Source organism: Achromobacter aegrifaciens (assembly GCF_902859965.1).
GTDB lineage: Bacteria > Pseudomonadota > Gammaproteobacteria > Burkholderiales > Burkholderiaceae_B > Achromobacter > Achromobacter aegrifaciens.
Map to the genome: position 1 here is coordinate 1,077,163 of NZ_CADIKO010000001.1, position 56,623 is coordinate 1,133,785.

General features: G+C 66.3%; 51 protein-coding genes and 1 tRNA gene (2 of these 52 running past the window's edge). 28 read left to right on the top strand and 24 right to left on the bottom strand.

The genetic code is table 11. The features are described 5' to 3' along the window. Positions 1 to 208: the 3' portion of a cupin domain-containing protein gene (locus HV793_RS05010; RefSeq protein WP_054455081.1), read on the top strand. It extends 227 nt beyond the left edge of the window; 208 of the gene's 435 nt are visible here — the last part of the coding sequence; its start codon lies off the left edge, out of view; its stop codon occupies positions 206 to 208. Positions 209 to 348: 140 nt separating this feature from the next. After that, a complete protein-coding gene (locus HV793_RS05015) occupies positions 349 to 1,353 on the top strand; it encodes a LysR family transcriptional regulator (RefSeq protein WP_054455083.1) in 1,005 nt (334 codons plus the stop codon). A 3-nt stretch (positions 1,354 to 1,356) separates the two neighbouring features. Here HV793_RS05015 and HV793_RS05020 read toward each other — a convergent pair whose 3' ends face one another. The 5 genes from HV793_RS05020 to ku form a co-directional block, all read right to left on the bottom strand. After that, positions 1,357 to 1,851 (bottom strand): Ohr family peroxiredoxin, encoded by a 495-nt coding sequence (locus HV793_RS05020; RefSeq protein ID WP_175212771.1) that lies wholly within the window; start codon positions 1,849 to 1,851, stop codon positions 1,357 to 1,359. A 20-nt stretch (positions 1,852 to 1,871) separates the two neighbouring features. Continuing rightward, a complete protein-coding gene (locus HV793_RS05025; RefSeq protein ID WP_054455087.1) occupies positions 1,872 to 2,627 on the bottom strand; it encodes an SDR family oxidoreductase in 756 nt (251 codons plus the stop codon). Positions 2,628 to 2,636: 9 nt separating this feature from the next. Next, the gene (locus HV793_RS05030) at positions 2,637 to 3,116 is read right to left on the bottom strand and encodes a carboxymuconolactone decarboxylase family protein (RefSeq protein WP_119452206.1); all 480 of its coding nucleotides are present in this window, start codon (positions 3,114 to 3,116) and stop codon (positions 2,637 to 2,639) included. Between the two features lie 135 nt (positions 3,117 to 3,251). Beyond that, positions 3,252 to 5,777, bottom strand: a complete 2,526-nt coding sequence (gene ligD, locus HV793_RS05035; protein WP_175212772.1) for a DNA ligase D — start codon at positions 5,775 to 5,777, stop codon at positions 3,252 to 3,254. A 2-nt stretch (positions 5,778 to 5,779) separates the two neighbouring features. Continuing rightward, positions 5,780 to 6,703, bottom strand: coding sequence for a non-homologous end joining protein Ku (ku, locus tag HV793_RS05040; RefSeq protein WP_175212773.1), 924 nt, complete (start codon positions 6,701 to 6,703; stop codon positions 5,780 to 5,782). A 195-nt stretch (positions 6,704 to 6,898) separates the two neighbouring features. Between ku and HV793_RS05045 the strand changes: the two genes are divergently transcribed. Then, positions 6,899 to 8,032 carry a DUF3182 family protein gene (locus tag HV793_RS05045; RefSeq protein WP_054455094.1) on the top strand — a complete coding sequence of 378 codons (1,134 nt, stop codon included), beginning with the start codon at positions 6,899 to 6,901 and terminating at the stop codon, positions 8,030 to 8,032. Then, positions 8,019 to 8,777: an alpha/beta hydrolase family protein gene (locus HV793_RS05050; protein ID WP_054455097.1), complete on the top strand. Its 759-nt coding sequence runs from the start codon at positions 8,019 to 8,021 to the stop codon at positions 8,775 to 8,777. The genes HV793_RS05045 and HV793_RS05050 overlap by 14 nt, the downstream gene beginning before the upstream one ends. Positions 8,778 to 8,924: 147 nt before the next feature. Here the strand turns inward: HV793_RS05050 and HV793_RS05055 are convergent, their stop codons facing one another. Together HV793_RS05055 and HV793_RS05060 are read right to left on the bottom strand one after the other, a co-directional pair. Further along, positions 8,925 to 9,551 (bottom strand): response regulator transcription factor, encoded by a 627-nt coding sequence (locus tag HV793_RS05055; RefSeq protein WP_054455098.1) that lies wholly within the window; start codon positions 9,549 to 9,551, stop codon positions 8,925 to 8,927. After that, the gene (locus tag HV793_RS05060; protein ID WP_175212774.1) at positions 9,548 to 11,377 is read right to left on the bottom strand and encodes an ATP-binding response regulator; all 1,830 of its coding nucleotides are present in this window, start codon (positions 11,375 to 11,377) and stop codon (positions 9,548 to 9,550) included. Before HV793_RS05060 ends, HV793_RS05055 begins: the two co-directional genes overlap by 4 nt. Positions 11,378 to 11,654: 277 nt before the next feature. Between HV793_RS05060 and HV793_RS05065 the strand changes: the two genes are divergently transcribed. Next, the gene (locus HV793_RS05065) at positions 11,655 to 12,158 is read left to right on the top strand and encodes a ClbS/DfsB family four-helix bundle protein (protein WP_175161176.1); all 504 of its coding nucleotides are present in this window, start codon (positions 11,655 to 11,657) and stop codon (positions 12,156 to 12,158) included. A gap of 111 nt (positions 12,159 to 12,269) precedes the next feature. On the opposite strand, the gene HV793_RS05070 is transcribed toward HV793_RS05065, so the two are convergent. The 3 genes from HV793_RS05070 to HV793_RS05080 are packed head-to-tail and all read right to left on the bottom strand — an operon-like array spanning position 12,270 to position 18,000. Beyond that, a complete protein-coding gene (locus tag HV793_RS05070; RefSeq protein WP_175212775.1) occupies positions 12,270 to 13,742 on the bottom strand; it encodes an efflux transporter outer membrane subunit in 1,473 nt (490 codons plus the stop codon). 20 nt (positions 13,743 to 13,762) lie between these two features. Further along, entirely contained in the window at positions 13,763 to 16,939 is a 3,177-nt protein-coding gene (locus HV793_RS05075) for an efflux RND transporter permease subunit (RefSeq protein ID WP_125471752.1), read from the bottom strand. Further along, on the bottom strand, positions 16,936 to 18,000 hold the full coding sequence (locus HV793_RS05080; protein ID WP_280528335.1) for an efflux RND transporter periplasmic adaptor subunit: 1,065 nt from the start codon (positions 17,998 to 18,000) through the stop codon (positions 16,936 to 16,938). Before HV793_RS05080 ends, HV793_RS05075 begins: the two co-directional genes overlap by 4 nt. A 348-nt stretch (positions 18,001 to 18,348) precedes the next feature. Here HV793_RS05080 and HV793_RS05085 point away from each other — a divergent pair, with 348 nt between their 5' ends. The 3 genes from HV793_RS05085 (at position 18,349) to fdx (ending at position 20,294) form a co-directional block, all read left to right on the top strand. Then, positions 18,349 to 19,350, top strand: a complete 1,002-nt coding sequence (locus HV793_RS05085; protein ID WP_175212776.1) for a 2Fe-2S iron-sulfur cluster-binding protein — start codon at positions 18,349 to 18,351, stop codon at positions 19,348 to 19,350. 109 nt (positions 19,351 to 19,459) lie between these two features. Next, the gene (cueR, locus tag HV793_RS05090; protein WP_054455110.1) at positions 19,460 to 19,939 is read left to right on the top strand and encodes a Cu(I)-responsive transcriptional regulator; all 480 of its coding nucleotides are present in this window, start codon (positions 19,460 to 19,462) and stop codon (positions 19,937 to 19,939) included. A gap of 16 nt (positions 19,940 to 19,955) precedes the next feature. Beyond that, positions 19,956 to 20,294, top strand: a complete 339-nt coding sequence (gene fdx / locus HV793_RS05095) for an ISC system 2Fe-2S type ferredoxin (protein ID WP_054455112.1) — start codon at positions 19,956 to 19,958, stop codon at positions 20,292 to 20,294. A 15-nt stretch (positions 20,295 to 20,309) separates the two neighbouring features. Here fdx and HV793_RS05100 read toward each other — a convergent pair whose 3' ends face one another. From HV793_RS05100 to HV793_RS05120, 5 genes are read right to left on the bottom strand one after another with little or no spacing between them, the layout of a single operon-like run. After that, a complete protein-coding gene (locus HV793_RS05100) occupies positions 20,310 to 21,188 on the bottom strand; it encodes a class I fructose-bisphosphate aldolase (protein WP_054455113.1) in 879 nt (292 codons plus the stop codon). A 13-nt stretch (positions 21,189 to 21,201) separates the two neighbouring features. Continuing rightward, positions 21,202 to 22,182, bottom strand: a complete 981-nt coding sequence (locus HV793_RS05105; protein WP_175212777.1) for an aldo/keto reductase — start codon at positions 22,180 to 22,182, stop codon at positions 21,202 to 21,204. Next, positions 22,179 to 23,165, bottom strand: coding sequence for an ABC transporter permease (locus HV793_RS05110; RefSeq protein ID WP_175161234.1), 987 nt, complete (start codon positions 23,163 to 23,165; stop codon positions 22,179 to 22,181). The genes HV793_RS05105 and HV793_RS05110 overlap by 4 nt, the downstream gene beginning before the upstream one ends. Positions 23,166 to 23,206: 41 nt before the next feature. Continuing rightward, positions 23,207 to 24,730 (bottom strand): sugar ABC transporter ATP-binding protein, encoded by a 1,524-nt coding sequence (locus HV793_RS05115; protein ID WP_119452145.1) that lies wholly within the window; start codon positions 24,728 to 24,730, stop codon positions 23,207 to 23,209. Next, entirely contained in the window at positions 24,727 to 25,761 is a 1,035-nt protein-coding gene (locus HV793_RS05120; protein ID WP_054455120.1) for a substrate-binding domain-containing protein, read from the bottom strand. Before HV793_RS05120 ends, HV793_RS05115 begins: the two co-directional genes overlap by 4 nt. 179 nt (positions 25,762 to 25,940) lie before the next feature. On the opposite strand from HV793_RS05120, the gene HV793_RS05125 reads away from it, so the two are divergent. Genes HV793_RS05125 through HV793_RS05135 form a run of 3 tightly spaced genes read left to right on the top strand, consistent with a single transcriptional unit; the run spans position 25,941 to position 29,949 of the window. Next, positions 25,941 to 27,431, top strand: coding sequence for an FGGY family carbohydrate kinase (locus HV793_RS05125; RefSeq protein ID WP_175212778.1), 1,491 nt, complete (start codon positions 25,941 to 25,943; stop codon positions 27,429 to 27,431). Next, positions 27,428 to 29,197: a glycerol-3-phosphate dehydrogenase/oxidase gene (locus HV793_RS05130; protein WP_054455124.1), complete on the top strand. Its 1,770-nt coding sequence runs from the start codon at positions 27,428 to 27,430 to the stop codon at positions 29,195 to 29,197. Before HV793_RS05125 ends, HV793_RS05130 begins: the two co-directional genes overlap by 4 nt. Next, entirely contained in the window at positions 29,194 to 29,949 is a 756-nt protein-coding gene (locus tag HV793_RS05135; RefSeq protein ID WP_054455126.1) for a GntR family transcriptional regulator, read from the top strand. The genes HV793_RS05130 and HV793_RS05135 overlap by 4 nt, the downstream gene beginning before the upstream one ends. Before the next feature lie 42 nt (positions 29,950 to 29,991). Here HV793_RS05135 and HV793_RS05140 read toward each other — a convergent pair whose 3' ends face one another. Next, positions 29,992 to 30,282 carry a HigA family addiction module antitoxin gene (locus HV793_RS05140; RefSeq protein ID WP_217481773.1) on the bottom strand — a complete coding sequence of 97 codons (291 nt, stop codon included), beginning with the start codon at positions 30,280 to 30,282 and terminating at the stop codon, positions 29,992 to 29,994. Positions 30,283 to 30,602: 320 nt separating this feature from the next. Continuing rightward, positions 30,603 to 30,677, bottom strand: a tRNA-Arg gene (locus HV793_RS05145). 232 nt (positions 30,678 to 30,909) lie between these two features. Between HV793_RS05145 and HV793_RS05150 the strand changes: the two genes are divergently transcribed. Beyond that, positions 30,910 to 31,821: a c-type cytochrome gene (locus tag HV793_RS05150; RefSeq protein ID WP_175180417.1), complete on the top strand. Its 912-nt coding sequence runs from the start codon at positions 30,910 to 30,912 to the stop codon at positions 31,819 to 31,821. Between the two features lie 108 nt (positions 31,822 to 31,929). On the opposite strand, the gene HV793_RS05155 is transcribed toward HV793_RS05150, so the two are convergent. Continuing rightward, entirely contained in the window at positions 31,930 to 32,754 is an 825-nt protein-coding gene (locus tag HV793_RS05155; protein WP_054455132.1) for an IclR family transcriptional regulator, read from the bottom strand. Between the two features lie 159 nt (positions 32,755 to 32,913). On the opposite strand from HV793_RS05155, the gene HV793_RS05160 reads away from it, so the two are divergent. The 3 genes from HV793_RS05160 to HV793_RS05170 are packed head-to-tail and all read left to right on the top strand — an operon-like array spanning position 32,914 to position 36,405. Then, complete coding sequence (locus HV793_RS05160) at positions 32,914 to 33,984, top strand: CobW family GTP-binding protein (RefSeq protein WP_175212780.1); 1,071 nt, start codon at positions 32,914 to 32,916, stop codon at positions 33,982 to 33,984. Positions 33,985 to 33,994: 10 nt separating this feature from the next. Next, the gene (locus HV793_RS05165; protein WP_425321800.1) at positions 33,995 to 35,398 is read left to right on the top strand and encodes a dihydroorotase; all 1,404 of its coding nucleotides are present in this window, start codon (positions 33,995 to 33,997) and stop codon (positions 35,396 to 35,398) included. A 41-nt stretch (positions 35,399 to 35,439) separates the two neighbouring features. Further along, a complete protein-coding gene (locus HV793_RS05170; protein ID WP_119452137.1) occupies positions 35,440 to 36,405 on the top strand; it encodes a Bug family tripartite tricarboxylate transporter substrate binding protein in 966 nt (321 codons plus the stop codon). Positions 36,406 to 36,495: 90 nt separating this feature from the next. Here the strand turns inward: HV793_RS05170 and HV793_RS05175 are convergent, their stop codons facing one another. The 4 genes from HV793_RS05175 to HV793_RS05190 form a co-directional block, all read right to left on the bottom strand. After that, complete coding sequence (locus tag HV793_RS05175) at positions 36,496 to 38,022, bottom strand: 3-hydroxyacyl-CoA dehydrogenase (RefSeq protein ID WP_125472729.1); 1,527 nt, start codon at positions 38,020 to 38,022, stop codon at positions 36,496 to 36,498. A 30-nt stretch (positions 38,023 to 38,052) separates the two neighbouring features. After that, positions 38,053 to 39,282 carry a CaiB/BaiF CoA transferase family protein gene (locus tag HV793_RS05180; RefSeq protein WP_054455142.1) on the bottom strand — a complete coding sequence of 410 codons (1,230 nt, stop codon included), beginning with the start codon at positions 39,280 to 39,282 and terminating at the stop codon, positions 38,053 to 38,055. Between the two features lie 182 nt (positions 39,283 to 39,464). Next, complete coding sequence (locus HV793_RS05185; RefSeq protein WP_175212782.1) at positions 39,465 to 40,613, bottom strand: acyl-CoA dehydrogenase family protein; 1,149 nt, start codon at positions 40,611 to 40,613, stop codon at positions 39,465 to 39,467. 47 nt (positions 40,614 to 40,660) lie between these two features. Continuing rightward, the gene (locus HV793_RS05190) at positions 40,661 to 41,284 is read right to left on the bottom strand and encodes a TetR/AcrR family transcriptional regulator (protein ID WP_054455146.1); all 624 of its coding nucleotides are present in this window, start codon (positions 41,282 to 41,284) and stop codon (positions 40,661 to 40,663) included. A 194-nt stretch (positions 41,285 to 41,478) separates the two neighbouring features. Here HV793_RS05190 and HV793_RS05195 point away from each other — a divergent pair, with 194 nt between their 5' ends. Beyond that, the gene (locus HV793_RS05195) at positions 41,479 to 42,450 is read left to right on the top strand and encodes an NAD(P)H-dependent flavin oxidoreductase (RefSeq protein WP_054455881.1); all 972 of its coding nucleotides are present in this window, start codon (positions 41,479 to 41,481) and stop codon (positions 42,448 to 42,450) included. Further along, entirely contained in the window at positions 42,447 to 43,187 is a 741-nt protein-coding gene (locus HV793_RS05200) for an enoyl-CoA hydratase-related protein (RefSeq protein WP_175212783.1), read from the top strand. Before HV793_RS05195 ends, HV793_RS05200 begins: the two co-directional genes overlap by 4 nt. 46 nt (positions 43,188 to 43,233) lie before the next feature. On the opposite strand, the gene HV793_RS05205 is transcribed toward HV793_RS05200, so the two are convergent. Beyond that, positions 43,234 to 44,067, bottom strand: coding sequence for an enoyl-CoA hydratase/isomerase family protein (locus HV793_RS05205; RefSeq protein WP_054455150.1), 834 nt, complete (start codon positions 44,065 to 44,067; stop codon positions 43,234 to 43,236). A gap of 113 nt (positions 44,068 to 44,180) precedes the next feature. Between HV793_RS05205 and HV793_RS05210 the strand changes: the two genes are divergently transcribed. The 3 genes from HV793_RS05210 to HV793_RS05220 all read left to right on the top strand — a co-directional run bounded on the left by HV793_RS05210 (position 44,181) and on the right by HV793_RS05220 (position 47,395). After that, complete coding sequence (locus tag HV793_RS05210) at positions 44,181 to 45,041, top strand: NAD(P)H-hydrate dehydratase (RefSeq protein WP_175212784.1); 861 nt, start codon at positions 44,181 to 44,183, stop codon at positions 45,039 to 45,041. Between the two features lie 120 nt (positions 45,042 to 45,161). Continuing rightward, the gene (locus HV793_RS05215) at positions 45,162 to 45,395 is read left to right on the top strand and encodes a hypothetical protein (protein ID WP_054455155.1); all 234 of its coding nucleotides are present in this window, start codon (positions 45,162 to 45,164) and stop codon (positions 45,393 to 45,395) included. Between the two features lie 386 nt (positions 45,396 to 45,781). Then, on the top strand, positions 45,782 to 47,395 hold the full coding sequence (locus HV793_RS05220) for an ABC transporter substrate-binding protein (RefSeq protein WP_054455157.1): 1,614 nt from the start codon (positions 45,782 to 45,784) through the stop codon (positions 47,393 to 47,395). Between the two features lie 83 nt (positions 47,396 to 47,478). Here HV793_RS05220 and HV793_RS05225 read toward each other — a convergent pair whose 3' ends face one another. After that, positions 47,479 to 48,378 (bottom strand): LysR family transcriptional regulator, encoded by a 900-nt coding sequence (locus tag HV793_RS05225; protein ID WP_223283428.1) that lies wholly within the window; start codon positions 48,376 to 48,378, stop codon positions 47,479 to 47,481. A gap of 296 nt (positions 48,379 to 48,674) precedes the next feature. Between HV793_RS05225 and HV793_RS05230 the strand changes: the two genes are divergently transcribed. The 8 genes from HV793_RS05230 to HV793_RS05265 all read left to right on the top strand — a co-directional run. Further along, the gene (locus HV793_RS05230; RefSeq protein ID WP_054455161.1) at positions 48,675 to 49,646 is read left to right on the top strand and encodes a M14 family metallopeptidase; all 972 of its coding nucleotides are present in this window, start codon (positions 48,675 to 48,677) and stop codon (positions 49,644 to 49,646) included. Between the two features lie 70 nt (positions 49,647 to 49,716). Next, complete coding sequence (locus HV793_RS05235; RefSeq protein ID WP_119452134.1) at positions 49,717 to 51,348, top strand: ABC transporter substrate-binding protein; 1,632 nt, start codon at positions 49,717 to 49,719, stop codon at positions 51,346 to 51,348. A gap of 49 nt (positions 51,349 to 51,397) precedes the next feature. Beyond that, on the top strand, positions 51,398 to 52,375 hold the full coding sequence (locus HV793_RS05240; RefSeq protein ID WP_054455165.1) for an ABC transporter permease: 978 nt from the start codon (positions 51,398 to 51,400) through the stop codon (positions 52,373 to 52,375). A gap of 6 nt (positions 52,376 to 52,381) precedes the next feature. Next, positions 52,382 to 53,299 carry an ABC transporter permease gene (locus HV793_RS05245; protein WP_125473640.1) on the top strand — a complete coding sequence of 306 codons (918 nt, stop codon included), beginning with the start codon at positions 52,382 to 52,384 and terminating at the stop codon, positions 53,297 to 53,299. Between the two features lie 132 nt (positions 53,300 to 53,431). Then, on the top strand, positions 53,432 to 54,415 hold the full coding sequence (locus HV793_RS05250; protein WP_175161204.1) for an ABC transporter ATP-binding protein: 984 nt from the start codon (positions 53,432 to 53,434) through the stop codon (positions 54,413 to 54,415). After that, on the top strand, positions 54,412 to 55,422 hold the full coding sequence (locus tag HV793_RS05255) for an ABC transporter ATP-binding protein (protein WP_013391145.1): 1,011 nt from the start codon (positions 54,412 to 54,414) through the stop codon (positions 55,420 to 55,422). Before HV793_RS05250 ends, HV793_RS05255 begins: the two co-directional genes overlap by 4 nt. Then, entirely contained in the window at positions 55,422 to 56,327 is a 906-nt protein-coding gene (locus tag HV793_RS05260) for a prolyl oligopeptidase family serine peptidase (protein ID WP_054455171.1), read from the top strand. The genes HV793_RS05255 and HV793_RS05260 overlap by 1 nt, the downstream gene beginning before the upstream one ends. Positions 56,328 to 56,366: 39 nt before the next feature. After that, positions 56,367 to 56,623: the beginning of a M20 family metallopeptidase gene (locus tag HV793_RS05265; RefSeq protein ID WP_054455173.1), read on the top strand. Its footprint extends 874 nt past the window's final position; 257 of the gene's 1,131 nt are visible here — the first part of the coding sequence; the start codon lies at positions 56,367 to 56,369; the stop codon falls past the right edge of the window.

Consider the following 56,623-nt stretch of genomic DNA (forward strand, 5'->3'; position numbering starts at 1 on the left):
CTCGGCCTTCGTCTATGTGCTGGAGGGCAGCATCGTCATGCAGGTCAAAGGCGGCAAGGAAGTGACGCTGACCCCGGGCCAGACCTTCTACGAAGGGCCGGACGACATCCACACCGTGGGCCGCAACGCCAGCCAGACCAAGCCGGCCAAGTTCGTGGTCGTGCTGATCAAGAAAAAGGGCGCTCCCGCCCTGATCCCCGTTCAATAAGGGACGGATATTTATCCCTTCCTGGCCATCCCCGGGTGTCTCCCCGCCCGGGGATGGCCATTTTTTTCAAGGAGGCGTCACAAAACCGTCCAGCGCAACGTCTTAGCAGGTAGGATCAACCAACTTGCGGCGCTGCCACCATGCCTACCCCTATCCCAGCCTCCCCGGTCACCCCTCCCGCGAACGGCCCGGACTCCCTGGCCGACAGCTTTGCCACCAGCTATGCCGGCGTCATGGCCTTCCTGGCGGTCGCCGCCGAGGGCAACTTCGCCAAGGCCGGCGACCGGCTGGGCATAGGCCGTTCGGCAGTCAGCCGCAGCGTGCAGAAACTCGAAGACCAGCTGGGCGTGCGGCTCTTCGTGCGCACCACGCGCAGCACCTCGCTGACCGCGGAGGGGCAGCGCTTCTACGAGCAATGCCATCCCGGCGTGGAACGGATCATCCAGGCACTGGACAACATGCGCGACCTGCGCGAGGGCCCGCCTTCCGGCCTGGTGCGCGTCTGCTCCACCGTGGGTTTCGGCCGCAAGGTCGTGGCGCCCCTGCTGAAGGCGTTCCGCGAAGCGCATCCGAACATCTCGGTGGAGCTGTTGCTGGATGACGGCCCGACCGACTTCACCACGGACCGCGTCGACGTGTCGTTTCGCAATGGCCGCATGGAAGACAGCCAGGTGATCGCCAAGAAAGTCATTCCCATGCAGATGATCCTGTGCGCCTCGCCCGACTATGCCGCCAGGCACGGGCTGCCGCTAAGCGTCGACGAGCTGTCCGGCCATAGCTGCGTGAACTTCCTGCTGGCGTCCGGCCGCGTATTCGAATGGGAATTCAAGGTCGGCGGCCATCTGCGCAAGTTCGCGCCGCCCGCCATGCTGACCTTCAACGATGCCGACCTGGTCCTGCAGGCCGTGCTGGACGGCCATGGCATCGCGCAGATGGCGGCGTACCAGGTCTGCGAGCATCTGCGCGCAGGCACGCTGGTCGCCTGCATGCCGCAGTACTCGCCCGACGACCGCGGGCACTACCTGTGCTTTCTCAGCCGCCAGCACCTGCCCGCCCGCATGCGGGTCTTCATCGATTTCATGACCGAGAGCATCCGCGCGCAGGACCTGCTGATCATCGACAGCCTGCTGCCGAAACAGGCCTGAGCGCTATTGGGTCAGGGCCACGACGCTCTGGATCCCGCCCTGGGCCATCTTGGCGTAAGGACACAGGCGTTCCGTATTGCGCACCAGCTCTTCCGCGATGGGCGTGGGCACGCCCGGAAGGTGGATATTGACGTCCGCCGTCAGCGCGAAAAAGCCGTCGACGGGGTCCCGGCCGAACGAGATGGTGGCCGTCACGGAAGCGTCCGGGATGGCCAGGCCGGCGCGTTCGGCCAGCATGCTGAGCGCGCCGTGGAAGCACGCCGCATAGCCGGCGGCGAATAGCTGTTCGGAGTTGGTGCCCCCGCCCGTGCCGCCCAGCTCCACCGGCAGGCGCAGTTCCACGATCAGCTCGCCATCGTCCGAAATGGCCATGCCGGAGGCGCGTCCATGCGCGGCCTCCCCGCCGCGCACCGTCACGCTGGTGGTGTACAGGGGATGGAAATCCTTCCCCCGGTACTTGTCCAGGAGACTCTGGGGAGGAGGCCGCAGTTTGCTCATGAGGGTCCTTGCGCCTGCCGCTACTTTCTTGCGCCCGAACGGCTGAACCAGGTTTCGAAGCCGATCTGGCCCAGGCGCGGGCCGGCTCCCGGAACCAGCGTGTCGTCATCGAGCAGCGCGCCGAAATAGCGCGCGCCGGTGTCCGCCCGCACGGGGCGCGCGTCACCGATCTTGGCCATGTAGCGCTGCACCAGCTCGGCCAGGCGTACCCGCTCGGGGCCGGCGATTTCGACGATGCCGTTCACCGGCGGCGCCAGCGTGGCGTCGGCCATGGCCAGGGCGACGTCGTCCGACGCAATGGGCTGGACGTAGGCGGGCGACAGCCGCACTTCCGCCCCTTCGGTCCCCGACTGCACGATACCGCCCAGGAATTCGAAGAACTGGGTGCTATGCACGATGGTGTACGGGATTCCAGCAGCCACGATCAGCGCTTCCTGCGCGATCTTGCCGCGGAAGTAGCCGCTTTCGGCCAGGCGCTGCGTGCCGACCACCGACAGCGCGACGTGGTGGCGCACGCCGGCGCGGGCCTCCGCCGCCAACAGGTTGCGCCCCGAGGTCTGGAAGAACTCCAGCACGGCGCGGTCTTCGAACGACGGCGAGTTGGCGACGTCGACCACCGTGTCGACGCCGGCGAGCGCGGCGTCCAGGCCCTCGCCAGTCATGGTGTTGACGCCCGTGGCGGGCGATGCGGCAATCGCCTCATGGCCGCGCTCAGTCAGCAGTTTGACGAGTTTGGAGCCGATCAGGCCCGTGCCGCCGATAACCAGGATTTTCATGGTAGTCCCTTAGTTGAACTTGGCCTTATCCAGGCCATATGCCTTGTCGGCAGAACCCGGCACGGTGCGGAAGCCCACGTTCAGGCGGTTCCAGCCATTGATCGCCATGACGGCGAAGCTGAGGTCCGAGATTTCCTTTTCGGACAGTTGCGTGCGGACGCGTTCATAGATCTCGTCGGGCACGCCCTGCGCGCCCAGCGTGGTCAGCGCTTCGGTCCAGGCCAGGCAGGCGCGTTCACGCGGCGAAAACTCGGTCGATTCGCGCCAGATCGCCACGTGATGCAGGCGCAGTTCGCCTTCGCCGTGGATCTTGGCATCCTTCACATGCATGTCCAGGCAGAAGCCGCAGCCGTTGATCTGCGAGGCGCGGATTTCGACCAGGCGCAGGATCGATTGCTCGATCGCGCCGGACTTCAGGAGCATGCCGAACTCGACGAATTTCTTGAACAGTTCGGGCGATTGCGCAAAGGCATTCAGACGTTGACTCATGGTGACTTCCTCGATGGGTTGAACGACGCCCAAATCGTAGGTCTGCCGGCAAAACGGCAGTAGGCCCGCGGAGGGGACCATGATGTTGCCGCGGCGGCAACAATCGTCAGCGCGCGCTGACGGCCATGTTCAGGTTCAGGATTTCGGTTCGATCCCGAGTTGTTTCATGGCCCGGCCGATGGCCTGGGGCGCGTAATCGTCCCAAGCCTCGTTGCCCGCATCCAGGCGGGTGTGGATGTTGGCGATGGTCCATTGCGCCGAACCTTTCAGCCCGTCCAGTTCGTCCCAGCGGACCGGTACGGACACGCCCAGGCCGGGCCGGGCGCGGGCCGACCAGGCCGCCACGGTCGTGGCGCCGAAGCCGTTGCGCAGGTAATCGGCGAATATCTTGCCCACGCGGTTCTTGGGCCCGCTTTTGGCGACGAACAGCTTCGGCAGCGTTTGCGCCAGATGGCGCACCATAGCTTCGGAAAAGTCCTTCACGGCGTCCCAGCCGTATTGCTTGCGGATCGGCACGACCACATGCAGGCCCTTGCCGCCGCTGGTCTTCAGCCAGCCGCGCAGGCCTAGCTCCTGAAGCAGCACGCGCACCAGCTCCGCGCCCTGCTGCACGGCAGGCCAATCCACCCCTTCTCCAGGGTCCAGGTCGAACAGCATCCGGTCCGGCTTGGCGATCGAGGTCTTGATCGCATTCCAGGTATGGAACTCCACCACGTTCAGCTGGGCGGCAGCGAGTATCGCTGCTTCGTTCGAGATTTCCATGAGCGGCGGATGTTCTGGGTACAGGCGTTCAGGCAGCGCCAGCACCCCCGCGATGGGGGATTCCGAGTGCCGCTGGAAGAAGTGCTGACCCTGGATCCCCGCGGGCGCCCTGACGAAGGAAACCGGGCGGCCGCGCAGGTGCGGCATCATCAGAGGCGCCACCAACCCGTAATAGCGCGCCAGATCGAGCTTGGTCGCTCCCGAAGAGGGATCTATGACGCGGTCGGGATTGGACAGTTTCATTCCCTTCGGCGGCGTTGCCGCGCCCTCTTTCAAGGCCTTGGCGGGGCGTTCGCGGGTGGATATCTTTTCAGCCGGCATGGCAACCTCGCGCGTGATCTTCTTGGGGGGTTTGTCGGTCCGCAGCCCGCGGAAGGTCGAATGGCGCACATGGCCGTCGCCAGTCCATTCGCCGAACGAAACCTCTCCCACCAGCGTAGGATGGACCCAATGGACCTGCTTGAGGGCGCGCGGCTTGCCCTGGGTCAACGCGCTGGTTTCTTGTTCAATGCCGGCCAGCTTGCGATGCAGGTCCAGCAGCGTCCTGTCGTCGAAACCCGTGCCCACATTGCCGGCGTAGCGCAGCCCGCCATCCGGCTCGTGCACCGCCAGCAGCAGCGCGCCAAAGCCCTGGCGGCTGCCCTTGGGCTCGGTGTAGCCCACGATGACGAATTCCTGGCGCTTGGTGCACTTGAGCTTGATCCAGTCGTCCGTGCGGCGCGACACATAGGGCGCGGACAGACGCTTGCCGATGATCCCCTCCAGGCCCAGCTTGCAGGCCGAAGCGACCAGGTCTGCCGGCGGCTTATCGAAGGCCTCGCTGAACTTCACGTGCTGGCCCTTGCACCTGGCGATGACCTGCCGCAGCAGGTCCCGCCGCAGCCTGAGAGGCTCGTCGCGCAGGTCGCGTCCCGCGACGTAGGGCAGGTCGAAGGCGTAGAAGACGATATCCGCCGTGCTCGCGGCATCGAAGGCGTTCTGCAAGGCCTGGAAGCTGGGCACGCCTTCGCGCGTCAGCACGACGATCTCGCCGTCGATCCAGGCATTGGCGATCTCCAGTGCCGCCAGCTCCTGGGCCAGCCGCGGAATCCTGGCTGTCCAATCGTGGCCGTTGCGCGTGTACAGCTTCGCGCTGCCGCCATCCAGCCTGGCCAGGATCCGGTAGCCGTCGAACTTCATTTCATAGGACCAGTCGTCCGCGCCCCTCGGCACGCCGTCGACCAGGGTGGCCAGCTGAGGCTTGAGCGACACGGGCAGGGGAGCGGCCTTGCCCGGCAAGGCCGCGGTGGATTCTGTTGCATTCACGGCGCGGGCTTGCGGTTTGCTGCGCGCCGCCTTCTTCTTCTTCGTGCGCAGCGGCACCACGCTGTCCGGCATCTCATCCACGACGCTGAAATCCCGGTCTGGCCGCGCGTACTCGTCGTTTTCCTTGATCAGCAGCCAGGGCGGCTGGCGATCGCTCTCTTTGCCCTTCATGCGGATCAGCGCCCAGCGCCCGCGCAGCTTCACGCCGTCGAGCGTGAACTTCAGATGGCCTGTCTTGTATCCCTTGCGCGGATCGCCTATAGGCGTCCAGCGCCCCTCGTCCCAGATGATCACCTTGCCGGCCCCGTACTGCCCCTCGGGGATGGTGCCTTCGAACTGGTTGTACGCGATGGGATGGTCTTCGACCTGCACCGCCATGCGCTTGACGGAGGGATCGAACGACGGCCCTTTCGGCACCGCCCAGCTTTTCATCGCGCCATCGAGCTCCAGGCGGAAGTCATAGTGCAGGCGACTGGCCCAGTGCTTTTGTATGACGAACACCAGGTCTGCGCCGCCTGATTCACCGCCTTCCGCCGGTTCCGGCGTGACGGCGAAATTGCGCTTCTCGCGGTATTTCTTCAGACTATCCGCCATTTTCAGGCCGCCTTTTTCGCCTGCCTGGCGCTCTTGGCGGCCTTCTTCGCAGGCGCCTTTTTCACAGCGGAACTACGCGGCGCGGCTTTCTTGGCGGGCTTGGCCTCGGCCTTGGCGCGCCCCTTGGACGCGCCGCCGCGCAAGCTGCGCTGCAACAGGTCCGTCAGATCGATCACGTTATCCGCATACGCAGGCGCTTCCTCCTGCGGCGCGATCACGGTTTCGGTCTTGCCCGCCTGGGCCTTCTGTTCCACCAGCCCCATGATGGCCGCCTTGAATTCGTCCTGGTACTCGGCCGGATCCCACTCTGCCGACATTTCGTCCACCAGCATCTTGGCCATCTTCAATTCGGACGCGCTGGGCGACATGCTCTTGGCGCCTGCCTTGGGCAGATCCAGTCCCTCCACGGACTTCACCTCGTCGCCCCAACGCATCAGATTCAGGACCAGCGCGTCTCCCATGGGAATCAATGCCGCCAGATGCTGCTTGGTCTGGATCACGACCTTGGCGATGCCTATCTTGCCGCTTTTCACCAGCGTGTCGCGCAGCAGCGCGTACACCTTCTGCCCCTTGTTGATCGGGGCGATGTAATACGGCCGCTCCAGGTAGACGAACGAGACTTCGGCCGATTCGACAAATTGCTGGATTTCGATGGTTTGCGTCGTGCGCGGATAGGCCTCCGCGATCTCCTCGGGGGAGATGATGACGTACTGGCCGTCCTCGTATTCCACCCCTTTGACGATGTCCTTGGATTCGATCTCCTTGCCCGTGCGCTTGTTGATGCGCTTGTAGCCGACGGGGTCCATCGACCGGCGGTCCAGCCAATCGAAATCCACGCCCGAGTCCGTCGTGGCGGTATGCAAGCCCACGGGGATGTGGACCAGGCCGAAGGTGATCGCGCCCTTCCAGATGGTTCGCGTGGCCATGAGAATTTCTCCTAGGTGATGTGCACGCGCTCTCGCCGCGGCTTCGGATGCCACCACAACGGCAGCCATCGCCACGGCGGAAAACGCAGAGCAGCAACTTCCATGCCCGACGCCCGGCCCGCGCCTGACTGCGCCGCCGCCGGCTCCCCGGACCGCGATTCCTGCACAGGCACGCCGCTTGCTGAGTTGCCTGCCATGACATCCCTACCCGATTCCCGCTCGGAAGGCATCGTGGCGGCTTTTCCCCGGCGCGCGCGGGCCTCCGAACACGAGGTGGCATCACTCGATGCCCAAGCCGCCCGACTGGCCGCGTTGCTGGGCAGACGCTACGTGCCCGATTACCGACCCAGCCGCCACGGCGGCGGGGTGGTTCCCTATTATGTGCCTGATCGCACCATCATAGGCGCCAGGCGCGCCGCCGTGCTGGGCATCGTCAGCGAGACAGACCTTTACGGCGGCGTGGCGCCGCATGCGTTCGTGGCCACCAAATCCATCAGCCACGGACTGGTGGGGCCGCAGGCCTCCCGCCCTGCCAGCTGGTCCATGGCACTGGCGGACATGCTGGGCGACGCCGTGCTGGAAGGCTATACCGCCTTTTGCCCCGAAGACGCCCTGGCCGCAGGACGACGCTTGCTCGCACGCGGCACGGTACGCGTGAAGCCCGCGGACGCCACGGCGGGTCGCGGACAGGTCGTGGTCAGGAGCCTGGATGCGCTGCGGGCTGCCCTGGCCGAGCAATCCCCGCGCTTGATGCAGCGCCTGGGTCTGGTGCTGGAAGAAGACCTGGAGGAAATCGAAACGTATAGCGTGGGCTGGTCGAAAGTGGGCCAGATGGAGATCGCCTACGTGGGCACCCAATCGCTGACCGACGACAATCAGGGCTGCCAGGTGTACGGCGGGTCCGAGCTGCGCGTGGCGCGCGGCGGTTTTGACGCCCTGCGCGCGCTGGATCTTCGCGCGGATGAGCGACGCGCCATCGAGCTGGCGTGCCGTTATGACACGGCGGCCTGGGCCGCCTATCCGCAATTGATCGCATCGCGGCGCAATTACGACGTGGCGATCGGGCGCGCGGCGGACGGCGGCGCGCGCGCCGGCGTGCTGGAGCAATCCTGGCGCGCTGGCGGCGCCAGCCTGGCCGAACTGGCCGCCATGCAGGCCTTCGCGCTGTCACCGGCGCTGATGGAAGTGCGCGCCGAGACCCGCGAACGCTACGGCGCCGGCGAACCCGTGCCAATCGCGCAACGGCTGGTGTTCCACGGGGTCGACAGCGCCATCGGCCAGATCAGCAAATCGGGAGGCATCCTGGAGGCGCAAGATGGCGGCGCATAGCACCCCTACCGCTCTGGAAGTCGACGACGTGTCGCTCGAGGCGACCTTTCTCACTCCGCAGGACAAGGTCCCTGGCGTGCTGTTTATCCACGGCTGGGGCGGCAGCCAGGAATTTGACCTGTCCCGGGCCAAGGGGATCGCCGCGCTGGGCTGTGTCTGCCTGACCTTCGACCTGCGCGGTCATGCAGGCACCCGGGCCCAGCAACTACAGGTGACCCGCGAGGACAATCTGCGCGACGTGGTGGCGGCCTACGACAGGCTGTCGCTCCACCCCGCGCTGGACTCCGGTTCCATCGCCGTAGTGGGCAGCAGCTACGGCGGCTATCTGGCCGCCCTGCTCTGCACGCTGCGCCGGGTGCGCTGGCTTGCGTTGCATGTCCCCGCCTTGTATCGCGACGACGAATGGCTGGTGCCCAAGAACCAGCTCAACCGCGACACGCTGCGCGCCTACCGCAGCGCCTACGTGCCGCCGGAAGAAAACCGCGCGCTGAAGGCTTGCACGGAATTCTCCGGCGACGTGCTGCTGGTGGAAGCGGAGCACGACATCTATATCCCGCACTCCACCATCATGAGCTACCGATCGGCCTTCCGCCGTTCGCACTCATTGACCCACCGCATCATCGACGGCGCCGATCACGCGCTGACGGAAAAGCCGGCGCAACGCGCGTATACCTCGATCCTGGTCAACTGGGTGACAGAGATGGTGACGGGCGCGCGCATGGGCGAGGGCCGGGCGAGCTTCTGAGCGCAAGCGCAATCTCCCTGCCGGCCAAAGACCGATGCGTACGCACCGCGCGGGTGATCGTGGCGCATCGCCCCGACACGATTGCGACGGCCGGACGCGAGATCTCGCTGGTAGCCGGCAAGGTGGCCAGCGACAGCGGGCAGCCGCCTATGCCGGCTTCCCGAACACGCCGCCGCGCCGCGCCACTAGCGTCGCCTGCGTACGATTGAGCACGCCCAGGGTGCCCAGAATGGCCGACACATGCGTCTTGACGGTCTTCTCGGTCATGTTCAGCCGTTCCGAGATTTCCTTGTTGCGCAGTCCGTCGCACATCAGGCATAGCACCTCGACCTGGCGAGGCGTCAGCGCGCGCAGCAAGGCTGCTTCGTCCTGGTCGCCTGCGGACAGCGCGCGGCGCTGCGGCGGCGCCGCCTCGTTGACCGCTTCCAGCGCGGCGGCCAGCTCCTGGCAGCTGGCGGACTTGTTCAGGAAGCCCTGCGCGCCGGCCTCCAGCGCCCGGCGCATGTCCTCGGGATCTTGCGAGGCCGACAGCACCAGGATGCGCAACTTCGACCGGCGCTGACGCAAGCGTTTGAGCAAGTCGGCGCCAGCCATGTCGGGCAGGTAGAAATCCATGATGACGTGCTGGATCGCCGTATGCCGATCCAGTATCTCCAGCGCTTCCTGGCCGCTGGCCGCGGGATGGATCTCCAGGCCGGCCACGCCCTGGCCCAACGCCATCACCAGCGCTTCGCGGAACATGGCGTGGTCGTCGACCAATAACACTGCCGTCATTCGGCATCTCCGGGAAGGGGCGCTGCTTCCCTGGCATGCAGCAGGCCCGTCACGTGCTCGCGCAAAGCCTGGACTTGCACGGGCTTGTGCAAGAGCGGCACGCCGCGCGCGGCAGCCTCGGTCAGGCGCGCCGGATCGGTATCGCCGCTGACCAGCAAGGCAGGCAGATCGGGATCGTTGTATTCCTCGCGCAGCCTTTCGATTACGTGAATGCCGGTCTCGTGTTCGCGCAGCCGGTAATCCGTGACGATCAGGGCCGGCGTTTCAGCCAGCGGCAGCACGCGCTCGAACAGTGCATTGCCGCTGGTCGCGGCGATGACGCGGCAGCCCCAGCTTTCGAACAGCATCGACAGGCCCGCCAGGTTCTGCGCGTCGTCGTCCACCAGCAGCGCCAGCTTGCCGCGCAGGCTGTCTTCACTTGCAGGCGCCCGGGGCAGTCCCGCATTGGCATCCGTGATCGAAAGGCCTGCCGCGGCCGGATCCGACAGCGGCGCCGTGACCGCGAACACCGTGCTGCGGCCTTCTTCCGAGCGCAGCGCCAGTTCGTGGGCCAGCAGCCTGGCGGTGCGGCGCACGATGGCCAGGCCCAAGCCCAGGCCCTTGCTGCGGTCGCGCTCGGGATTGGCCAGTTGATGGAACTCCCAGAAGACGCGCTCCTGCTCGGCCTTGGGAATCCCCGGGCCGTTGTCCCAGACCTCGATGCGCAATCGGCTTCCGCGCCTGCGGCAGCCCACCAGGACGCGGCCGCCGTCGGAGTGCACGATGGCATTGCTGATCAGATTGCGCAGCATGCGCTCCAGCAGCACGGGATCCGAACGCACGCTGGCCGCGCACGCGCGCACCCGCAGCCGTATCCCCTTCTCGCTGGCCTGCGGCGCGTATTCGGCCTTGAGCTGGTCCAGCAGCGGCTGCATCCTGAACGTCTCGAAACGAGGTTCGATGACGCCGGCGTCCAGCCGCGACAGATTCAACAGCGCGTCGAACAGATGGCCCATCGCCGACAGCGCGCTGGTGATGTTGTCGACCAGATAGCGCCCGTGCCGGGACAGGGGTTCGTTCGCCAGCAAGCCCAGGAACAAGTTCACCGCATGCACGGGCTGGCGCAGGTCGTGGCTGGCCGCAGCAAGAAAGCGGGACTTCTCCAGATCGCTGCGTTCGGCCGCTATCTTCTCCTGGCGCACCTGTTCCAGCAGCGCCAGGTTTTCATAACCCAGCCGCAACGCGTCCAGGTGGGTGCGGTTCATGCGATGGATGAACGCCAGGGTCGCGACCAGATATGCCAGGCCGCCCGTCACCAGCGCCAGATGGATGGCGGAAGGCTGCGCCGCCAGCGCGATGAACATCGGCGCGAAAGCCGGCACTTCGAACGCGTACATCACCGGCAGCATCATGTAGTTCGAATAGATGGCGCCCGTACCCAGTCCGAACAGGATGACGATGAAGAACAGCTGATACTCCAGCGGGACGAAAAACGTCCAGTAGGCCAGGGGCAGTCCCCACAGGATGCCGGAGCACAGATTCCCCGCCAGCATGCGGCGCACCCAGCGCTGCGCCGCTGACGGATCGGCGCGATGGCGGTCGTACGCCACCACGGCGGCCCAGCGCAGCACACCCACGGCCAACGTGGCGCCCAGCCACAGCAGGATCTCGTGGTGGGGCAGCACGCCGACCAAGGCGAATGCGGAAAAACAGGCGCTGATCAGCGACCCGGCCAGGGCGAACGGAAAGCTTCGGCGCAATGCGTCGACCTGCACCTGATGGATGCGGGCGGCATAGGACGAACTTGGCGGCGTGGAAGCGGAAGTCTGACCGATGGTTGGCTGCAATGGCGTGGGGATGTTACGTGCGAGGGACCTGCCGCTTGCGCAGGGGCGGATCGAAACGTGTGCGGATTTTAGACCCATCGTGCGGATTTCCGCAGGCGCTGCGCGATTTTCGTTCGGCATTGACATTCCAACGGTGGAAAACCCCAGGATTTCCGCCTTGGCCCCGGGCGTATGCGCTCCCTGCCCGCTTTCCTGCGGCCGGCACCACGCCCGAGGCGCGCAACCCGTCAGACTCAATCCGACGGCCCGATCCGCGACGACTTGGTGGAAAGATCCGATGAAACTACCCGCATCCAGGCAAGAGCTGCTGTGTAACCTCCGCGACCGGCACAGGCAATTCCGCGTCGAGGCGGCCACCATACGCGCGAGCCTCTACCGAAGGACGGCCGAGGTGGGACATGCTTATCGCATGCCTATCGATGCCGCCACCGTGTTGGTCGACCTCATTCTTTGGAACACGATGATCCTGCAGTTCGCCGCCGCAGGGGCAGGAGATGCCGGCTCCCCCTTCTACAGCAGGGAAGCGATGCTGGACAGATTCTGCCGCCTGACCCACGGCTTCCGACGCGACTTCAACGGCAGCAGCCTGCACAGGCTGCATGAACTGACCCGTCTGGGGCAGGAACGCGTGGTCAGCAGCGTAGCGCGGCACACGGACGCCGCCCTCTTCGCGCCCTCGGGCGCAGGAACTGGAACCTTGGGCGGCCAACTCCAGATTCTGACTTGCATGGCTTATGCCAATGGGCTGTCGAAATTGCGCGCCTGGAAGCAGGCCGTGTAGCAGCATCGCTGCCCGGTCGCCGCGGACAAGGCTTGGGCCGCCGCTTTGACGCGGCGGCCCAAGCCCGGGGACTGGCTATGTCCTCCATGGCCTGGCGATATTTGGCGGACCCTATGCCCCGGCGGGCATGCGCGCCGAATGCTCGGACCAACCTCCACCCAACGCCTTGTAGAGGTCGATCAGGTTGTTCAGGCGCGTCAGGCGCGTGCGCACCAGGATCTGTTGCGCGCCGTATAGCGAGCGATAGGCCTCAAGCAAGGTGAGATAGTCGTCCACGCCCTCCTGAAACCGCAGTTCCGCCAGCTCATAAGCGCTGCGGCTTGCCGTCACCGCCAACTGCTCCGAACGGATCTGGTCGTCAAGCGTGCGCTTGCCCGCCAAGCCATCGGCCACCTCGCGGAATGCCACCTGAATGGCCTGCTCGTAATTGGCGATTTCCACCCGCTTCTTTACATGCGCCACGTCCAGGTTGGCCAACAAGGCGCCTCCCCGAAAAATGGGCAGCGTGATGTGCGGCAGGAATGCCCAGGCCCGCGACCCGGAGTCGAACAAGCCGTCCAGAGAGGCGCTGGCGGTTCCCGCCGAGCCCGTCAGGCTGATCGCCGGCAGGAAAGCGGCGCGCGCCGCGCCGATATTCGCATTGGCGCCGCGCAGCATCTGCTCCGCCGCGCGTATGTCGGGCCGTCGGACCAACAACTCGGAGGGTAGTCCGGTCGGCAAATCCGATGGAACGATACCGTCTGGCAGCGTCGTTGCCGCGTCCAGCTGGCTGGACAACTCGGGCGTCAGCGGCTGTCCCAGGAGCAGCACCAGCGCGTTGCGGTCCCTGGCTACTTGTCGCGTGTAGGCGGACCGGTTGGCCTCCGCATTACGCAACGCAATCTCGGCCAGACGCAGGTCGAGCTGCGTCGAGTTGCCGGCCGCAGCCAGATCGGCCGTCAGATCATACGAACGCTTTTGCGTGGCCAGCGTGTCTTCCGTCAGCCGCAACAGCTCCTGGTCGGCGCGCAGCGTGAGGTAGGCATTGGCCACTTCGGCAACCAGGCTCAGCTGCGTGGCGATCCGGTTCTCCTCCAGTGCCAGATATGTGGCCAAGGCCTGATCGCTGAGGCTGCGGATACGGCCCCAAAGGTCCAGTTCCCAGGCGGTCGTCACGCCGGCCACGTCATAGCGCTTCGAGACCTGGCCGTCCTGCGTGACGCCAAGGTCGCCCGGAATGCGCTCGGATGCGCCACTGGCCGAGACGCTCAGGTTCGGCAGCATCGCGGCGCGCTGGATTCGGTACAGCGCCTGCGCCGCTTCGACGTTGAGCGCGGCGCGGCGCATGTCCCGATTGTTGTGCAGCGAGATTTCTATCAATTGCTGCAAGAGCGGATCCCGGAAAAAGTCGCGCCATCCTATGTCGGCCGCGGCCATCGCATCGGGCTTGTGCCGCGCATCCTCGGCATCCGAAGAATAGGTCGCGTCGACAGGCGCAGCGGGGCGTTCGTACTTCGGCGCCAGGGAGCAGCCGGCCAACGCGGCCGCAAGCGTCAGCGGCGCGAGCTTCAGGCAGCGCCGGGAGCGGGTGTAAAGATGCTTCATGTCGTTATTCCTCCTGGCCATCATGCGTGTTGCTTGGCCGAGCGGGTCGCGGCCCGGCGGGCTTCCCGTCGCAGCGCCAATTTGCGCACCACGACGTAGAACACGGGCGTGAGCAACAGGCCGAACAGGGTCACGCCAACCATTCCCGCAAACACTGCGATACCCATGGCATGGCGCATCTCCGCCCCGGCGCCTGTAGCCAGCACCAACGGCACCACGCCGGCGATGAAAGCGAACGAGGTCATCAGGATGGGGCGCAGGCGCAACCGGGCAGCCTCCAGCACTGCCGCCAGCGGATCGGCGCCTTCGTCCTCCTTGGTGCGGGCGAATTCCACGATCAGGATGGCATTCTTGGCGGCCAAGCCGACCAGCACCACAAAGCCGATCTGCGTGAAGATGTTGTTATCGCCGTTGGACAGCCAGACCCCGCCTATCGCCGAAAGCAATGCCATGGGCGCGATGAGCAGCACGGCGAACGGCAACGACCAGCTGTTGTACTGGGCAGCAAGAATGAGGAAGGCCAACAGCACCGCCAATGGGAAGATGTACAACGCCGAATTCCCAGCCTGCTTCTCCTGGTAGACGAGGTCCGTCCACTCGTAGACCATGCCTTCGGGCAAGGTCTCGCGGACGATGCGTTCTATCGCGTCCGTCGCCTGCCCCGAGGAATATCCCGGCGCGGGACCGCCGCTGATATCCGCCGACGGAAAGCCGTTGTAGCGGATGACCCTGTCCGGCCCGGACCCGCGCGTCAGCGTCACAAAGGCGCTCAGGGGAATCATTTCGCCACTGTCGTTGCGCACCTTGAGCATCCCGATGTCGTCGGCCTGCATGCGGAACGGCGCGTCGGCCTGCGCCATGACCCGGTAGGTGCGCCCGAAGCGGTTGAAGTCATTGACGTAGAGCGATCCCAGATTGATTTGCAGAGTCTCGAACACGTCCGTCAGCGATACCCCCAGGGACTTGGCCTTGACGCGGTCGATGTCCACCTGCAACTGCGGCGCATTGGTCTGGAAGCTGGCCAGCATGTTCGCCAGTTCGGGAGCCTGCATGGCCTTCGCCATGATCTGCCCCTGCGCCTGGGCCAGCGCTTCGAACCCCAATCCGGCGCGGTCCTCGATCTGCAGCTTGAAGCCGCCCATGGCCCCCAGGCCCGGCACGGGAGGCGGCGGGAAGATACCGAGGAACCCGTCCGGAATCTGACTGAACTTGCCCATCAGCTTTCCGGCGATGGCGTTGGCGGAAAGCGAAGGATCCTGGCGTTCATCGAAGGGTTTGAGCATGGCGAACATCAGCGCCGAGTTCGGCACGTTCACCGGACCGTTGACCGAAAGCCCGGGGAAGGCAACCACGCTCTCCACGCCCGGTTCGGCCAGCGCGATCTCGGACATCTGCTTCACCGCCGCCTCCGTCCTGTCGAGCGAAGCGCCGCTGGGCAACTGTGCGATACCCACCAGGAAGTACTTGTCCTGGGCCGGCACGAATCCGTTCGGCACCTGGTGAAAGCCCAGCCAGGTCAGGCCGACGAAGCCGGCGTACAGCAGCAGCACGATGGCACTGCCGCGCACCGCCCGGCGCACCGTTCCGACGTAGGCATTCGAGGCGCTGTCGAAGAAGACATTGAAGCGCCGGAAGAAGCCGCCCAGCGCCCGGCCCATGATGCGCGTAAGCCAGTCGGCCTTGGCCGCGTCGTGATGCGGCTTGAGCAGGATGGCCGCAAGCGCGGGCGACAGGGTGAGCGAGTTGATGGCGGAGAGTATGGTCGAAATTGCGATGGTCAGCGCGAACTGGCGATAGAACTCGCCCTGCAGCCCGGACAGGAAGGCCGACGGAATGAAGACTGCCGCCAGCACCGAGGTGATCGCAATAATCGGCCCCGTCACCTCGTCCATGGCCTTGATCGCGGCCTGCCTTGGGGATTCGCCCAGGGCCATGTGCCGCTCCACGTTTTCGACCACCACGATGGCGTCGTCCACCACGATGCCGATCGACAGGACCAGGCCGAACAGCGACAGCGTGTTGAGCGAAAAGCCGAACATGTGCATCAGCGCAAAGGTCCCCACCAGCGACACGGGCACGGCCACCAGGGGAATGATGGACGCGCGCCAGGTCTGCAGGAACAGCACCACCACGATGACGACGAGAAGGATGGCCTCCAGCAGCGTGACCGCCACCGATTGCAGCGAGGCGCGCACGAACACGGTGGGGTCGTAGGCGATCCGGTATTCCACATCCTGCGGGAAGCTCTGCTGCAGCTCCTGCATCTTGCCGCGCACCGCATTGGAGACGTCGATGGCGTTGGCGCCGGGACTCTGGATGATCTGCAGGGCGGGCGCCGATTCGCCATCGATCAGGCTGCGCAAGGTGTAGGCATCCGCCCCCAGCGAAACGCGGGCAACGTCGCGCAGCCGGGTAACCTGGCCATCCGCGCCCGTCTTCACCACGATGTCGCCGAACTGCTCCGCGCTGGTCAGACGCCCCAGCGTGTTGACCGTCACCTGGTAGGCCGCCGTGGTATCCGGCTGCTGGCCCACCGACCCCGCGGCGACCTGCACGTTCTGCTCCCGCAGGGCCGCAACCACGTCGCTGGCGGTCAGGCCGCGCGCGGCGACGCTGGTGGGGTCCAGCCAGACGCGCATCGAGTACTCGCCAGCGCCCCAGACCAGCACGTCGCCCACGCCGGGCAGGCGCGCAAGTTCGTCGCGCACCTGCCGGATGGCGAAGTTCGATAGATAGAGCGAGTCGTAGCGTTTTTCCGGCGAAACCAGGTGCACCACCATCAACACGTCGGGTGAGGTCTTCTGCGTTACCACCCCGATGCGCTGCACTTCCTGCGGCAAGCGCGGCAAGGCGCGCGAGACCCGGTTCTGCACCTGGATCTGCGCCATGTCCGGGTCCGTTCCCTGCTTGAAGGCAATGGTGAGCACCATCTGGCCGTCGACGGCCATCTGGGAACTCATGTACAGCATGCCTTCCACGCCGTTGATCACCTGTTCCAGCGGGGCCGCCACAGTATCGGCGATCACTTCCGGATTGGCGCCGGGATAGCTTGCCGTCACCTGTACCGTGGGCGGGGTGACGGCGGGATACTCGCTCAGCGGCAACTGCCAGAACGCGATGCCGCCCGCCAACAGCATCAGCAACGACAAGACGATGGCGAAGATTGGCCGCGCAATGAAGAAATGAGGGAACTTCATGGGCGGGCCTCCGCAGCGGCTACCTGCTGCATGGGCACCATACGCGGCGTGACGCTCATGCCGGGGCGTACCAGCCCCTTGATGATGATCCTCTCACCAGCCTGCAAGCCGGAACTGATCATGCGCAGCCCATCCACCATCTGGCCCAGCTGCACCGCGCGGTACTGGGCCTGATTGTCGGCTCCCACGACCAGGACGTAGTTTTTCCCTTGGTCCGTGCCCACCGCCAGATCATCGACCAAAATGGCTGCGCGCTCGGCGCCGGTCGTCAGCCTGGCACGCGCGAACAGCCCCGGGGCCAACAGGCCATCGGGATTCGGCACGACGGCGCGGGCGCGGATGGTGCCTGTGCCGCGGTCGATCTGGTTGCCCACGAAATCCAGCGTGCCCTTGTGGGGAAAGCCCTGGTCCGTCGCGAGCGCCACGGCGACCGGCAGCGACGCCTTCCCGCCCTGGGAGTCTGGCCGGGCCAGCCTCACGGCGTTGAGGTAGGTCGCTTCGTCTATGTCGAAGTACACGTGCACCGGGTCGATCGAAACGATCGTGGTCAGCAGGTTGGCCGCGCCCCCCGCCCCGCCGTTGACCAGATTGCCTTCGGTCACCATGATCCGGTCGACGCGACCTGATATCGGGGCCGTGATGCGCGCGTAGGAAAGATCGAGCCGCGCCGCCGCCACGGCTGCCTTGGCCACCAGGATCTCCGCCTGGCGGGCGTTGCGCGCGGACACGGCGTCGTCATAGGTCTTGCGCGACACCGCGCCGGTCGCCACCAGCCGCTGGGCGCGGTCGAAGTCAGCCTGGGCCTGGCTGGCCAGCGCCTCGGCCTGGCGCAACTGCGCCGCGGCCGTGTCGAGCGCCACCTGGAATGGCCGCGGATCGATCTGGAACAGCTGCTGTCCTTTGCGCACCAGGCTGCCCTCGGGAACGCTGACGGCATCTACCGCGCCGCTGACCCGCGAGCGTAATTCGACGGATTCCGGAGCCGCCAGATATCCGGTGAAGTCGGTCGATGGCGCGATGACACGCTGGATCACTTCGGCAACCGGAACCTGAGGCGCCATCGGCGCGCCCGCGGAAGGCGGCGGCTTGCTTTCATCTCCGGACGCATCACCGGCCGCCCACGCAATGGTTCCGGCCGCCGCGATGGCTCCAGCCACGACAACGATTCTGAATTTTCGACGCATCGACATGCCCCTTCTGTACGGCAGGGCTTCGGCCCTTCCGAAGCACTCTGCAGAAATTCGGCAAGGCTAGGGATTCCAACGACAGGAAGGTCAAGCATGCGCTGGCGGATGCGGCGGGCTATTGACCTTGCAACTGTTGGAAGCAATAGATTGGGACCGCCGTCTGAACGGCAAAGGGCATCTCGATGCCGTTCCATACCAACCCGAAGTATCTGGAGCAACCCAATGAGCAGTAGAACGGTGGACATCCGGCAGGCGCGAGCCAGGCTGCCGGTTCCGGACGGCCAGACCATACTCGAAGCAGCACTGCAGAATGGCGTTGCCTATCCGCACGGCTGCCGATCGGGCCGCTGCGGCAGCTGCAAATCGCGCCTGATCGAAGGCGCAGTGGAAATGCTGCCGCACTCGCGCTACGCGTTGACGGAAGAAGAAACGCGCTGCGGCTTCATCCTGGCGTGCCGCGCGGTTCCGAAGAGCGATGTGGCGGTGGCATGGCTGGGCAACGACGAAGCCGCCGCGGCGCCAATCCAGAATGTGGAAGGGACCGTCGTTGCCATGGACGAACTGACGCACGACATCATGCGCGTAAGGATCCGACCTGAAGCAACGAATACCTTGCCGTTCGCCGCCGGGCAGTATGCCGACATCAGGTTCGGGCCGTCGCCGGCGCGCAGCTACTCGATGGCCAACAGGCCAGGCGATCGCGAACTGGAATTCCACATCCGCCGTGTTCCGGGCGGGGTCGCGTCGGGCTATGTCCACGCCACGCTGCAACCTGGTGAACGCGTGGCGCTGCGCGCACCGCTCGGCTCCTCGCATCTGCGCGATGAACATTCCGGACCGATGCTCTGCATCGCGGGAGGTTCGGGATTGGCCCCCATCAACTCAATTGTCGAAACCGCGCTCGCGCACGGCATGAGCCAGCCGATTCATGTCTACTTCGGCGCGCGCACGGAACGGGATCTTTACTTCGTCCAGCATTTCGAGGCGTTGGCACGCCGCCACGCCAACCTGAGCTTTGTGCCCGTGTTGTCCGAGGCGCATGCCACGCCATACCGGACCGGCTTCGTCACGCAAGCCGCCGGCGCAGACCTCGCGGACTTGAAAAGCTGGAAAGCCTATGTCGCCGGCCCGCCTGCGATGGTGGAAGCGGCGATGGCTCTGGCGTTCGAGCGCGGACTGAACGTCCAGGACATGCACGCCGATGTTTTTTTTACGCCACAGTAACCAGCCGGACCGGCCCCTCCCCGGCCGGCGGCATGCTTGACCTTCCCATGTTGGAAAGCTCTAGTCTTCTCTCATGCCTCTACCCATTCCTTTGAGCGAGGAGACTCCCATGAACATCGGCGAAGCGTCCAAGACCTCCAAGGTATCGGCAAAAATGATCCGCTATTACGAGCAGATCGGCCTGATACCCGTGGCGCAGCGGAACTCGTCCGGCTACCGCGCCTACAGCCGGATCGATGTTCACCGGCTGCACTTCATCCGCCGTGCCCGCAACCTGGGCTTTTCAGTCGCCGAGACCAAGGATCTGCTGAGCCTCTGGCACGACCAGTCGCGCCAGAGCGCGGACGTCAAGCACGTAGCCCAGGAACACCTGGCTGAACTGGACCGGCGCATCGAAAGCATGCGGCAGATGGCCGACACGCTCGAGGCGCTGATCCGCTGTTGCGCGGGCGACGATCGGCCGAATTGCCCCATCCTGCACACCCTTGAGCAGCCGGACGAAAAAGAACAGGAGCCCGCCGCGCGCGGCGGCGCCGTGCTGCGGAGCGCTCGCAAGGAATCGCCGGCAAAACCCGCATCCGCTTGCTGAGCGCCTGGAATCCGATATGCCAAAAATCACCGTACTCCCGCATGCCGAGCTGGCGCCCGAAGGCGCCGAGCTTGAGGTGCGGGCTGGCACCACAATTTGCGAGGCCCTGCTGGCCAACGGCATTGAAATAGAACATGCATGCGACATGAGCGCCGCCTGCACCACCTGCCACTGCATCGTGCGCAAGGGTTTCGAATCCTTGAACGAAGCGAACGAGTCCGAGGACGACCTGCTCGACCGCGCCTGGGGGCTGGAAGCCCAATCCCGCCTGAGCTGCCAGGCGATCGTCGCGGAAGAGGACCTTACCGTCGCCATCCCCAAATACACGATCAACCATGCGAAGGAAGAGCATTAGGATCTGGCTGAGGTGTCAGGAACTTCGGCCGATGAGCCTTGCATCCTGTCGGCCGCCTGCCTCGTAGATGTCCCACGCCTGTCCGGCGCTGGCGTCATCATGGATCATGGCCATCAGCGCCCGCACCACCGATGACGGATCGGCGTGCTGGTAGACATTGCGGCCATACACCAGCCCCACCGCCCCTTCATCGAGCAACTCGCGCGACCGCTCGAAGACCTGCCGCAGGTCCTCCCGGCCGCCGCCGCGCACCAGCACCGGGCAGCGCGCCGCCTGCACCACGCGGTGGAAATCGCGCGTGGCGGTCGTGGGGTCGGCCTTGACGATGTCGGCGCCCATTTCGCGCGCCAGCCTGACCAGCGTGACGATCTTCTCCGCGTCGCCATCGACCATATAGCCGCCGCGCGCGGAATGCGGCGCCATGACCAGGGGTTCGATCATCAGCGGCATGCCGTAGCGGTCGCAGTCCGCGCGTACCCGCGCGATGTTGGCGACGCACTGGCGGAACAGGTCGGGCTCGTCCGGCAGCATGAACAGGTTGACCACCACGCAGGCCGCGTCCATCTGGACCGCAGGCAGCACCGGGTCCTGCTCGTTCTGCAGCACGGCCCACATGACGCGGTGGGTCGTGGCGTTGTAGGGATTGCCCATGTCCAGGCGCATGACCAGCGCGGGCTTGTCGCGGCCGGGGCGTTGCTGGAGCAGGTCGGCCTGGCCATAGTTCAGCTGGATGGCGTCGGGGCGCGCGGCGGCCAGTTGTTCCATCACGGCCGGCATGTCCTCCAGTCCGGACAGGAAGCTGGGTTCATTGCAGACGCCGTGGTCGACGGCGATGTCCAGGCAGCGGCCGCCGTTCAGCAGGCGGTTCAGGCGCGCTTCTTTTCTGTGCAGCATGGGGATTCCTTGTTCAATCCAGTGTTTGCAGATGACGCCCGGCTGCCAGGTCGATGGCGGCAATGTCTTCAGGCGTAAGTTCCAGCGCGGCAGCGCCGGCGTTCTGCCTGGCCTGCTGCGGCGTGCGGGCGCCGCATAGCGCCACGGTGACCCCGCCTGGGCGCGTGGTCCAGGCGATCATCAGTTGCGAAGCCGAGCAGTCCAGCCGCTGGCGCAGCGGTTCCAGTTCCGCGAAGAAGCCTTGCAGCCGGCTGCGGTTGGCCACGCTGAAACGGGGGTTGCCGGCGCGCTGGTCGTCGCCGGTAAAGCGGCGCCCCGGATCGATGGGTCCGGCCAGCAGGCCGAGCGCCAACGAGGAATACCCGAGGATGCCGACGTTGTGGCGGCGGCATAGCGGCATCAGCGTGGCTTCGATCTCGCGGTCGATCAGGCTGTAGCGTTCCTGAATGGCGTCCACCGGGCCATGGCGCAGGTATTCGGCCAAAGTGCCGGGATCCACGTTGCTGACGCCGATGGCGCGGATCTTGCCTTGCCGCTTCAGATCCAGCAGGGCGTCCATGGTCTCGGCGACGGGCGTGCCGGCGTCCTGCCAATGCGTGATGTAGAGGTCGATGTAGTCCGTCTGCAGCCGCGCCAGGCTTTGCTCTACTTCGTGGAAGATGGAAGCGCGGCCCAGGTGGCGGTGCACGGCCTGGCCTTCCTCGTCGAAGAAATGCTCGCCTTGGCGTGTATGCCAGACCAGCCCGCATTTGGTGGCGATGACGGCCTGCTGGCGGCGCCCCTTGAGCGCCTGGCCGACCAGGCTTTCGGCGTGCCCCAGGCCATAGGCAGGCGCGGTATCGATAAGCCGCACGCCCGCGTCCAGGGACGCCTGGATGGCGGCAACGGCAGCCGCATCGTCCCCGCCGCCCCACATCCAGCCGCCCATGGCCCAGGTGCCCAGGCCGACGGATTCGCAGGCAATGCCGGACGCGCCCAGTGTTGTTGTCTTCATCGTGAAACCTTTTTGACGTTCATGAGATGGTCGACGGTGACCGCGGCCAGCAGGATCAGCCCCTTGACGACGTCTTGCCAGTAGGGCGACACGTCCAGCAGGATGAGCGAGCTGGTGACGACCGACAGCAAGGCCAAGCCCAGCACCGCGCCCAGCACGGTGCCCGAGCCGCCCTTGAGACTGGCGCCCCCGATCACCACCGCCGCGATGACGTTGAGCTCCATGCCCACGCCGAAGTTGGGCGTGGCAGCGCCGAAGCGGGCCGTGTAGACCACCCCTGCGACGCCGGCCAAGGTCGAGCACAGCACAGTGACCCAGAACTTCACGCGGCCGGTGCGGATGCCGGCATAGAGCGCCGCCTTTTCATTGCTGCCGGTGTAGAACACCTTGCGCAACAGGGCGGCGCGGCGCAACGCGAAATCGCTGATGACGACGATGGCGGCGAAGATCAGGATGACGGCGGGTATGCCCGCGATGGATCCCTGCCCGATGAACTTGAACTGCGGCGGCAAGGAGAACAGCGATTGCGGCGTGCCCTGGGTGATGGCCAGGCACAGGCCGCGCACGATCACCATGAACGCCAGCGACGCGATGAAATGGCTGAGGCCGATGCGGGTGACGCAGCCGCCGATGAGCGCGCCCACCATCGTGCAGACGGCGATCGCGGCCAGGCTGGCGGTCCATGGGTCCAGTCCCATCAGGAAGAGCTTGCCGGTGATGACCATGGCCAGGCAGACCACCGAGCCCACCGACAAGTCGATGCCGCCGACGATGACCAGTATGGTCATGCCGACCACCACGATGCCTTCGATGGAAAACGACAGCAGCATGGCGCGCACGTTTTCCCAGGTCAGGAAATGCGGCGACGCGAAGCTCATGACGACGCACAGCGCGGCAATGATCAGCAGCAGCCCCGCTTCGCGGAAGCTGCCCAGCCGGCGTCCCGGGCGGGCCCCCGTCGGCAGGCCGGTGGCCGGAGGCATCAGGACTGCTTGCGCCGTCGGTTGGGTTTTCAGGTCGCTCGTCATGTCGCCTCCTCGGCGGACAGGCCGGAGGCCAGCCGCAGCAATTTTTCTTCCGTCATTTCGCTGGCCGCAAGCTCTCCGGCGAGCCTGCCATTGCGTATCACCAAGGCCCGGTCGCACAGGCCGATGATTTCCGGCAGCTCGGACGAGATCACCACCACGCCCACGCCCTGGTTGGCCAGGTCGCGCAGCAGGTGATGGATCTCGGATTTGGCGCCGACGTCCACGCCGCGCGTCGGTTCGTCCATCAGCAGCACCGAAGGGCGGGTCGCCAGCAGTTTGGCGATGGCCACCTTTTGCTGGTTGCCGCCCGACAGGCAGCTGGCGTCGATCGCCACGCCGTCCGACTTGAGCCTGAGCCGGGCGCCCAGCTCGACGGCCAGGCTGCGTTCCGCCGTGCGTTTGAGCAGGCCGAAGCGCGAGCTGATGCGGCGCAGCGCCATCGAAGACACGTTCTGTTCGATAGGCATGTCCAGGAACAGGCCGGCTGCCTTGCGGTCTTCGCTCAGATAGGCGATGCCGTGGCGCAGGGCGTCGGCATAGCGGCGCAGCCGCAGGGGCTGGCCGCGCAGCCGCACGGCGCCTCGCCGCGCGCGCCGCAGGCCGCACACGGTTTCGGCCAGCTCGCTGCGGCCCGCGCCCATCAGGCCGGAGATGCCCAGGATTTCGCCCCGCCGCAGCGTGAACGAAATGCCGTGGACTGCGGCGCCGTCGGCAAGGTCCTCCACTTCCAGCAGGGTCTCGGCCGGCGCATCGCCAGCCGCCTGCCGGGGTGGGTAGTAATTGCCCAGATCGCGCCCCACCATGCAGCGCACCAGCGCATCCGGAGAAAGCGCCGCAATATCGCCGCTGTGCACATCGCGGCCGTCACGCAACACCGTGACGCGGTCGCAGTGCTCGAAGATCTCTGCCATGCGGTGGCTGATGTAGACGATGCCGATGCCCTGGGCCTTGAGGTCATGCAGGACGCGGAACAGCGCCACGGACTCCACTTCCGTCAACGCTGCGGTGGGTTCGTCCAGGATCAGCACCTTGCAGTCCAGCGTCAAGGCGCGGGCAATCTCGACCAGCTGCTGGCTCGATATGCCCAGCGCATCCACCCGCAGGCCCGGGTCGATGTCCTGGCCCAGCCGCCGCAGCACGGCCGCAGCGCGCTCTTGCAGGCCGGCATAGTCCATCCAGGCCTGTGCACCCGCGCTGATCATGGGCATGAAGATGTTCTCGGCCACGGTCGCATCGCCGCATAGCGAGATTTCCTGGTGCACCAGGCCGATGCCCAGGCGCATCGCATGGGCCGGCCCGTTGATGACCACGCGCTCGCCTTCCAGGTAGATGTCGCCGCTGTCGGGCTGGTGGATGCCGTCGATGATCTTCATCAGCGTCGACTTGCCAGCGCCGTTCTCGCCGCACAAGGCATGGATTTCGCCCCGGCGCAGCGTGAAGCGCACGTCGGCCAGGGCTTTGGACGCGCCGAACTGCTTGCTGATGCCCTGCAGTTCCAGCAGCGCTGCGGGCGCCTTCATTCGTTGATGCCCTTGGTGCCGCGACGCGCCAGGTACTTGTCCCAATAGAAGTCGTCGGCGTTCGCCTTGCTGACGATGGACAGGCCGTTGTCCAGGAACGGCACGGCCATGGGGTTGGTGCCGTTGCGCTTGGCGTCATTCATCGGGTCGATCAGTTGCTGGTTGCGCGCCAGGAACAGCAGCATCATGCCCATATAGCCCTGCACGCCCTGGTTCGGGTTGACGGAGCCGAAGACCTCGCCCGACTTGATCATGTCCAGGATCTTGGCGTTCACGTCGCAGCACAGGACCTTGATGTTCTTCTTGGTCTCGATGGAGGCCTGCGCCGCGCCCAGCGCCGAGTTGGCTTCGGGCATGAACAGGGCGCCCAGGCCGGGGTTGGCCTGCGCCAGGCTCAGCGTGGCCTGGTAGGCCTTGTTCGGATCCTGGTTGCTGGCCGCGCGGCCCACCAGCTTCATGCCGGGATGCTGGGTCTTCATGCGGTTGATGAAGGCGGCAACGCGGCGGTCATGGTTGTCCTGGCCGGGGTTTTCCAGCACCGCGTATTCGCCCTTGCCATTGAGCGAGGCCGCGATAGCGTCGGCGGCCTGCGCGCCTTCGCGGTCGTTGTCGGACGTGACAAAGGACACGCGCTTGGAATTGGGCGAGTCGGCCGCAAAGGTCACCACCGGGATGCCCATGGCCGCGGCGCGGTTGATGGGTTCGATGAACGGGTCGGGGTTCATGGGATGCAGCAGGATGCCGGCCGGCTTGCGCGCCAGTTCCTGCTCGAACGAGGCCAGTTGCTTGTTGACGTCGTACTCGGGCGTGCCCGAATAGCGGGTGCGCACGCCGAGCGAATGGCCCAGCTGCTTCATCATTTCGTAGACAGGGAACCAGTACTCCACCCCGGACACCATCACGTTCATCACGTAGACGTCGTTGGCGTTGCCGCGCAGCCCGGGGGCTTGCGGGGTGTTCTGCGCAAAGGCGTTGACGCTCGCCAGGCCGGCGCCCGCCGCCGCTACGGTCTTCAAGAAATCTCGTCTCATGTTCCGCTCCTTTTTTCGCATCGTTCCAAGAACCCTGCAGCCCTCGGTGCCTGTTGTTCAACCTTGTTTTGGCCGAATCGTTGTTATGACATCGACGAACTATATTGCAGCCGGATTTTTTAGATTACTAGGGGAAACACTGCTATTCTGCGGGAAATATCTGTAGACAATGTTATGACATGAAAACAGACATCTACCTGGGCATAGACATGGGCTCCACGGGCTTGAAGGCGGTTGCCTTCGAGGCCGGGAGCGGGACCACACTGGCCGCATCGGGCGGCGCGCTGCCCTATCGGCAACTGGCGCAAGGCGGTTGCGAACTGCCCGCGGACGCCATCCAGACGGCGCTGGCGCGGGCCTTGCAAGGCGTGGCAACCCAGTTGGGTCCCCGCTTGGCCGACCTGCGCGCGCTGTGCTGCACCGGCCATGGCGCCGGCCTGTATGCGCTGGATGCAAGCGGCCAATTGCTGGAAGGCCGCGCGGTGGCATCGACCGACCAGCGCGCCGCCGCGCGCGCCCGGGCGCTGGGCCGCAACATGGGGGACGCGCTGTATCACGAAGTCGGCTGCCGGCCGTGGTCAGGACAGTCGTCGCTGATCGCTGCAGAACTCTACGGCGCGGACGCCGCTCAACTCCGCCGCATCCGCCACCTGCTGTTCGCCAAGGACTATCTGGGATTCCTGTTGACCGGCGAAATCGCCACGGACGCCAGCGACGCCAGCACGGCCGGCCTGCTGTCGCTCAACACGGGGACTTGGTCCACGATGGCTTTCGAGGCCGCCGGCCTGTCCGGCCTGGCCGCCACGGCGCTGGCGCCCATCGCGCCCAGCGGCGCCGTGATCGGCCGGCTGCGGCCGGCCCAGGCGGCCGCTTTCGGTTTGCCCGCCGGCCTGCCCGTGGCGCTCGGCGCAATCGATCTGCTCGCCTCGCTGAAGGCGGTGAACGCGGAGCGCCAGGGGCACGCCGTGGCCGTGCTCGGCACCTGGTGCGTGAATGCCGTGGTGGCGCCGGCCCGCGAACCGAAGCCGGAGGTGGGCGCCATCGTCAGCTTCGGCGATCCGGACCGCAGGCTTTATCTGGAAAACAGCCCCTCATCGATGGCGAACGTGGCCTGGCTGGCGCGCACCTTGCAGTTCCAGGATGCGGCCGCGGCGGTGGATTGCGCGATGGGCGTGCCCCTGGGCGCCGACGGTCTGCGTTTTCTGCCCTTCATCAATGGCGGCAGCTGGCCGGCGGGAGCCTGCGCGGGTTACGTCGGCCTGCAAGGCCATCACACCCGCGCGCACATGGCGCGTGCCGTGGTGGACGCCGCGGTAGCGCTGCACGCGCGGCACCTGAAGCGCCTGGCGGCGCTTGGACTGGGCGTGCCAGACAAGGTCGCCGCGCTGGGCGGCGGCGCCCGGGACTTGCGTTTGGCGCGCCTGCTGGCGGGCTTTCTGGGCCACGCCGTGGAACGCTGCGGCGACGACGAAACCGGCGCGCGCGGCGCTGCGCTGTATGCCGCGCTGTCGCAGAACCCTGGCGGCGGCGACTTGCTGCCCGCCCCATGCGAACGGGTCGAACCCTTGGCCACCGAAGCGCAGGCGCACGCCGATTTCTACGCCAGCTTCCATGGCCTGGTGGACAGCATGGCCCCGGCTTTCGGCCATCTTGCGGGATCCGCGCGATGACTCCTCGCACATCCGCTTTCATGCGCCCGGCTTCGTTGGCGGGACGCCATTTTTCGACGGTGATCGTAGGCGCGGGCATCAACGGGGCTGGCGTGTTCCGCGACCTGTCGCTGCAGGGCGTGGATTGCCTGATCGTGGACAAGGACGATGTGGCCGCCGGCGCCAGCAGCGCGCCATCGCGCATGATCCACGGCGGCTTGCGCTACCTGGAAAGCGGATCATTTTCCCTGGTGGCGGAGGCCACGCGCGAACGCAATCTGCTGCTGCGCAATGCGGCGCATCTGGTGCAGCCGCTGGAAACCGTGGTGCCGCTATCCAGCCGCTTCGGCGGACTGTGGGGCAGCATGCTGCGCTTTGCCGGCCTGAACGCCTCGCCTGGCGCGCGGGGACTGTGCGTGGTGGGACTGGGCTTGCGCCTCTATGACAAGCTGGGCCGCAACCAGCGCGTCATGCCGGAACATCGCATCGAGCGCCTGCCGGCGGCGGACAGCGCGCTGTTCGGCGCGGCGGTGCGCTGGACGGCCACGTATTACGACGCCTGGATACGGCATCCGGAATGGCTGGTGCTGGAGCTGATCGACGATGCGCATCGCGGCCACCCGGCCTCGGTCGCGTCGAACTATTGCAGCGTGACGGCTTGCCAGGGCCGCGCCATTACCCTGCGCGATGCGCTGACCGGCGAATCCGTGCAAGTGACTGCCGACACGGTGGTCAACGCAACGGGCGCCTGGCTGGACCGCGCGGCTGGCGCCCTGGAAGGCGACGGCTCGCGCGTCATGGGCACCAAAGGATCACACCTGATCCTGGATCACCCCGCACTGCGCACCGCGCTCCAGGGACGCATGGCGTACTTCGAGGCGTCCGACGGCCGGGTGTGCATCGTCTACCCGTTCCTGGACCGGGTGCTGGTGGGATCCACCGACATTCCGGTGGATGATCCCGACCTCGCCGCGACCGAACCGGCGGAGATCGACTACCTGCTCGATGTATTGCATGAGGTGTTTCCCCGCCTGGACTTCAGCCGGAAGGACGTGGTCTACACTTACGTGGGCGTCAGGCCGCTGGCCCAGTCGGATGCCGACAAACCCGGGCAGATATCGCGCGACCACGCGGTGGTGATCGACCCGCCCAACTCGCGCCGCGAGGTGCCGATGGTGTGCCTGGTCGGCGGAAAATGGACGACGTTCCGTTCGCTAGCGCAACTGGCGGCCGACGCGGTGCTGCAGCAACTGGGTCGCGCGCGGCGGCAGTCGACCGAGCAGGTGGCGATCGGTGGAGGCGCGGGCATGCCCGCCGATGCGGCGGGACGGCAACGCTTTCTGGACAGCATTCAGGCCGCCACCGCGCTGGACCGCGGGCGCGTCGCCGAACTGTTCATGCGCTATGGTGCGCGGGCGGGCGCCGTGGCGGCGGATTTCGCCGCGGCGGGCGATAAGCCCTTGCGCCACGCGCCAGATCATTCAACGGCCGAGATCCGCTATCTGTGCCGCGAAACGTCTGTGCAGCACCTGGCCGACCTGGCGATCCGGCGCACCTTGCTGGCCATTCGCGGCCATGTCACGCCGGCACTGCTTGCGGAACTGGCGGATATCGCCGCAGCCGAGCTGGGCTGGAGCCCGGCGCGCCGGCAAGACGAGTTACGAGCCTGCACCGCGACGCTGCGGGACCGGCACTGTGTTCAACTTCCTCCAGACGAGGCGCCCTGGGCAGAGCCCGCCGATTCCGCCTTGGCTACAGGTTCGATTTCAAACTCTTTGACGACATGAGCAGCCCCATCTCCACCGAAGCCATATTGGACCGCAGCGCCGGCGCCCCGCTCTGGACACAGTTCCGCGACGTGGTGCGCGGCAAGATCCTGCAAGGCGAACTGGCCGTGGGCGACAAGCTGCCCACCGAGGCCGAGTTCGGCGAGCAATATGGCATTTCGCGCATCGTCGTGCGCGAAGCGCTGGCGGACCTGGTCCGCAACGGCCTGATCTACAAGATACGCGGCCAGGGCGCCTTCGTGTCGGCGCGCGAGCGCGACGAAGACTTCGTGTCCACCGTGCTGGGCTTTTCGGACGAAATGGAGCGCAAGGGCCGCACGGTACGCACCCAGGTGCTGCTGCAGGAACTGCGCGCGCCCACGGCGCACGAAGCCAGTTCACTGGGGCTGAGCGAAGACAGCCAGGTCGTGGCGCTCAAGCGGTTGCGCAGCGTCGACGGCGAACTGCAGTTGCTGGTGGAAACGGCCGTGCCCGCGGACCTGGTGCCGGGCCTGCACCGCACCCGCCTGGAAAACCGTTCGCTCTACGACGTGCTGCGCAGACAGTACGGCCTGCGCATCGTGCGCGCGGAACGTTGGATAGACGCGGTGCAACCGGACGCCCAGACCTGCGAATTGCTGGGCATGAAAGATCCCGAACCCATGCTGCGCATCGAGTCCATCGCCTATGGCGCCAACGGGCGGGCGCTGGAGCATTACCGCGCCTTGCACCGCTGCAAGTCCAGCCGGCTGCATGTGCAGACTACTACTTGAGGCCGCAGGAGGCTGGCCTGTTCGGCAATCAAATTGAGAGGATCAGTGCGCGGCTGCCGTCGAGGTCAACGGCCTAACGGGCGGCTGCTCATGCTGTAGCGCCTGCCACAGATCATAGTTAGCCTGCATTGCGACCCAAGCCTGGGCAGTACTGGCCCCGGCATGTTCCAGGCGGACGGCAAGATCCGGGCTGATGCCCGCCTTGCCGTTGAGAACCCGTGAAAGCGCCACGCGCGACATGGCCAGCCTGTCGGCAGCCTCGGTCACCGATAGCCCCAAGGGAACAATTACATCGTCCCGGAGAATTTCACCCGGATGCGGAGGGTTCTGCATCATGATTGGCCTTGAACGGCTGCTGGACATGCAATATGTCAGCCAAAACCTTCTGCGACAAGCCTCGTGTCTACCGCAGTTCTTGAAGTGGCATATCCTGAAGCGTCCGTCCACGCAGATGGGCGCAAGACGTCAAGATGCTCTTCGAGCGCTACTCGAAGTGGATCGACAAGATCGCAAATCAGCCAGGGGAGAGACACGATGCGGCGGCTTGCTGCGCGGCATCTTCGGGCGAGGCAATCAGGCCTTCCGAACCGGAGTCGGAACAGCCACATTCAGGCCCAGTGCGGACCCAAGCCATTCCTTAGTCTTGGATTTGGTGGCGCGCCCGACAGGAATCGAACCTGTATCAAGAGCTTCGGAAACTCTCATTCTATCCATTGAACTACGGGCGCAGCGCAAGGAGGCGGTATTGTACCCAGTTTTCGCTGAACTGCATGAACGGGATCAAATCTTCCGGCAAACTCAGCGAAAACCCCGTCGGTTGCATTGGACTCGTGTCTATGACACCGTTATATAATCCAGCGTTTGCTTGCAAGGCGGGCTCTTCATGCCGCCGACTTGTGCAGTACTGATTTTCTGTTGCCGCCGCCAGGCGCCCCCGGTACCCGTTAGCAGGATTTGGTCATGAGCAACGAGCAGGAACACATAGAAGAGCACTCCTCCCCCATCAAGACCCCGAAGCAACTGATCGTCACGATCGTCCTGTCTTTCGTGATCCCGATCGCCATCATCATCCTATTGGTGAACATGGTGGTCTCGGGCACCAAAACAGGAGCGGGTTCGGACACGCTGTCCCAAGAAGCTGTCGCCAAGCGCATTGCCCCGGTCGCGGGTTTCCAGCTGGTCGATGCAAATGCCCCCAAGGTCTTCAAGACCGGCGAACAGGTCTTCGCCGCCGTCTGTACGGCCTGTCATACCGCCGGCGTGGCTGGCGCACCCAAGGTGGGCGATAACGCCGCCTGGGCGCCCTTCATCACCGCGGGCTACGACGCCATGATGAACGTGGCCCTGCACGGCAAGGGCGGCATGCCCGCCAAGGGTGGCAACCCCACGCTGTCCGACTACGAAGTCGCGCGCGCCGTGGTGTACATGGCAAACAAGTCGGGCGCTTCGCTACCCGAACCCGCCGCTCCGGCCGCGGAAGGCGACAAGAAGGAAGCCGCTGCCGCTCCCGCCGCAGCGCCTGCAGCGCCCGCCGCTGCCGCCCCCGCTGCGGCAGCCCCTGCACCGGCCGCCGCCGCGCCCGCTCCCGCTCCGGCAGCCCAAGCCGCCGCGCCGCAAGCAGCGGCAGTCAATCCGGCTGGCGAAAAGCTGTACAAGAGCGTCTGTTTCGCCTGCCATGCCACCGGCGTGGCCAACGCCCCCAAGTTCGGCGACAAGGCCGCCTGGGAGCCCTACATCAAGACCGGCATGGACGCCATGGTGAAGGTCGCCATGCAAGGCAAGCCGCCGATGCCCCCGAAGGGCGGCGCGGCCAACGCCTCGGAAGACGACATCCGCGCAGCGGTGCAGTACATGGTGGATGCGGCCAAGTGAAGTAAGGCTCGCGGCCCATGATGAATAAAGCCCCTTGATCTGATCAAGGGGCTTTTTCTTTGCGCCAGACCGCGGGCGCGACTCGATTGCGAAGTCTTGTGCTGGCGCTCAGGCGCGCGCCACCCAGGCGCCTTCCACCTCGGCCAACTGGCTGCTGATCTGGCCGGCGGCCTCGATGACCGCCGCGCGGAACGGCTCGAGACGGCAATGCTCGGCGCGCACGATCAGGCTCAGCCCGGCCACCACGCGTTGCTCCAGAAAAATCGGCGCTGCAATGCCTATGGTCCCCGGCGTGATCTCGGAATCGCTGACGGCGACGCCCGCCTCGCGGATGGCATCGAGTTCCAGGCACAGGTCCTTCAGGCTCTTCCAGTGCGAAATGGCGCGCACTTCCTCTTCGTGGGCCAGGTACATGCGCTCCAGGGCGCGGCGGCTCTGGTGCGCCAGGATGACTTTGGAGGTCGCGCCGCGGAACATCGGCATGGTGGCGCCGCGTTCGTAGCGGCCCACGCGCGCGGCCGGGTCGCCGATTTCCTGGTGGATGCACATGACCTTGTCCTGGTAGCTGCGCGTGAGCACCGAGGCCGACGAGGGCGTGGTGGCCTCCACCAGCCGCCGCATCAGCGGCTCCGCCACCTTGAGCAAGGGGTCGCCATGGCGCATCAGCAGGTCGAAATGGGCAAACGTGGGCCCCAGCACGTAGCGCGCGCCCATCACCGGGGTCAGGAAATCCGCGCGCACCAGTTCCTGCACGTCGCGATAGGCCGAGCTGACGGACACATCCATTTCAACGGCGATTTCCTCCACCGACCATGCGGCGCTCCTGTCATAGAGCTGCAGGATGTGCAGTATCCGGTTGCGCGTCCTGATTTCACCCGCCACGTCGCCCTCTCTTTGTTGTTGCGCCTTTACGGCCCGCAATTTCGCATCCATTGCGAAATTTAATTTCTCCGCGATTCTAGCAGCGTCATCCCTCCCTCTGCCCCGGGCTGTGGCGCGAAATCGCGGGGGGCTTGCCAAAGCGTCAACTCGATGCAAAAATTCATTTAATCGCAATGGTTGCGAATTTAATGTTTTTTGCAAAGGCGCATCATGGCAATCGATGGAACCTCCGAAACACGCATCCCGGTCACCTTGCTGACGGGATTCCTGGGCAGCGGCAAGACCACTCTGCTGAATCACTGGCTGCGCGATCCGGCGCTGGCCGATGCGGCAGTCATCGTCAACGAGTTTGGCGAGATCGGCATCGATCACGCGCTGATCGCCAGCAGTAACGACAACACCATCGAACTGAGCACGGGATGCCTGTGCTGCACCGTGCAGGGCGATCTGGTCGAGACGCTGCGCGATTTGCGCGCCAAGCGCAGCGCTGGCCAGATTCCGGCCTTCGACCGCGTCCTGATCGAGACCACGGGCATGGCCGACGTGGTGCCGGTCATCCAGGCCTTGATGACGTTTCCGGTGGCGCGCTCGTTTCGCCTGAACCGCGTGCTGACCGTGGTGGATGCCGTCAACGGGCCAGGCACCCTGGCGGCACACCCGGAAGCCATCAAGCAGGTGGCTGTGGCCGATGCCTTGATCGTCACCAAGACCGACCTGCCGGACGCGCGCGCCGCGGCGCTTGTGGACACGCTTGCGCAAGTCAACCCCGGCGCCACGCGCCTGGTCTGCGACCCCGCCGCCCGGCCGGACGCCGCCGTGCTGGACGGAGCCGACGTCTATGACGTGAATGTGCGCCCGGAGCAGGCGCGGCAATGGCTCAATGCCGCGCCCTACGCGGACGGGCATGGGCATGGGCATGGGCGCCACCATGAACACACGCATGCGCATGACCATGCGCGCATCGACAGCTTCTGCCTGGACTTCGCCGCCCCCCTGCACTGGTCCCAGGTCAGCGCCTGGCTGGATGCGCTGGTCATGGCGCATCCCGACGAGCTGCTGCGCGTCAAAGGCATTCTGCACATCGCCGGCCACGAACGGCCCATCGTGCTGCAAGCGGTGCAGCGCCTGTTCCATCCGCCTGTCGAGTTGCCGCAATGGCCGGACGCGGACCGGCAATCCCGCATGGTTTTCATTACCAAAGGCCTGAGCAAGGACTACGTCATGCAGGTCTGGGACACGGTGCGCGAGCGCGCCCTCCCGCCTGCCGCCTGCGCGGCCTGATCGTTTCGGCATTCCCCAACACAAGGAAAACAGCATGGACACTTTGATCAAGAACGGCCTGGTGGTCACTCCCCAGGGACAGGTGCGCGCCGCTATCGGCATCCGCGACGGCAAGATCGCCGGCTTGTACGAGGCAGGCAGCGAACCCGAGGCGCGCAACGTCATCGACGCCAGCGGCCTGGCCGTATTGCCGGGCGCGATCGACATGCACTCGCACCACCGCCAGGGCTCGCAGAAGGGGTTCGAGTACAAGGACACCATCCTCACCGCCACGCAGCAATGCGCCGCTGGCGGCGTTACCACCAGCGTGGGCATGCCCAACGTCAATCCGCCGCCCAACTCGCTGGACCTGCTGGAAAAGCAGTTCGCCATCTACCGCAGCGATGCCGTGGTCGACTGGAACTTCAATCCGGCGCCGACGATAGAGTCGGAAATGGAAGCCATGACCGCCACGGGTATCGCCGCGTTCAAGATCTTCATGGTGGTGGACACGGGCCGAGACTACCCGCACATGCCCGGCATCGGCGTGCATGATCACGGCAAGCTGCTGCGCATCATGCAGCGCTGCGCCGAACTGGACGTGCCCTTGATGGTGCATCCCCACGACCAGGCCCTGATGGACGTGATCGAACAGACCTACTGGGACCGGGGCGAACGCGACGCTCTCGCCTATGCGCGCGCCTACGCCGCCCACGATGGCGTGATCTGGGAAACCGCCATTGCCACGCTGCTGCGCCTGCAGAAGGCGGCCGGCTGCCACCTGCACATCCTGCACACCCAGACCGCCGGCAGCGTGCAGCTCATCCGCGAGGCCAAGGCGGCAGGCCAGAAGGTCACCTGCGAAATCAATCCCTGGGCCCTGTTCCTGGGTTGCGAATGGTCGGCCATCCAGCGCCTGGGGTCGTATGCGCTGTCGTACTGGGTGCCGGAGAAGAACGTGCCCGGCTTGTGGGAAGGCCTGAACGACGGAACGATCGACATCATCGCCACCGACCATGCGCCGCACACGCGCGAAGAAAAGGAAGTGGGCTGGACCGATGGCTGGAAAGCCCATACCGGCACGCCATCGACGCAGTTCTACCTGAGCATGTTCCTGACGGCGGCCCAGGAAGGCAAGATCAGCCTGGAGCGCGTGGCCGAGGCATGTTCGGCCAAGCCCGCGGAATTGTTCCGACTGCGCAGCAAGGGTGAAATCCGAGCGGGCCTGGACGCCGATCTGGTGCTGGTCGATCTGGAGACGGAATACGAGGTGCGTGACGAGGACGTGCTCAGCCTGGTGGGCTGGAGCCCCTATGCCGGCCGCCGCCTCAAGGGCAAGCCGGTGCACACGCTGGTGCGCGGCGCCACGGTGTACGCGGACGGTAAAGTGGTCGGCGCCAAGGGCGGCGGCCAGATGGCTGCCGCGGTACGCTGAAGCCCAGGCCGCGCATCACTACGACACAAGGGGAAAACATCATGAATCGTCGTCAGTTCTCGCGGCTGCTGGCTTCTGCGCCATTGCTGCTGCCCACGTTGGTCCGCGCCCAGGATGGGACCGCCATCACGTTGATCGTGCCGTATCCGCCTGGCGGCAATACCGACTACGTGGCGCGCATTACCTCCGATTCGCTGCGCCGCACCCTGGGTTCATCGGTCGTCGTGAAGAACCAGGCCGGCGCAGGCGGCACCATTGCCACCGATGCGCTGATACGCTCGCGCAACGACGGCAACACGCTGATGGTGGGCTCCATCGGCCAGGTTTCGCTGGTGCGGTTTTTGTTCAATGTGCGTTACGACCCGTTGAACGATCTGGTGCCGGTCGCCAACATCGCCAGCAATCCGCTGGTGCTCACGGTGCCGTCCAGTTCGCGTTTCCAGAGCCTGGCGCAACTGATCGAGTATGGCCGGGCCAAGCCGGGCGCGCTGACCGTCGCGCACGGCGGCGAAGGGTCGATGTCGCACATGTCGGTGCTGGTGTTTCTCAAGCGCGCGGGTGTCGAGGCGACACTGATCGGCTACCGGGGCGGCGCGCCCGCCCTGCTCGACACCATGGGCGGCACGACCGATCTGTACTCGGCCAACATCTCCGAAATCCTGCCGTACAAGGACAGCGGCCGCATTCGTTTCCTGGGCGTGTCCAGCCGCCAGCCCGTGCCTCAGTTGCCCGGCGTGCCGGCCATCGCCGACACCATCTCCGGACACGAGATCGAAACCTGGAACGGCCTGTTCGCGCCGCCCGGCACGCCGGCCGAGGTGGTGGACAGGCTGGCCGACGCCGTGCAGGTCATGCTGCGCGACCCGGAGGTGCTCAGCAAATTCGACGCGTCCGGCAGCCAGCCGCGGGCAGGCGAAGTAAAGGAGAAGTTCGCCCGGCGCATCCGCGACGACATCGCGCTATGGACGCCGCTGGTGTCCCTGATCGGGGTCAAGCCGGCGAACTGAGGCGGCCGGCGTCGCGAAAAAAAGCCCGCAAGACATGATGTCTTGCGGGCTTTTTCGCATGCCAGGGCGGCGCCTGCCATGCTCATCGCGTCACTCTTCGCCAGCCGCCTTGGTCAGCGACATGCCCAGCTGCACGCGGCGCTGCAGCCACAGGCTGGGGCGATAGCGTGGATCGCCGGTCACGCGCTGCATGCTCTTGAGGATTTCCAGGATGCGGTCGGCGCCGAGCTTGTCGCCCAGGGCCAGCGGGCCCACCGGATAACCCAGGCCCAGCGTCACCGCCAGGTCGATGTCCTTGGGCGTGGCGATCTGCTGCTGCGCGATGTCGCTGGCGATGTTGACGATGGTGGCGACGATGCGCTGGGCGATGAAGCCAGGCGAATCCTCGATCACCGTGACGGGCATGCCGTCCGCAGCCAGCAGCGCGTGCGCGGCGTCGCGCCACTTGGCTTCGGTGGCGGGCGACACCATGATGGTGCGGCGCTTGGCGCTGTCGAAGGCGTAGAGCGTGTCCAGGCCGACCGTGCGGGCCGCGTTCAGGCCTTGCGCGGAAACGGTGGTGGAGACGTCTTCGCCGTAGGGCGTGACCAGGATGAGCGCGTCGGCGTCGGGCGTGGAACCGGTCACCAGCGTGGCGCCCAGCTTTTCGACCAGCGCGGCGGCGCGGGCGTAGCCTTCACCGTGCTTGGGGCTGACCCAGACCTTCAGGTTTTCGGGCAGCGCCGGCACGGGCGGCTCGGCCGGCACCTGCTTCTGGCCGTCGGCGTAGACGTAGAAACCTTCGCCGGCCTTGCGGCCGATCAGCCCGCCCGCCAGGCGCACGGTGGTGATGGGCGAAGGACGGAAGCGCGGCTCGTCGAAGAACTGGCGGTAGATGGATTCCATGACGGGGTGCGACACGTCCAGCGCCGTCAGGTCCAGCAGTTCGAACGGACCCATGCGGAAACCGGCCTGCTCGCGCATCACGGCGTCGACCTGGGCGAAGGTCGCCACGGCTTCCTGCGCCACGCGTAGGCCTTCGGTATTCATGCCGCGGCCAGCATGGTTGACGATGAAGCCCGGCATGTCCTTGGCGCGCACGGGCGTGTGGCCCATGCGGCGCGCCAGCTCGGCCAGCGCGTCGCCGACTTCGGGCGCGCTGCGCAGGCCGTCGATGACTTCGACCACCTTCATCAGCGCGACCGGGTTGAAGAAGTGGTAGCCGGCCACGCGCTGCGGCCGCTTGCAGGCGGCGGCGATGGCGGTGATCGACAGCGACGAGGTGTTCGACGCCAGGATGCAATCTTCGGCCACCACGCCTTCCAGCGCGGCAAACAGGTCACGCTTGACGTCCAGGCGTTCGACGATGGCTTCCACCACCAGCTGGCAGTTGGACATGTCGGTCAGCGCGGTGGCGGATTCCACGCGTTCCAGCGCGGCCTGCGCGTCGGCCGCGCTCAGCTTGCCCTTCTGGGCCAGCTTGTCCCATGTCTGGCGCAACGATTCGCGCGCAGCCGCCACGGCATCGGCGCTGGTGTCGTACAGGCGCACGCGCAGCCCGGCCTGCGCCGCGATCTGCGCGATGCCGCGCCCCATGGCCCCGGCGCCGACGACGCCGATGGTTTGAATCTCCTTCATCAACACTCTCCTGCTTTTATTGGATGGGGTTCAGGCCCGGCTTTGCGCCAGCGCCAGGATTTCTTCGGCCGACAGGCCCAGCTTCTCGGACAGCACCTGTTCGGTGTGCTCGCCCAGCATGGGCGGCGGACGACGGTACTCGACCGGGCTGTCGGAAAACTTCAGCGGGCTGGAGGCAATGGGCACTGTGCCCGCGGTCGGATGCGGCATTTCGCGCTTCATGCCGCGCGCCAGGACCTGCGGGTCTTCGTAGACCTGGTCCAGCGTGTTGATGGGGCCGGCGGGAACGCCCACGCCTTCCAGCGCGGCCAGCCAGTGGTCGCGCGCGCCGGTGGCCATGCGTTCGGCCAGGAGCGGCACCAGTTCGGCGCGGTTCTTCACGCGCTGCGGATTGGTGGCAAAGCGCGGATCGGCCGACAGCTCGGGCAGGCCGATCGCGCCGCAGTAGTTGCGGAACTGGCTGTCGTTGCCGACCGCCACGATCAGGTGGCCGTCGCTGGCCGCGAAGACCTGGTAAGGCACCAGGTTCTGGTGCGCATTGCCGGCGCGCTTGGGCGCCACGCCCGAGGTCATGTAATTGAGGTTCTGGTTGGCCAGCATGCTGACCTGGCAGTCCAGCAGCGCCATGTCGATGTGCTGGCCCAGGCCGCTGCGCGAGCGCTCGTGCAGCGCGGCCAGGATGCCCACCGTGGAGTACATGCCGGTCATCAGGTCGGTCACCGCCACGCCCGCTTTCTGCGGCCCGCCGCCGGGCAGGTCATCGCGTTCGCCGGTGATGCTCATCAGCCCGCCCATGCCCTGGATCATGAAGTCATAGCCGGGGCGGCTGGCGTAAGGGCCGGTCTGGCCGAAGCCGGTGATGGAGCAGTAGATCAGGCGCGGGTTGAGCTCCTTCAGGCTTTCGTAGTCCAGGCCGTACTTGGACAGGCCGCCCACCTTGAAGTTTTCAACCAGGATGTCGCTTTGCAGCGCCAGTTCGCGCACCAGCTCGGCGCCGCGCGGCGAGGCGATGTCCAGCGCCACCGACAGCTTGTTGCGGTTGGCGGACAGGTAATACGCAGCTTCGGTGGTGTCGTTGCCCGCCTCGTCCTTCAGGTACGGAGGCCCCCAGGCCCGCGTGTCGTCGCCCGCACCGGGGCGTTCGATCTTGATGACCTCGGCGCCGAGGTCGGCGAGGTTCTGGGTGCACCAGGGACCCGCCAGGACGCGGGTGAGATCCAGCACGCGTATGCCGGTAAGGGGAGCGGGACGTTGCGACATTAGTCTTTTCGCTAGAAGAGAAATGAAAACGTCCGGCTTGCGGCGGCGCGCAAGCCAGACTGGAATTCCGTCATGCCGGCGGCGCGCGGCCGCTGGCGCGTCATATGCCGGCGCGGCCATGGGCCGTGCGCCGGATCACCGTCAGTCATGCAGGATATTAGCCTCTTGCGCCGGGTCCGCGCTCAGGAATGCGCCTTGATGGTTTCGCGGGCGATCACCAGCTGCTGGATCTGCGAAGTGCCTTCGAAGATGCGGAACAGCCGCACGTCGCGGTAGAAGCGCTCGACCGCGTACTCCGACATGTAGCCGGCGCCCCCGTGGATCTGCACCGCACGGTCAGCCACGCGGCCCACCATTTCGGTGGCGTACAGCTTGCAGCAAGCGGCCTGCATGGTGGTGTTCCCGCCGCGGTCGCGCATGCGGGCGGCGTCCAGCACCATGCAGCGCGCGGCGTAGAGTTCGGCCTGGCTGTCGGCGATCATGGCCTGGATCAGCTGGAATTCGGCGATGGGCTGGCCGAATTGCTTACGCTCAATGGCGTACTTCACGGCATCGCTCAGCAGGCGGTCGGCGATGCCCACGCACAGCGCCGAGATATGCAGGCGGCCCTTGTCCAGCACCCGCATCGAGGTGCGGAAACCGTTGCCCTCTTCGCCGCCCAGCAGCGCGCTGGCCGGGACGCGGCAGTTGTCGAACACCACGTCGCTGGTCAAGGCGCCGGCCTGGCCCATCTTCTTGTCGGGCTTGCCGATGGTCAGGCCCGGCGTGCCTGCTTCGACCAGGAAGCACGAAATGGAATTGGCGCGGCGTTCCGGCGCGGTGCGGGCCATGACAGAGAACAGGCCGGCGATGGGCGCGTTGGTGATGTAGCGCTTGGTGCCGTTGAGCACATAGCTGTCGCCGTCGCGCACCGCGGACAGGCGCAGCGCCATCGCGTCGGAACCTGCGTCGGGTTCGGTCAGCGCGAACGAGCCGATCAATTCGCCGCTGGCCAGCTTGGGCAGGTAGCGGGCGCGCTGCTCGTCGGTGCCGGCCAGCACGATGGCCTGCGAGCCGATGCCGATGTTGGTGCCGGCCAGCGAACGGAACGCGGGCGAGGTCTGCCCCAGTTCGAAGACCACTCGCACTTCCTCTTCCATGGTGAGGCCCAGGCCGCCATGGTCGGGCGAGATGGACAGGCCGAACAGGCCCAGGTCGCGCATCTCGTTGACGATGTCGGGCGGCACCTGGCCGCTTTCGGCGAGTTCGTCTTCGGCGGGGATCAGGCGTTCGTGCACGAAGCGGCGCACGGCGTCCAGCAACAGGTTCAGGGTTTCGGTATCGAGGGCCATGGTGGGAGTCTCAAGAAGATACGGGGCAAGCCGGGGACAGCCGCGCCTCAGGCGCGCATGCCTCCGACCAATAGATCGAAATAGCCGGCGGCGATGGCTTCGGCGCTGTCGCCCTGGCCGGGCTTGTACCAGCGCACCATCCAGTTCAGCATGGACAACACGGCGCGGCCTGCGGCGGCCACGTCCAGCGCGCGGAACTCGCCGGCGGCGACGCCTTGCGCGATCAGTTCGCGCAGGCGCTTCTCGTAGCCGTCGCGCAGCCGGGCGGCGTCTTCGCGTTCGGTCAGGGCCATGCCGGAATAGCCGATCAGCATGGTGACGAATTCGGCGTGGTGCTGCTCGAAGTAGCGCGCGTGGCCCACCATGAAGGCGCGCAGCCGGGCCGTGGCGCCCTCCGCCCGCGCCACATCCTGGGCGACGGCCTGCGTCAGGCCGCTGAGCACGGCCAGGATGATGGCGTCGTAGATGTCTTGCTTGGTGGTGTAGTAGTGGTAGATGGCCGCCTTGGACACGCCGAGCGCGCCGGCCAGGTCGGATACCGAGCTGCCGTCGTAGCCGCTTTGGGCGAAGAGCTTGGCGGCTTCTTCCAGGATGCGTTCGCGCGGGGCCGCCACGGTGGGCGGCCGGCCGGCGCGGGCGCGTTTCTGGGCGGGAGGGGCGGAGGTCGCCATGGCAGCCTTTGCAAGGGCCGCGCCGCAGCTGCCGGAGGGACTCGCGTACCTCCATTGACAGCGCTTCAGCGCATGCCGTTTAATAAGGATTAATTAATTACCGGACGGTCGGTAGGTAATTATAGGCACACCCGCCAACGGTGTTCAAGTCCCGATGTTCAAGTTCTCCCGTGACCTTTTTCCGCGACGAAGCCATGCCCCACTCTCTCGTGACTGATTTGTACGGCCAGATGTCCCTGCCGGTCATCTGCGCCCCGATGTTCATCGTGTCCAATCCCAAGCTGGTGGTGGCGCAGTGCACCAGCGGCATCGTGGGGTCGTTCCCCGCGCTGAACGCGCGTCCGCAGAGCCTGCTGACCGACTGGCTGGACGAAGTCCAGGCCGGCCTGGCGTCGCACCGCGAGGCCAACCCCGGCGCGACGGTGGCGCCGTTTGCGGTCAACCAGATCATCCATCAGTCCAACGACCGGCTGGAGCAGGACCTGGCCGTGTGCGCCAGCCACCGCGTGCCGCTCATCATCACCAGCCTGCGCGCCCCCGGCGACCTGGTCAAAGGCATCCATGACTGGGGCGGCAAGGTGTTCCATGACGTGACCACCATCCGCCACGCCGAAAAGGCGCTGGAAGCCGGCGTGGACGGCCTGATCCTGGTGTGCGCCGGCGCTGGCGGCCATGCGGGCACGCTCAGCCCCTTCGCGCTGGTGTCCGAAGTGCGCCGCTTCTATGACGGCCCGCTGATCCTGTCGGGCGCGATCACCTCGGGTGCGCACATCCTGGCCGCGCAGGCCATGGGCGCGGACTTCGCCTATATGGGTACGCGCTTCATCGCCAGCGAGGAAGCCAACGCCAGCGAAGGCTACAAGTCCGCCATCGTGGACGCCAGCGCCTCGGACATCCTGTATACCCCGTTCTTCACCGGCATTCCCGGCAACTACCTGAAGGCCAGCATCGCCGCTGCCGGCCTGGACCCGGCCAACCTGCCGCAGCCAGACAGCGGCGCGTCCAATTTCGGCTCCACCCGGGTCAAGCCCTGGAAGGACATCTGGGGCGCGGGCCAGGGCGTAGGCGGCATCGCCAGCGTGCTGCCGACCCGCCAGATCGTGGACACGCTGCGCAGCGAATACGCGGACGCCAAGTCCCGCCTGGCCGACGGTTTCGGCGCATGAGCGCCGGCCTGCAGGTCAGCCGCGACGGCGCGGTGCTGACGCTGACCATCAATCGCCCGGACCGCCGCAACGCGCTGGATACGGCCACTTATGCCTCCCTGACCGAGCAGATCACTCTGGCATGCGCCGACACGGCGCTGGCGGCAGTGGTCCTGACCGGCGCGGGCGAGCATTTCACGGCGGGCAATGATTTGCGCGACTTCCAGGCGGAACGCGGCGCAGGCGACAGCGCCGCCTTGACCTTCCTGCGGGCGCTGGTCATGGCGGACGTGCCGGTCATCGCCGCAGTCGAAGGCTATGCCATCGGCATCGGCGTGACCCTGTTGCAGCACTGCGATTTCGTCCACATCGGCGAAGGCGCCACCTTGCGCATGCCGTTCGTGGCGCTGGGGCTGTGCCCGGAAGGCGCTTCCAGCCTGCTGATGCCGCGCCTGGCCGGCGCCCGCCGCGCCGCTGAATGGCTGTTGCAGGGCAAGGCCTTCACGGCGCAGGACGCCTGCGACGCCGGGCTGGCCACTTCGGTCACGCCCAAGGGCCAGGCGCTGGCGGCGGCGCAAGCCACCGCCGCCGACCTGGCGCGCCAGCCGCCGGCCGCGCTGCGCCTGACCAAGGCCATGCTGCGCCGCCCGGACCGCCAGGCGATCCAGGACACGCTGGACTATGAAGCCCAGCAATTCCGCATCCGCCTGCAATCCGAGGAAGCGCAGGCGGCGTTCGCGAAGTTCTTCAAGAAGTAGGAAAGCCGGATTGCGCGCCCTAGCCTGGCGCGCGTAATCCGTCGTCTCAGAACGGCGAATCCGGCCGGAAGTTCGGGGCGCGGCGTTCGCGCAGGGACTGGATCCCTTCGCGCACGTCCGGGCCGCCAAAGCCCATGAATTCCAGCGCCAGCGACGTATCGAAGCTCGGCCCGGCCATGCGCAGCCAGTTGTTCAGCGAGTACTTGGTCCAGCGGATGGCGGTCTGGGAACCGGCGGCCAGCTTGTTGGCGACCTCGAAGGCGCGGCCGATGAGTTCGGCCTCGTCCACGCACAGCGACACCAGGCCGATGCGCTCGGCTTCCTCGCCGGTCACGGTTTCGCACAGCATCAGGTAGTACTTGGCGCGCGCCATGCCGCAAAGCAGCGGCCAGACGATGGCGGCGTGGTCGCCGGCCGTCACGCCCAGGCGGGTATGGCCGTCGATGATGCGCGCGTCGCGCGCCGCGATTGAGATGTCGGCCAGCAGGCCGGCCACCAGGCCCGCGCCCACGGCCGCGCCATGCATGGCGGACACGATGGGCTTGTTGCAGTTGATGATGTTGTAGACCAGGTCGCGAGCCTCGCGCCAGACGCGGGTGCGCACGTCGAAGTCGTCGGCCATCTGCTGCACCAGGTCCAGGTCGCCCCCGCCCGAAAAGCCCTTGCCCTCGCCGCGGATCACCACCACCCGGGTGTCCGGGTCGGTGTCGATATCGCGCCAGATGTCGGCCAATTCGCGGTGCATGCGGTCATCGGCGGTGGACAGCTTGCCCGGCATGCCGCCCTTGGCGCCCATGATCACCTCCAGCACCCCGCCGGGGTGCCGGCGCAGTTTCAGGGACTCATAGGCGGAATAGTGTTCCAGCGTGATGTCGCTCATGTTCGTCTCCACGTAATCTTGTCTTGAGGCCGGGCCGGATGCCGGCCGGTTTGGGCGCACTATAGTAGATACGCGCTTTCGCGCCACGCCGCCATCCCCAGGAGCCTCAGCCCATGAACACTACCGCCCCGTCCGCCGGCGGCGCCATCGACCGCGCCGCCCTGCCCGCCCTGTTCGCGCCGCGCGGCCAGGACACCCACAAGGGCAGTTTCGGCACAGTGGGCGTTGTGGGCGGCGGCCCGGGCATGACGGGCGCGGCGCTGCTGGCCGCGCGCGCCGCCCTGAAGACCGGCGCCGGCAAGGTGCTGGTCGGCTTCGCCCAGGACGCCGCGCCGCTGGCCTGCGATCCGCTGCAGCCCGAACTGATGCTGCGCGACGCCCGCTCGCTGCTGGAACAAGACTGGGGCGTCACCGCCTGGGTGGCGGGCTGCGGCATCGGCACGGACGCCCTGGCGGCCAACGCCTTGTCCGAACTGTTCGTGCTGCGCCGCGGCTCGCCCCTGGTGCTGGACGCGGACGGCCTGAATCTGCTGGCCCGCGGCGACATCCAGCCCAACTGGGGCGAGGGCGCCGTGGTGCTGACGCCTCACCCGGCCGAGGCCGGGCGGCTGCTCGGCATGGACACGGCCCAGGTGCAGGCCGACCGGCCGGCCGCCGCCAGGAAACTGGCCCAGCGCTACCGCGCCTGGATCGTGCTGAAGGGCGCGGGCACCGTGGTCTGCTCCCCGGATGGCGATCTGCGGGTCAATACCAGCGGCAATCCGGGGCTCGCCACCGCCGGAACCGGGGACGTATTAGCGGGCATGCTGGGCTCGTTGATCGCCCAGAAGCTGCCGCTGGAGCAGGCGGTCGCCGGGGCAGTCTGGCTGCACGGCGCGGCCGCCGACGCGCTGGTCGCCCAGGGTGTCGGCCCCATCGGACTGACCGCCGGAGAGCTGGCGGATGCCGCCCGCGCCCTGCGCAATGGCGGCTAAGTCCCTGCGGCATAAACATTTTTACAACATACAGGGGTTTACCCTAGAAATGGCATTGCTTTTATTCTAGGGTTATCCCTATAATGGTTTACCCCAAGACGAAACGGACTGGAGCAAACCATGAGCGAACTGACCCTGAACCACACTGCCCGCCTGACCGACGCGCTGGAGCGTGACCTGCTCCGCGGCGCCCTCGAGAACCAACCGAATTCCCATCCGCTGACCAGCCTGAAGAAGGCCGGCCAAGCCGTAGTGGCAGCTGTTGCCGCCGTGTTTTCCTTCATCGACGAAGTGAACGAGTCGATGAACAAGGCCCGCGCCGCCAGCTCGCGCTTCTCCGGTTCGCAGTGGTAAGCCCTGCCGCGCCGGCCTGAGTCGCGATCGATCTCCCGCGATTCAGCCCGGCGCGACCCCGCCGCAACGCCCGCCGGTTTCCCGGCGCCCCTTGCGGCGGTTCTTCGGCGCCCAGCCCCTCACCCGGGCGCCATCGCGCCGCGCAGGCCTCCAGACGAGGCAGCGCGGCGCCCTCTTTCCCCCTCCCTCTCCGCGTTTTCCCTAGCGCCACGCTTGCCATTGCGCATTGACAGTGCGCGAAGCCCCTACCGATAATCGGCCCCTTGCCGTCGTGCCCGGCGCCAAAACCCCCTGAGCCCCTTCCAGGCGACGCCGCCCGCGCGGCTGGCGCAGGCCGGTTTACACGCAGGCGCGATCCGGTTCGTTCCCCATCCGGAGTTGTCACCATGAAGTTGCGTACCACCCTGGCCCTTGCGGCCGCCGCCATTCCCCTGGCCGCCGCCCAAGCCCAGACGCTGAAGATCGGCCTGTCGGCCGAGCCCACCTCGGCGGATCCCCACTACCACAAGATGACGCAGAACGACGCCTTCTCTGCGCACGTCTACAGTTCCCTGGTGGGCCGCAGCGCCGACATGAAGCTGGTTCCGGCCCTGGCCACCTCCTGGAAGACGCTGGACGACCAGACCTGGGAATTCAAGCTGCGCGACGACGTCAAGTTCTCCAACGGCAAGCCGTTCACGTCCGAAGACGTGCTGTTCACCATCTGCCGCACGCTGAACAACGAAACCAACGTGTCGCAGTCCTATATGGACATGACCAAGCGCATCACCGACGTGCAGACGCCGGACGCGCACACCGTCATCATCAAGACCGGCGAACCCTTCCCGCTGATGCCCGCCGAACTGGCGCGTTCGCTGCCCATCGTCTGGAACGGCATCGTCGAACACGGCAAGCTCACGTTCGACCCCAAGAAGGGTTGCGGCGTGACCGGCCCCTGGCCCACCGTGGCCGACTTCAACAACGGCAAGGACGCCATCGGCACCGGCCCGTACACCCTGAAGTCCTACGTCAAGGGCACCGGCATCGAGCTGGTCCGCAATGAAAACTACTGGGGTCCCAAGCCGTACTGGAAGGAAGTGAAGTTCGTGCCGGTGCCGTCGGCCGGCCCGCGCCTGACCGGCCTCTTGTCCGGCGACTTCGACATGATCGAAAACCCCGCCGCCCGCGACCTGCCGCGCCTGAAGGACAACCCCAAGTTCGGTTTCGTCGCCACCCCGTCGACCCGCCTGGTGTTCTTCCAGCCTGACGTGGGCCGCAACCCGAGCCCCTTCGTCAAGAGCGCCGACGGCAAGAACCCGCTGCAGGACCTGCGCGTGCGCAAGGCGATTTCGATGGCCATCGACCGCAAGACCATCACCGCCCGCATCATGGACGGCATGGCCACGCCCGCCTTCCAGTACATGCCCGACGGCATGTTCGGCGCGCTGCCCCAGGCGCCGGAAATCAAGTTCGACCCGGAAGGCGCCAAGAAGCTGCTGGCCGAAGCCGGCTACCCGAACGGCTTTGAACTGACCCTGTCGTCGACCAACGACCGCTACGTCAACGACGGCCAGGTGGCGCAAGCCGTGGCCCAGTACCTGGCCCGCGTCGGCATCAAGACCAATGTGGACGCCATGACGGCCTCCATCTATTTCCCCAAGCGCGCCAAGCGCGAGTTCAGCTTCTCGATGGGCGGCTGGCCGGCGGAAACGGGTGAAGCCTCGGCCCTGTTCCAGCTGTGGGTGGCATCCCTGGATTCCCCCAACAGCCTGGGCACCAGCAACTACGGCGGTTTCAGCAATGCCGACTTCGACAAGGTCTACAAGGAAGCCATCGTGACGGTGGACGCGCCCAAGCGCGAGAAGCTGCTGCAGCAATCCACCCAGATCGCGCTGGACAACGTGCCGCTGATCCCGCTGCACTTCGAAAGCAGCATCTGGGCCTTCCGCAAGGGCATCACCTACGAAGGCCGCCGCGACCAGTACACGCTGGCCACTTCGGTCACGCCCGAAAAGAAGTAATCAGGTCCGCCTGAACGAAGAACGGCTGCCCCAGGGCAGCCGTTTTTTTTGCCTGGGCGGAGGACTTCAGCATCCTTGGCGGACTATGCGGCCGCCCTACCTTGCAGCGCGTCGTCCAGCTCCCGCGCCAGCAATTCGACAAAGGCCTCGGCCGCTGGCGGCAACACCCGGCCCGGCATGACCTGGATCTGCAGGGTGCGCGATTGCAGCTCGGCATTGGAAATCGGCACGGCGATCAGCTCGTCGCGCCGCAGGCTCCAGGCCACCGAGATATAGCCGCTGAGCATGATGGCGTCCGACCCGAAGACGAAGCCGTGCAAGGGCGAGGAATCGTTGCAGGTCAGCGCTGGCTCCAGCTGCACCGACTCCAGCGCGCAGCCCATCTCGAATAGCTGGCGCGTAGTGGTGCCCGGCCCGGTCAGCGCCAGCGGATACTGGCTGAGATCCTGCAGGCTGACGCTGGCGCGCCCCGCCAACGGATGGTCGGCCGCCATCACCGCATGCACCGGCGCGCGGCGCGAATAGCGCGGACTGACCCCGCCGATGCGTTCGGCGATGAAGACCATGCCCAGTTCCACGCTGCCTTCGGCCACCCGGCGGCTGACTTCGGCCGGCGACCCCACGTGCAGGTCGAAGCGGATGTTGGGCCAGTCGCGACGAAAACGCGCCATCACCGAGGGCAGGAAGATCCGCGCCACGCCCTCGACCGAGGCCACCCGGATCTCGTTGCGCGCGGCGCCCTTGATGGCGGCGATTTCCTGCAGCACGGAATCGGCTTCCAGCATGGTGCGGCGGGCATGCGCCAGCAGCAGCTGGCCCGCTTCGCTCAGGACCATGCCGCGCGCGGCGCGCTCGAACAGCGGCGCGCCCGCCTCTTCCTCCAGCTTGGCGATCTGCCGGCTGATGGCCGACACCGCCACATGCAGGCGCTCGGACGCGCCGCTCAGGCTGCCCGCCTGGGCTACCTCCAGAAAATACTTCAAGGCGATGCCGTGCACGTCAGCCCTCGCGGTTCTCAGAGAATGGGAATGGGGAACAAGCTTTGCCTTTTCTGCAAAGCTCGAGATAAATATTCTAATTGTAGAGAAAGCAGCCAAGCTCCTAGAATTCGCCCAATACTCAAAGGCGGCGCGCTCCTGACGCGCCCTATATATAAGGGAAAACCCGTGCTAGCAGCCTGTTTCAGCGCCCGTCGCGCCGCGGCGCCCGCTCATGCCGGCCGCTAGCCGCCCCCCCAGCGCCATCGCCTATACAATCCCGTCGCTTCATCGGAGTTCCCATGCCCACGTCCGCCCCCGCGTCCACACCGCGTCCATTTCTACTTGCCTGTCCGAACTTGTCGGCAGAGCGGGTGGGCAACACGGATACCCCGGGGGTCTGGCATTTCGATTCGGGCGTGCCAGGCAAACGCGTCATGCTGAGCGCGCTGATCCACGGCAATGAACTCTGCGGCGCCTGGGCGCTGAAGGACGCGCTGGCGGCGGGCCTGCGCCCGCGCCGCGGTTCGCTGACGCTGGCGTTCTGCAACCTGGCGGCGTTCGATCGCTTCGACCCTGCCAATTACGCGCCCGCGCGCTTCGTCGACGAAGACATGAACCGCGTCTGGAGCGACGACAAGCTGAGCGTGCCGACCAGCCAGGAACGCCGCCGCGCCGCCGAGATCCAGCCCTGGGTCGAGCAGGCCGACTGGCTGCTGGATTTCCATTCGATGAGCAATTCCGACGTGCCGCTGCAGCTGACCGGCATGGAGCAACGCAATATCGACTTGGCGCTGGCCCTGGGCAACCCCGCCACCATCATCGCCGACGCCGGCCACGCCGCGGGCGTGCGCATGCGCGACTACGGCCGCTTCGGCGAAGCCGGCGACAACGGCACCCGTTCCCTGCTGATCGAATGCGGCTTCCATGGCGCGCCCGAAGCGCGCGGCGTGGCTGTCGACCAGATGGCGCGCTTCCTGGTGGAAGCGGGCACGGTGGACCGCGGCGACCTGCCCGCGGATTGGTTCGCCCCCGCCGCGTCCACGCAGCGCGCACTGCGCGTGACGCATGCGATCGCCGCCAAGAGCGCCGATTTCCGCTTCGCCCAACCCTGGAAGGGCCTGGAAACGCTGGCCCGCGCCGGCGACCTGATCGGCTGGTCCGAGGGCGAGCCCGTCGTCACGCCTTATGACGATTGCGTGCTGATCATGCCTTCCACCGCCAATCTGCGGCCCGGCGTGACCGTCGTCCGGCTGGCGCAGCCCATCGCCTGAAGACCCGCGGCGGCCCGCCAGGAACGCCGCCCCGCAACACCATAACCAATACAACAAAGGGACAAAATCCATGTCTGCCCAGACGCTCTACCGCAGCATGCTCACGGCCTTCGCCATGGCCGCCTGTACCACCGCGGCCATCGCCCAGGATGCCGCCGGCGTTCTGCGGATCGGCCTGTCGTCCGAGCCGACGTCGATGGATCCGCACTACCACCAGGCCACGCCGAACGATGCGATGACCTCGCACATGTTCGAGACGCTGGTGGGGCAGGATGCCAAGATGAACCTGATCCCGCGCCTGGCCACGGCCTGGAAGCCGGTGGACGACACGACCTGGGAATTCACGCTGCGCGATGGCGTCAAGTTTTCCAACGGCCAGCCCTTCACGGCGCAGGACGTGCTGTTCACTTTCTGTCGCGTGGTCAACAACGAGCAGTCCATCAGCAGCTCGTACCCCTCCATCGTGCAGAAGTTCGCCGACGTGCAGGTGCGCGACGGGAACACGCTGGTGATCAAGACGCGCCAGCCCTATCCGCTGCTGCCCAACGACCTGACCCGCATGGGCATGCTGTGGAACGGCATCGCAGAACATGGCCCGATCAGCTTCGACCTGAAGAACAAGTGCGGCGTCACCGGCTCCTGGCCTACCGTGGCCGACTTCAACACCGGCCGCTCCGTGATCGGCACCGGGCCCTACACGCTCAAGAGCTACGTCAAGGGCACCGCCATCGAACTGACGCGCAACGACGCCTACTGGGGCGCGAAGCCGGCATGGAAGGACGTAAAGCTGGTGCCGGTGCCTGCCGCTGGCCCGCGCCTGACCGGCCTCTTGGCGGGCGACTTCGACCTGATCGAAAATCCCGCCGCGCGCGACGTGAAGCGCATTTCGGAAACGCCGGGTTTCGGCCACGTCATCACCCCGTCGGTGCGCGTGGTGTATTTCCAGCCCGACGTGGCGCGCAATCCCAGCCCTGGCGTGAAAGCCGCGGACGGCAAGAACCCGCTGCAGGACGTGCGCGTGCGCCGCGCCATTTCCATGGCCATCGACCGCAAGACCATCGCCGACCGCATCATGGACGGCGCCGCCACGCCGGCCAACCAGTTCCTGCCTGACGGCATGTTCGGCACCCTGCCCAACCCGCCCGCGCTGAAGTACGACCCGGCCGCCGCCAAGAAGCTGCTGGCCGAAGCCGGCTACCCGAACGGCTTCGAGCTGACCGTCTCATCGACCAACGACCGCTACATAAACGATGCGCAGGTCACGCAGGCAGTGGCGCAATACCTGTCGCGCGTGGGCATCAAGACCACCGTCGACACCATGACGCGCTCGGTCTACTTCCCCAAGCGCGCCAAGCGCGAGTTCAGCTTCGCCATGGGCGGCTGGTCGTCGGAAACCGGCGAGGCCTCGTCCTTCCTGCAATACTGGGTCAGCGCGTTCGACAAGGAACACGGCCTGGGCACCAGCAACTACGGCGGCTATGACAACCCCGAGTTCGACCGCGTGTTCAAGCGCGCCCTCGTCACCGTGGACCCGGCCGCGCGCGAAAAGCTGCTGCAGGAATCGCTGACGCTGGCGTTGGCCGACCTGCCCAGCATTCCCCTGCATTTCGAAAGCAGCATCTGGGCGTTCCGCAAGGGACTGACCTATGAAGGCCGCGCCGACCAGTACACCCTGGCCATGTCGGCCAAGCCCGCCAAGTAAGACCCTACGCGGCGCCCGCAAACCCTGAGCCCACCAAGGAAATAATCTCGTGGCCTTGTTCATCCTACGCAGACTGATACAGAGTCTGTTCGTGCTGCTGGCCGTTTCGGTCGTGGTCTTCTTCGCGGTCTATGCCGTGGGCGATCCGATCGAACTGCTGGTCAGCCCCGAAGCCAGCCAGGCCGCACGCGAGGCGATGATCGCCCGCCTGGGCCTGGACCTGCCGGTATGGCAGCAATACACAGGATTCCTGTGGCGCGCGCTGCACGGCGACCTGGGCACATCCTTCGTGCACGGCATCCCCGCCATCGAGCTGATCGTGCAGCGCATCCCCGCCACGTTCGAGCTGGTGGTGGTCGCCATCATGCTGACCTGTGTGTTCGGCATTCCGCTGGGGCTGATCGCGGGCCTGTACCGCGACCAGCCGCTGGGCCGCGGCATCATGGCCACTTCGGTGCTGGGCTTTTCGCTGCCGAACTTCTGGCAAGGCATGATGCTGATCCTGCTGTTCGCGGTATGGCTGGGCTGGCTGCCCGCCACCGGCCGCGGCGACACGGTCACCGTGCTGGGCGTGCCGCTGTCCATCCTGACTGCCGATGGCTGGTCGCACCTGATCATGCCGGCCATCAACCTGGCGCTGGCCAACATCGCCCTGGTGCTGCGCCTGACCGCGTCCGGCGTGGTCGAGGCCCGCAGCCAGGACTACGTGAAGTTCGCGCGCGCCAAGGGCGTCAAGCCCGGCCGCATCGTGCGCCGCCACATCCTGCGCAACATCCTGATCCCCGTGGTCACCGTGATCGGCATGGAATTCGGCACCCTCATCGCCTACTCCACCATCACCGAAACCGTGTTCGCCTGGCCAGGCATGGGCAAGCTGCTGATCGACAGCGTCTACCAGCTGGACCGCCCGGTCGTGGTGGCCTACGTGATGCTGGTCACCCTGATCTTCGTGATCATCAACCTGGTTGTGGACATCCTGTACGCCACGCTCGATCCGCGCGTGCAGCTCGTGACTCCCGCTCAATAATCCGCCATGGCTCAAACTCCGAATCCCGGCCGCACCCGCACCGTCCAGCCCCTGGCTGAGACGCCCCAGCGCGCCTCCATCCTGAAGAAACTGCACGCGCGCCCGACGGTGCGCGGCTCCGTCATCGCGCTGACCATCCTGATCGTCCTGGTGGTCTTCGCGCCTTTCTTCGCGCCGCAGAATCCCTACGACCTCGCCAACCTTTCGCTGATGGACGGCCGCCTGGCGCCGCGCCAGGCGCTGATGGACGGCAGCATCGCCTGGCTCGGCACCGACGACCAGGGCCGCGACATGCTCAGCGCCATCCTGTATGGCCTGCGCATCAGCCTGATGGTGGGCCTGTCCGCCGTGGTCCTGGCCACCGCCGTGGGCGGCGCCATCGGCCTGGTAGCCGCCTATGTCGGCGGCGTGGTCGATACCGTGCTCATGCGCATCGTCGACTTCATCCTGGGCTTTCCGACCATCCTGGTGGCGCTGGTGCTGCTGGTGGTGCTGGGGCGAGGGGTCGACAAGGTGATCCTGGCGTTGGTGCTGGTGCAGTGGGGGCATTACGCCCGCATCATGCGCAGCCGCGCCCTGCAGGAACGCCGCAAGGAATACGTGGAAGCCGCCGCCAACCTGGGCTTCCCCGCCTGGCGCATCATGCTGTTCCACCTGCTGCCCAACTGCCTGGGCCCCGTCATGGTGTTCGCCACCATCCAGATCGCGACCGCGATCGCGCTGGAAGCCACGCTGTCGTTCCTGGGCGTGGGCGTGCCCATCACCGAGCCGTCGCTGGGCCTGCTGATTTCCAACGGTTTCCAGTACCTGCTGTCGGGCGACTACTGGATCAGCCTGTTCCCGGGCATCGCCCTGCTGGTGCTGATCCTCTCCATCAACATCGTGGGCGACCGCCTGCGCGAAAGCCTGGACCCGAAGAGATGAGGCCCACCCCCGAAGCGCTGCGCGCTTCCCCCTCAAGGGGGCATGCCTGCGGACCGGCAAAGCCGGCTCCGCGGCATCCCGATGGAGCTATCTCCATTACATGCGCCGCGGTTGGCGCAATGGGCAACTGAAATGAGCGAAAACATTCTTGAGGTGCGCGGCCTGCGCACCGCATTCCATACCGAAGCCGGCGCGTGGCTGGCAGTCGACGGCGTCGACCTGACCGTGCGCCGCGGCGAGATCGTCGGCCTGGTCGGCGAATCGGGTTCCGGCAAATCCGTCACCGGCTTTTCGCTCCTGGGCCTGATCGACCCGCCCGGGGAAGTGGTGGACGGCGAAGTGAAGTTCAAGGGCACGGACCTGCGCAAGCTGAGCGAAGAGCAGATGCGCCAGTTGCGCGGCAACCGCATCGCCATGATCTTCCAGGATCCCCTGATGACGCTCAATCCGGTGCTGCGCATCGGCGAGCAGATGATGGAAGCCATCCTGACCCACGAAGACGTGCCGCGCGCCGAAGCCGAGGAACGCTGCCGCGAGGCGCTGGCCATGGTCGGCATTCCTTCGCCCGAAAAGCGCCTGAAGAGCTATCCGCACGAATTCTCGGGCGGCATGCGCCAGCGCGTGGCGATCGCGATCGCCATGCTGAACAAGCCCGACCTGATCATCTGCGACGAGCCGACCACGGCGCTGGACGTCACCATCCAGGGCCAGATCCTCTACCGCATGCAGGAGATCTGCCGCGAACACAACACCGCGCTGATCTGGATCACCCACGACCTGGGCGTGGTGGCTGAACTGGCCGACCGCGTGGCCGTGATGTACGCCGGCCGCATCGTCGAAAGCGGCCCGGTCGAAGAAGTGCTGGACGCGCCGCGCCACCCCTACACCAAGGGCCTGCTGGATTCGATGCCCGGCGCCACCCAGCCCGGCGCGCGCCTGCACCAGATCAACGGCATGGCGCCCAGCCTCGCCGGCCGCCCCTCGGGCTGTCCGTTCCGCCCGCGCTGCACCAGCGCGGTCACGCGTTGCACCGAACAAGCCCCCACTGTCACCACCGAAGGCGCGCGCAACTACCGCTGCTACGTGCCGATTACCCGCGAGGCCCAGCCGGTATGAGCCAAGCCGATACCCCCGTCATCGAGCTCAAGAACGTCCACAAGCGCTTCGAGCAGCGGCCCGACCTGGCCCAGCGCATCCTGGCCCTGACCGGCCGTCCCATCGACCGCCGCACCGTGTATGCGGTCAACGGCGTGGACCTGTCCATCAAGCGCGGCGAAGTCGTGGGCCTGGTCGGCGAATCCGGCTGCGGCAAGTCCACGCTGGGCCGCGTCGTTGCCGGCCTGCATGGCCAGACTGAAGGTCAGCTGCTGTACCAGGGCCAGGAAGCCCGCCGCCTGCGCGGCGCCGACAAGCTGGCCTATACGCTGGGCGTGCAGATGATCTTCCAGGATCCGCAGGCCTCGCTGAATCCGCGCCAGCGCCTGCGCCAGATCCTGGGCGAATCGCTCAAGGTCCACAAACTGGCGCCCGCCGCCCAGATTCCCGCGCGCATCGACCAGGCGCTGAAGGAAGTGGGCCTGGACCCCGAGTACCGCGACCGCTTCCCGCACCAGATCTCGGGCGGCCAGCGCCAGCGCATCGGCATCGCGCGTGCGCTGATGGTGGCGCCGAAGTTCCTGGTCTGCGACGAGCCCGTGGCGGCGCTGGACGTGTCGATCCAGGCGCAGGTGATCAACCTGTTCATGGACCTGCGCGAACAGCACGGTTTCACCTACCTGTTCATCAGCCACGACCTGGGCGTGGTCAAGCACATCTCCGACCGCGTGGCGATCATGTACCTGGGCAAGATCGTGGAAATATCCACGTCGGCCGAGATCTTCGCGCGCGCCAACCATCCCTACACCCAGGCCCTGATGGCCGAGGTGCCGGACGTGGGCCGCCGCGGCCGCAAGTTCACGCCGATCAAGGGCGAGATCCCGTCGCCGCTGAATCCGCCGCCGGGCTGTACCTTCAATCCCCGCTGCCCCCACGCCATGCCGCGCTGCCGCGAGCAGGCGCCGGTCCTGAAAGAAATCTCGGCAGGCCATTGGTCGGCCTGCCACCTGAATGAGGCGAACGCCTGATGAAACCCTCCGAGATGTCCAACGTCGACCGCATCGCCATCGAACTGGGCCATGCCGGCCGCAACGCCATCCTGTATGTGGACGAGGACCGCAACTCCGACCGCCCCTTCAAGCTGCAGACCTACCGCCCCTACGGCTACACGCCCGACATGCCGGTGGTCATCGTGCAGCACGGCGTGCTGCGCAACGGCGACGAGTACCGCGATTTCTGGGTGGAAGCCGCCGACAAGCACAAGCTGCTGATCGTGGCGCTGACCTTCTCCAACGAGATCTGGCCCGGCGTGGAAAGCTACAACAACGGCCGCGTGTTCTCGGCCGGCGGCAATCCGCGCCACATCGACGGCTGGACCTACGCGTTGGTGGGCAATGTCATCAAGGACCTGATCGCCGGCGAAATCACCGACGGCCAGAACGTCTACCTGTTCGGCCACTCCGCCGGCGGCCAGTTCGTGCACCGCCTGATGAGCAGCCAGTCGCACGCGCCGTTCAAGGCCGTGGCTGCCGGCAACCCGGGCTGGTACACGCTGCCCACGTTCGACTATCCCTTCCCCGAAGGCATGGACGGCGTAGGCATGACGGAAGACCACCTGGTGAAGCTGCTGGCCTACCCGATGACCATCCTGGCGGGCGACCAGGACATCGCCACCGACGACCCCAACCTGCCGTCCGAGCCCGCCGCCATGCGCCAGGGTCCGCACCGTTTCGCACGCGCGCAGAACTACTTCGAGTTCGGCCGCAAGGAAGCCGAGCGCCGCGGCGTGCCGTTCGGCTGGAAGCTGCAGGTCGTACCGGGCATCGGCCACGACGGCCGCGCCATGTCCGCCGTCTGCGCCAGCCTCTGGTTCGACGGCAAGATGCCCGACGCCGCCGAACTGGCCCGCCTGGCCGGCCAGCAGGTCGCCTGACCGCCCCCACTTTCTTCGTTGCAGATATCCGATACCGTCATGTCCAACACCCAGAGCACTGAACAGATCGTCGCCGGCATCAAGAGCTGGCTGCAATGCGAATCGCCCTCGAACTTCCCCGAGGGCATCGCCGCCATGGCGCGCATCATCGCCGACTACGCCGCGGCCGCCGGCCTGACGGTGGAGCTATCGTCCCTGGGCCCGACCACGGGTCCGCTGCTGTACGCGACCAACCGCGCCCCCGGCGACACGCGCCCCGGCATCCTGATCCTGGCGCACATGGACACGGTGCATCC

Coding starts and splice junctions, on each gene's coding strand:
- HV793_RS05015 (WP_054455083.1), top strand. CDS start 349: ATGCCTACCCCTATCCCAGCCTCCCCGGTCACCCCTCCCGCGAACGGC.
- HV793_RS05020 (WP_175212771.1), bottom strand. CDS start 1,851: ATGAGCAAACTGCGGCCTCCTCCCCAGAGTCTCCTGGACAAGTACCGG.
- HV793_RS05025 (WP_054455087.1), bottom strand. CDS start 2,627: ATGAAAATCCTGGTTATCGGCGGCACGGGCCTGATCGGCTCCAAACTC.
- HV793_RS05030 (WP_119452206.1), bottom strand. CDS start 3,116: ATGAGTCAACGTCTGAATGCCTTTGCGCAATCGCCCGAACTGTTCAAG.
- ligD (WP_175212772.1), bottom strand. CDS start 5,777: ATGGCGGATAGTCTGAAGAAATACCGCGAGAAGCGCAATTTCGCCGTC.
- ku (WP_175212773.1), bottom strand. CDS start 6,703: ATGGCCACGCGAACCATCTGGAAGGGCGCGATCACCTTCGGCCTGGTC.
- HV793_RS05045 (WP_054455094.1), top strand. CDS start 6,899: ATGACATCCCTACCCGATTCCCGCTCGGAAGGCATCGTGGCGGCTTTT.
- HV793_RS05050 (WP_054455097.1), top strand. CDS start 8,019: ATGGCGGCGCATAGCACCCCTACCGCTCTGGAAGTCGACGACGTGTCG.
- HV793_RS05055 (WP_054455098.1), bottom strand. CDS start 9,551: ATGACGGCAGTGTTATTGGTCGACGACCACGCCATGTTCCGCGAAGCG.
- HV793_RS05065 (WP_175161176.1), top strand. CDS start 11,655: ATGAAACTACCCGCATCCAGGCAAGAGCTGCTGTGTAACCTCCGCGAC.
- HV793_RS05070 (WP_175212775.1), bottom strand. CDS start 13,742: ATGAAGCATCTTTACACCCGCTCCCGGCGCTGCCTGAAGCTCGCGCCG.
- HV793_RS05075 (WP_125471752.1), bottom strand. CDS start 16,939: ATGAAGTTCCCTCATTTCTTCATTGCGCGGCCAATCTTCGCCATCGTC.
- HV793_RS05080 (WP_280528335.1), bottom strand. CDS start 18,000: ATGGCGCCTCAGGTTCCGGTTGCCGAAGTGATCCAGCGTGTCATCGCG.
- HV793_RS05085 (WP_175212776.1), top strand. CDS start 18,349: ATGAGCAGTAGAACGGTGGACATCCGGCAGGCGCGAGCCAGGCTGCCG.
- cueR (WP_054455110.1), top strand. CDS start 19,460: ATGAACATCGGCGAAGCGTCCAAGACCTCCAAGGTATCGGCAAAAATG.
- fdx (WP_054455112.1), top strand. CDS start 19,956: ATGCCAAAAATCACCGTACTCCCGCATGCCGAGCTGGCGCCCGAAGGC.
- HV793_RS05100 (WP_054455113.1), bottom strand. CDS start 21,188: ATGCTGCACAGAAAAGAAGCGCGCCTGAACCGCCTGCTGAACGGCGGC.
- HV793_RS05105 (WP_175212777.1), bottom strand. CDS start 22,182: ATGAAGACAACAACACTGGGCGCGTCCGGCATTGCCTGCGAATCCGTC.
- HV793_RS05110 (WP_175161234.1), bottom strand. CDS start 23,165: ATGCCTCCGGCCACCGGCCTGCCGACGGGGGCCCGCCCGGGACGCCGG.
- HV793_RS05115 (WP_119452145.1), bottom strand. CDS start 24,730: ATGAAGGCGCCCGCAGCGCTGCTGGAACTGCAGGGCATCAGCAAGCAG.
- HV793_RS05120 (WP_054455120.1), bottom strand. CDS start 25,761: ATGAGACGAGATTTCTTGAAGACCGTAGCGGCGGCGGGCGCCGGCCTG.
- HV793_RS05125 (WP_175212778.1), top strand. CDS start 25,941: ATGAAAACAGACATCTACCTGGGCATAGACATGGGCTCCACGGGCTTG.
- HV793_RS05130 (WP_054455124.1), top strand. CDS start 27,428: ATGACTCCTCGCACATCCGCTTTCATGCGCCCGGCTTCGTTGGCGGGA.
- HV793_RS05135 (WP_054455126.1), top strand. CDS start 29,194: ATGAGCAGCCCCATCTCCACCGAAGCCATATTGGACCGCAGCGCCGGC.
- HV793_RS05140 (WP_217481773.1), bottom strand. CDS start 30,282: ATGCAGAACCCTCCGCATCCGGGTGAAATTCTCCGGGACGATGTAATT.
- HV793_RS05150 (WP_175180417.1), top strand. CDS start 30,910: ATGAGCAACGAGCAGGAACACATAGAAGAGCACTCCTCCCCCATCAAG.
- HV793_RS05155 (WP_054455132.1), bottom strand. CDS start 32,754: ATGGATGCGAAATTGCGGGCCGTAAAGGCGCAACAACAAAGAGAGGGC.
- HV793_RS05160 (WP_175212780.1), top strand. CDS start 32,914: ATGGCAATCGATGGAACCTCCGAAACACGCATCCCGGTCACCTTGCTG.
- HV793_RS05170 (WP_119452137.1), top strand. CDS start 35,440: ATGAATCGTCGTCAGTTCTCGCGGCTGCTGGCTTCTGCGCCATTGCTG.
- HV793_RS05175 (WP_125472729.1), bottom strand. CDS start 38,022: ATGAAGGAGATTCAAACCATCGGCGTCGTCGGCGCCGGGGCCATGGGG.
- HV793_RS05180 (WP_054455142.1), bottom strand. CDS start 39,282: ATGTCGCAACGTCCCGCTCCCCTTACCGGCATACGCGTGCTGGATCTC.
- HV793_RS05185 (WP_175212782.1), bottom strand. CDS start 40,613: ATGGCCCTCGATACCGAAACCCTGAACCTGTTGCTGGACGCCGTGCGC.
- HV793_RS05190 (WP_054455146.1), bottom strand. CDS start 41,284: ATGGCGACCTCCGCCCCTCCCGCCCAGAAACGCGCCCGCGCCGGCCGG.
- HV793_RS05195 (WP_054455881.1), top strand. CDS start 41,479: ATGCCCCACTCTCTCGTGACTGATTTGTACGGCCAGATGTCCCTGCCG.
- HV793_RS05200 (WP_175212783.1), top strand. CDS start 42,447: ATGAGCGCCGGCCTGCAGGTCAGCCGCGACGGCGCGGTGCTGACGCTG.
- HV793_RS05205 (WP_054455150.1), bottom strand. CDS start 44,067: ATGAGCGACATCACGCTGGAACACTATTCCGCCTATGAGTCCCTGAAA.
- HV793_RS05210 (WP_175212784.1), top strand. CDS start 44,181: ATGAACACTACCGCCCCGTCCGCCGGCGGCGCCATCGACCGCGCCGCC.
- HV793_RS05215 (WP_054455155.1), top strand. CDS start 45,162: ATGAGCGAACTGACCCTGAACCACACTGCCCGCCTGACCGACGCGCTG.
- HV793_RS05220 (WP_054455157.1), top strand. CDS start 45,782: ATGAAGTTGCGTACCACCCTGGCCCTTGCGGCCGCCGCCATTCCCCTG.
- HV793_RS05230 (WP_054455161.1), top strand. CDS start 48,675: ATGCCCACGTCCGCCCCCGCGTCCACACCGCGTCCATTTCTACTTGCC.
- HV793_RS05235 (WP_119452134.1), top strand. CDS start 49,717: ATGTCTGCCCAGACGCTCTACCGCAGCATGCTCACGGCCTTCGCCATG.
- HV793_RS05245 (WP_125473640.1), top strand. CDS start 52,382: ATGGCTCAAACTCCGAATCCCGGCCGCACCCGCACCGTCCAGCCCCTG.
- HV793_RS05250 (WP_175161204.1), top strand. CDS start 53,432: ATGAGCGAAAACATTCTTGAGGTGCGCGGCCTGCGCACCGCATTCCAT.
- HV793_RS05255 (WP_013391145.1), top strand. CDS start 54,412: ATGAGCCAAGCCGATACCCCCGTCATCGAGCTCAAGAACGTCCACAAG.
- HV793_RS05260 (WP_054455171.1), top strand. CDS start 55,422: ATGAAACCCTCCGAGATGTCCAACGTCGACCGCATCGCCATCGAACTG.